Consider the following 57,671-nt stretch of genomic DNA (forward strand, 5'->3'; position numbering starts at 1 on the left):
TCCCCGTTCCCCGACAATGAGTTCGCCCTCATTGATACAAATCGTCTTGTTTTCCATGAGATGTTTAAAGGTTAATGCTCTCAGCACCGGAATAGACACCTGACCGGCAAATTTTTTGTATGCTTCTGTCATCAGCATGGCTCTTTCGATAGACAGCTGTGGCACTGTGTTGACACTCTGATCTCTTAATTGTTTCACTCTGTTATTTACGCTCATCCCTTTTGCCATTTTTCATCATCCTCCGATTTGTACGTTTAGTCCAAATTCTTTTAGTTTTTGTGAAAGCTCATTCATCTGTTTATGTGAAAGAGGCTGAAGATCAGCTAGCTGATACATTTTTCCCAGCCTAGTATATTTATCAATAGCAATATTGTGATACGGCAGTAGAAAAACATCCTTTAGATGCAAGGAAGATAAAAATTCACCTGTTTTTTCTATATTTTCGGCGTCATCGTTAATTCCCGGTATAACAGGTATGCGAATCCATATTTTACTGCCTTTTGACGCAAGCTTTTTTAAATTCTCTAATATAAGCCGGTTGGATACACCTGTATATTTTTTGTGCATTTCAGCATCCATAAGCTTAATATCATATAAAAACAAATCCACCTTATCTACTATTCTGGCAATTGATTCCCAGGGTGCAAACCCTGACGTATCTAAGGCCGTATGAATACCTTTAGTTTTACATGCATCAAGAATTCCCTCAAGAAAGTCGATCTGCATCAGTGCTTCTCCACCAGAAAACGTGGCTCCGCCGACGGATTCTTCATAAAAGATCCTGTCTTTTTCTATTTCCTGCATCACATCCTTAACTGACATTTTCCTGCCGACCTTCTCCATGGCTCCGGTAGGACATGTATCTACACAATCTTCGGATAGGCTGCATTTGGTATTATCTCTCTTCAGCCCAGTGGCAGAAAACGCTATGGCACCATTGGGGCAACTTTTCACACAATCGCCGCAGCCGATACACTTGTTTTTCAAAAAAACTATTTCTGTTTGTAACGCCAAACTTTCGGGATTATGGCACCACCAGCAAGCTAACGGACATCCTTTTAAAAAAATAGTGGTTCGTATTCCCGGTCCATCATGGATTGAATATTTTTGAACATTAAATACCGTTCCCGTAATCATGCATAGCACCGCCAATCAACTTGGTTTTTTACTACAATCAAGGGCCCTGAGTATAAAAAACGCCCCTCCTCTCTTTCCTCTGTCTAACAGCATCTTGCGAAAAACTATATAATGCAATAACCTTGCCAAATATTGCAGTCTATTGAAAAAATATCAATAAACCCGGTCTGTCTTGCTTTTCAATTATTGGTTCTTTTGAATATTTCCGAAAATTGAAAAACGTCCCTAAAATGAGACGATATAAAAATTGACATTGTCTCATTTTAGGGACGTTTTATTGTTTTTTTTACTGAGAAACGGTTTAGTCACCGGGCTGCATACTGTTAGTTATGATTTATTAAGATTTCCCAATCAATATTGTGTTTTTTTATTTTATTATGCAACGTCTGCCGGGGAATATTTAAAATTCTTGCAGCTTTAGCCCCATTTCCATTGGCTTGTTTTATAGCTTTTTGAATTAGTTTCTTCTCATAATCATTTAGATTGTCCACCAATGAAGAAACCACTATATCCCCTGCGGGTTCTTCCTGCTTCATCCCAGCTACTTGGTTAGCGTTAAGCAGATGATGAGGGATGTCATTTACGCCAATAATATTGCTATCAGTAAAGTTCATAATACTTTCGATGGTATATTTTAATTCCCGGACGTTTCCAGGCCAATAGTAGGACTGCAATACATTCAAGGCTTCAGCGGAAATCATTTCTACTTGCTTATTTACTTTAGCATTATACATATTAATGAAGAACCTTGTGAGTAACGAAATATCTTCTTTCCTGTCTCTCAAAGCAGGAGTACTTAAAGGAATAACATTTAACCGGTAAAACAAGTCTTTTCGCATAATTTTTTGGTCTACAAGTTTTAGTGGTGGCTCGTTAGTACTTGCTATAATTCTTACATCGACAAGCACCGTGCTGGCTCCTCCAACCCTTCGGACAATACCATCCTGCAAAACACGCAACAATTTTCCTTGAAGCTCCATATCCATGGAATTAACTTCATCTAAAAACAAAGTACCCCCATCCGCAAGCTCAAAAAGCCCCGGCTTATCTTTTGCACCGGTAAAACTTCCTGATGTTGTGCCAAACAATATACTATCCAAGAGTGTATTGGGCAGTGCTGCGCAGTTTTGAGCAATAAAAGGCTTATTTCTTCGTACCTTACTCGCATTATGAATAGACTGCACCAAAACTTCTTTTCCCGTTCCGGTTTCTCCATAGACCAATACAGGCGAGTTACTGTCGACTATTTTTTGCGCCCGTTTTTTTAACTCTTTTATGGCGTCACTTTTGCCAATGATATCATCAAAGGTATATATGACCCCATTTCCCTTGTATGACTTCTCATTACTCTTTTTCTTAAATAATTCCGATTGCAGATTTAATATTTTCTCTGATAATTCTTTCACCTGCGTTAAATCCCGGTAAATTTCAAGAGCTCCGACAATTTCCCCTTGTTTTAACAAAGGTATCGTCGTCGTCAGGGTAGATACTTTCAGTCCCTGATAATTCATATATGTCTGAACATAATCTATGATAGGTTGCTTATTTCTCAGTACCCGGTAGAAAGTACTGCTTTCAGGTGTTAGATCAGGAAAAATGTCCAATATATTTTTTCCGATCGCCTTTTCCTGTGTAATACCCGCTATATTAGTTGCCGGTTCATTATAAAAAGTAACATTTGCGTTTTTATCTACCACTAAAATTCCTTCATCCAGATGCTCTAATATAGATTCCAAAAGGAATTTATAGTCCACTCTGCGCCTCCTCACCTTGTATCATACAGCACTATATAACTATCTACCATTGAAACACAAACTCCTGTAGAGATCCACTAAATTTTGAGGATTCTACCTAGTTTACATATAATTTCTCTACAGAACTATTCTAAACGATGGGAATAAGCAGTAAAGACAGATCCAGCGTCATTGAGACTTTTTGGGGGAATTATCTAAAGTTCCGGTCATTTTAAAGCTATATGAGCTAATCATAGCACGATCAAAATACTCAGTAAAATTAGGATAATTCATACAAAGAATCAATTTTTTTGAATCAACTCATTGTATCAGGCTAGTGCCTATAATTCAAAAAAATTGATACAATGCATAGAATACTCTGAATGTACTTAGCTCCATTTTTAATGTAAGCTAACATTAAATAAACCACCATGACATTACTGTATATGTTGGTGGCAAAAAATAAATGCAAGGAGGAATTTTAGTAATGAACAATGCCTATTTCCAAGTCAAACCTCCGGTAAATGAACCTATAAAAGGTTATATGCCGGGATCACCTGAATGCGTTGCTTTAAAGGCAGAACTTGAAAGACAATTAGCTAACCCAGTTGAAGTACCGCTTATTATTGATGGAAAAGAAATTCGTACAGAAACCAAAGCAAAAATGATTTGTCCCCATGATCATCAGCAAGTACTTGGCGAATATTATATAGCTGGTGAAAAAGAGCTTCTTATGGCAATTAATGCAGCAGAAGCAGCAAGAGAACAATGGGAAAACATGCCCTGGGAGCATAGAGCTACTATTTTCTTAAAAGCAGCAGATTTACTAACAGGAAAATATAGAGCAAAATTATCGGCTGCTTGTATGCTTGGACAAAGCAAGAATCCTTACCAATCAGAAATTGATGTTATCTGTGAAATGGCAGATTTCCTTCGTTTTAATGGTCACTTCATCCAAGAGATATACAAGCAACAACCCCTCAGCACGGATGGGGTTTGGAACCGGGTAGAATATCGTGCACTTGATGGGTTTGTTGCAGCAATCACACCTTTCAATTTTACATCAATCGGGGGCAACCTTCCTACAGCTCCAGCTATGTGCGGTAACACTGTCTTATGGAAACCATCATCAACAGCTGTACTTTCAAACTACTACTTCATGCAAATCCTTATAGAAGCTGGTTTACCTGCAGGTGTTATCAACTTTGTACCTTGCAGGGGTGTTGACTTCGGTAAGGTTGTAGTTCCGCATCCGAAGATGGCAGGCTTCCATTTCACAGGCTCAACAGGCGTATTCAATGATATTTGGAATCAAGTTGGTCAAAACATTAATAATTATGTTACCTATCCTCGTCTTGTTGGTGAGACAGGTGGTAAAGACTTTATCTTTGCTCATGAATCAGCAGATGTTGAAGCACTTACATGTGCAATCGTTCTTGGTGCTTTCGAATATCAAGGACAGAAATGCTCTGCAGCATCCCGTGCTTACATCCCGGAAAGTCTATGGGGCAAGGTAAAAGGACGTCTTGAAGAAGAAATTGGGAAGATTAAGATGGGTGATGTCCGTGACTTTACAAACCTCATGAACGCTGTTATTGATCAGAAATCCTTCAAGAACATCAAAAACTATCTTGATTATGCACGGGAATCTAAAGATGCTGAAATCATCATCGGTGGTGGATGCGATGACAGTGTAGGATACTTTGTAGAGCCCACAGTAATCTTAGCAAAGACACCTACATTCAAGACAATGGTCGAAGAAATCTTTGGACCGGTTATGACCATTTATGTATATCCGAATGACAAATTAGAAGAAACATTAAAAGCATGCGATACAGCAACCAGCTATGCATTGACAGGTGCTGTATTTGCACAAGACAGAACAGCAATTATCAAACTAGCAAAAGCATTAGATCATGCAGCAGGCAACTTCTATATCAACGACAAACCTACAGGTGCAGTTGTCGGACAACAACCATTCGGTGGCAGCCGTGGATCAGGAACAAATGATAAAGCTGGCAGCGCAATCAACTTATATCGCTGGATGAATCAACGTGCTATTAAAGAGACATTGGTTCCTCGTACAGTAGTTAATTATCCTTACATGGTAGAGAAATAACCTCCACTTTCACGCAATCAACCTGACATCTCAAGCTGTCAAGTTGAAGAACTACCCACAATCATAGCAAAAAGGGCGTGTTGCAAAACGTTTATTGAAAAAACGTAAAGCAACGCGCCCTTATTGAGTAAAAGAGAAGAAAAAAGCAGTTGAGAGAAAGAAAAAATGAAGTCGCAGGCGGTTTATGGACAATTTTCTGTAATCCATCCTTCCATTACCGCGTTGAGTAACCGTACCGAATCCTCTGCCGGGATCATTTTGCCGATGTCCATAGGTATAACCAGTTGATATACATTCCCGTTTATTGTATAATCTGGTTGCAATTTCTTGCTTTTCACATACTTGATTTTCAACAGAAAACGGCAACTGGCAGTAGCCGGAAGCCGTTTTTCGTTGTATTTGGGGGCTGTCTTGCGCGACAGCCTCTTTATTATTCTTTCTTCAAAATCGGAATCCAAACCTCACAGCGGTACTCGTCCGAGCCGGAATCTCCTGGTGGATATACTTCTAACTCTGCCGTTCCTGCATGTTCATAGCCAGTAGCAGGAAACCATTCCTGATAAATACGATTCCAGGTTTGCTGGATAGCCGCCGGTATAGCTCCTACGCAAGTAAAAACGGCCCAATTAGAAGCTGGTATTTCTTTAGTTACAAACTCAGCATCAAACTGATGGCTTCCCCCTTCCACAGCAATCATATAGGTAAACTCTTCCTGTTCATGATTCATATCGAGGCATATCCCAAACAAATTTTCTTTTCCCGACTGGCAAAGCTTTGGGCAGCTTCCATCCTGGTAACATTCGTTCCAAAATTTAGGGATTCGTTTAAAATTCTCCCCATCTTTAGTTGTTACTTTTAAGGTTTTTCCGACAACCTGAAACCCTTCTTTTGATACGATTCTGTAATCCATATCCTGATCCCCCTTTATTGATAAATGAAAAGAGAGCTTCGGGTAGGCTTTCAGCGGCACCCCTGGCTTACGAACAGCTGAGGGACTCACTCCGTGAACCCTGCGGAAGGCTTTTGAAAAAGATTCCGGAGTATCATAGGAATATTTGAGAGCAACATCAATCACCTTAGCTTTAGTACAAACCAACTCCTGAGCTGCTAATGTCAACTTTCGTTTACGGACATATTCAGCCAGCGTCACCCCTGTCAGCATATGAAACATTCGTTGAAAATGAAAAATCGAAGAGCAGGCAACTTGGGCAGTCCTCCCAACATCTAGAGGCTCCTCCATGTGACTTTCCATATATTCAATTGCATTCAGCATACGCTTTAACCACTCCACAGCGCGCCTCCCTCTCTTTAGAGCAATCATACTACACGCCAGATGATAAAAGCCTGTCAAATTCTGCTTTTATAAGATAGGCTTGCGCTGGTACACTTCTTAATAATGGACAATTTATCCTGCTTTTATATTCAACAGCCTGCTCCTAATTTCCTATCAAGCAAATCTGTAAGCTGCTGCACCGAATAATCGGCTTAATCAACATAACAGTTTTACAAGCAAACAGCATTTAAAATCTTTTGCAAACGAATTTTTGTCCTGACCAAATGGATTTGGACAAGACCAATCCTTTGACCATTTCAACCTCTGCTGGATTATAATTAACTAAAATACAGAGAGGAGATATTTTATGAAACCTGTTCAGAGTAATGACAACAATACCATTCTAAGTCAATTCGGCTATCAGCAAGAATTGAAAAGAACACTGAGCTTAAAAGATCTTACTATTTATGGGATTATTTTTATGGCCCCCTTAGCGCCCATGCAAGTATATGGCATGGTGGCACAAGAAAGTATCGGAATGTCTTGTTTGGTATACCTCATTGGTGTTATTGCCATGTTATTTACTGCGTATAGCTATAGCCATATGTCTAAGGAGTTCCCAATCTCAGGATCTGTTTATTCCTATATACAGAGGGCTCTGAATCCCCATCTAGGCTTTATCGCTGGATGGATTATATTAGCTGATTATATCCTGGCGCCGGCCTTGCTGTATTTGATGACCAGTGTATGGATGACTGGAATATTTCCCAATATCCCCTCAGTCGTTTGGGCATTTGTATTTATCGCAATTAATACGCTGATTAATATCCGTGGAATAACCTTAACGGCAAAAACTAATTTAGTCATGCTTTATATGCAATTAGCCACATTACTTGTACTGTTAATTATCGGGATTAAATATGTCTTTATCGACGGCAATGGCGCAGGCGGATTTACATTAGACCCGTTCTTCCGAGCCGATAACTTTAGTCCAGATCTCCTAGCAAAAGCGGCTTCCATTGCGGTTTTAGGCTTTTTGGGTTTTGATGGAATCAGCACCTTGTCGGAAGAAGCCAAAGATCCAACCAAAACAATTGGCAAAGCAACCATCTTATCAATTATTATTATCGGCATCCTGTTTATGTTTCAGGCTTACATAGCCCATTTAATTCATCCCGACTATCAAACGTTAAATCCGGAGATGGGATTTTTCGATCTGGCAAAAGAAGCAGGGGGAAGCGCTTTTTATGTACTGCTTATTATCATTAATGTGGTTGCAATCGGGATAGCCGTTAATTTAAACCTGCAAGCTGCCACATCCCGTATTTTATATTCCATGAGCCGTGACAACCTGTTACCTTTCTCCAGCCTGTTCAAGGAGATTCATCCCCAATACCAAACGCCGGTACGAGCTACCTTTTTATCTGCCGGCATTAGCGCAATCACAGTCTTAACACTGTCCATTGAAACGGTTTTAAGGTTTGTTAATTTTGGTGCAGTCACTTCCTTTATGCTCTTAAACCTTAGTGTATTCTTATACTTCTATGTAATAAAGAAAAAGCGCAGCGGCAAAGCACTGCTCTCTTATCTAATCATGCCGCTAATCGGTTTTCTGATTGTAGGTTATGTCTGGACCGGCTTTGATGAGACTACGTTCACGGCAGGGGCAGCATGGGTGGTCATCGGCATCATCATCGGTGCAGTAAAATCAAAGAGGTATAAAGAAGTCCCACCGTCATTAAAAGCTCTTGGTTAAATAATTTATTAAAGGGGTTAAGGATTACTATGCGATTGGAAGGAAAAACAGCGATTGTCACCGGAGCAGCTCAAGGTATTGGCGCAAGTACTGCCAAAAGATTTGCCCGTGAAGGGGCCAAAGTTGTAGTTGCTGATATCATGGATTCCGGAATAGATACCGTTTCAGAGATTTGTAGCCTTGGCGGTGATGCCCATTTTTTCCGGCTAGATGTTTCCCATTCTGAACAAGTCCAAGATTTAATTAATTACACGATCGAAAAGTATGGTTCCCTCCATGTATTATGCAATAATGCCGCAGTAAATCTGCCAGGCACCGTAGAAGGTCTTACGGAAGAGATGTGGGACCGGACAATGAATGTCAATTTGAAATCAATGTACTTAACCTGTAAATATGGTATCCCTGAGATGAGAAAGGCAGGCGGCGGTTCTATTGTTAACGTAGGTTCTGCCAATAGTTTTGTTGCTGAAAAATTCTTGTCAGCCTATGTGGCTTCTAAAGGCGGCATTCTCATGCTCACTAAGGCAATTGCTTTAGATTATGCCAAAGAAAACATTCGAGCCAACTGCATCTGTCCTGGTTGGCTCAGCACCGGGTTTAACGATGCGCATGCCGCACTGTTGGGTGGTCTTGACCATGTGCTCAGTGGTTTGGCTGATTTCCAACCAATTGGCCGCGCTATTGAACCCGAAGAGATTGCCAGTATAGCTTTGTTCTTGGCCTCTGATGAGTCATCGGCGATGACCGGCAGTGCTGTGGTTGCTGACGGTGGATTTTCGGCCCAATAGTAAGATGAATAGACAAAGCTGATGTTGCCCCGCTGGGGTACATCAGCTTTGCCTATCTCTTTATTACATCATGCCAGTAGTTCACAATTTCCTGAACTATGTCTTCGGCAATTAGTGCAGTTCGCTTCTCATTAGCAAAATGAATTACATTGCCCTCAATGGAGTGAACTTGCTTCATATTGACCAAAAAAGACCGGTGAGTCAAATAAAAATAATGGCTTTCTAAGTATTTACAGTATACCCTTAAAGGAATTTTAGTTTCCAGTACAGCCGTTCTGGTATGAACGTAAATTGTGCGGTTGAGAGATTCGATGAACAGCACTTCTGAAGGGACTAATTGTTCAATATCCTGGCTAAATACAGGTATATACAAACCGCCATGCTGGACAAAGTTCTGATAATCGATGTGTTTACTTAATCTCTCCACTGCTTGTTTAAAGCGAAAGGGAGTAAATGGTTTTTCAACAATGTCGATGACTCCTAGATCGTAGGTATAGCTGGCTTCAGGAATCACGCCTGTGACTAAAACAGCAGGAAGTTCCTTGCCGCGCAGACGTAGAGCAGCATAGCTTTCCAGCCCCCCTCGCCCTTTTCCTAGGTTAAGATCAAGCAGTAAGGCGTTAATATTAGGAATTGTTGTGGCTTTATGAATTAATTCATCCCCATTTTTGACCATATCAACCACATGAACAAAATCAAAGGGCTTTAAATTCATTAACAGCAATTCTTGTTGAAAAGGTTCGTCTTCAGCAATCAATAAATTAATTTGAGGCTGCATCCTATTACCCTCCTGTTATTATCGGTATGATGATGGAGATTTTGTTGATCTGATTCTGGGAAGTAAAAGAAATTTCACCATGAACCTGTTTGATAATTCCTTTGACAATATATAAACCCAATCCTCTTGTTTTATCACCACTTGGCTGCTTGGTAGTATAACCCTGATTAAATAGCAGCGACCTTGCAGTTTCAGAAATAGTGGGACCAGAATTTTCTACTTCAAAATAATAACTCGTTCGAAAATTCTTGCCGGTAATTTTGATGTATCTTTCTTCTACAGGTAATTGGATCGTTGCCTCTATGGCATTATCCAGCAAATTTGAAAAGATCTTAATTAAATCTGTAGATTTTACCTGATCGAACAGGTCCTGAGCAAGCTCAAACTGCATCTCTATCTGTTTATTTTGAGCAACTACAAACTTTGACTGAAATAGCACCAGCAGGGCCGGGTTGTTTACTTTTAAAGACAAATCGACTAACTTTACTTCAGTAAACAAGGACTTCATATATTCCAGGGCTTTATCATAGTACCGGAACTCAATTAATCCGTATAATACCTGAATATGATTGACAAAATCGTGCCGTAGTGATTTGACAGAAGTCAGGAAAGAAAGAAATTCTTCCTGGTAGGTTTGTTCTGTATCTCCTATCGCTTTTTTCATTTCAAGCTGATACCACTTCTGAATTATGAAAAAGGTAACCAACAGAATAAATGTAAAAATAACGTTGAAAAGAAAAGTAGAGTAGCTGTTGGTAACAACTTCTCTACTTATTTGTTTTACCAGTTCAGCACTCATGTCGATCCCTAAGTAACCCATAATTTGTCCATTATGGTCCTTAATCGGAGCCCCCACCGACAAATAATCTCCCATCTCAGGGTCATGTAGAATATCGGTATAATAGGTTCCACCTTGCAAGGCAAGTTTAATTTGGTCCTCAGGCAAGGTACAAAAACCTTCTATCGGGAATTGAATTGGGGAATTGGGGGTCGTACCATAAACCATTACCTTGCTAACCTGGGGATTGTCTACCAATAGGGTATAAACATACATGGCGCTTGTCTTCTTTTTTGCCTCATATAGATATGAACTGATTTTCCAATAGTCTTCGTTTACCTTTTTTCCTGTTAGAACGCGTTTATAGGTTTCTGTATCCAGGTCTTCTGCTATTGATTTGGCCATTTCGATACCTTGATTCGCGATGGCCACTTTTACTGAATTAATTGTCGAGTTATATGTAACAAGCAGATTCATTGAGGTTAATAGCAGTAAAATCAGAGTAGCTACAAGAATAATCGTCTTTACTTTTTTATTCTTCAGATAAGGAAGAGTTAATAGGTTCTTCATAACTTTACCCCTCCAAGGTGTTTCCTACCCCTTATTATCTATAAAGCAGATTCATTGTCTGTAAGACGCTAGTTCTAATAAAGAAAACACGGCTTGCGCCGAGCCTTTGGCGACAGCAGAAGCCGATGTTGCCCTTATCCAGGAAAAAGTTATACTTTCTATCAGGACAAAAAAGCCCTCGAAAAAGAATGAAATCTTCTTCAGAGAGCCTCATTACTCAGAGAGTTAATTTATGTAAATATAACAAATATAATGTTTTTTGTCAAACAATCATCCATACAAACAGCCAATGCCGTCCACTTGTATTTCAACCATGCCACTCACAGTAGTCAGCCTGCTGACATACTAGGCGGGAGCTGCCCTGGCAGGTCGAGGTGCTAACCTATGATGAATTATATATGGCGGTAAAAAAGGAATTTGGCGACAGACTGGATAATCTGATATCTGATAGGACCGTATGGAAAAGATGCTCATAAGCTATCAGAGCGTCTTAGCTGTAAATATTCGTTTGGCGCCATGCCATTTATTTTAGAAAAAACAATTGAAGAGTTACTCAAATAATTAATGAAATGAGGAGAGGCACAATGGTTTTATCTGATGAGATTATAAAAAAGACTGAGCTGCTGGGAGCGCATAATTATCATCCGCTTCCTATCGTAATTACCAAAGCTGAGGGGGTGTGGGTAGAAGACCCTGAAGGAACCCGCTATATGGATATGCTAAGCTCTTACTCCGCCTTAAACCAGGGACACAGACACCCCAAGATTATTCAGGCGTTAAAAGATCAAGCCGATAAGGTAACATTAACGTCAAGAGCTTTTTATAATGATCAGTTATGTCGATTTTTCGAGAAACTGGCAAAACTCACAGGAAAAAATATGTTCTTACCAATGAACACAGGCGCCGAAGCGGTGGAAACAGCCATAAAAGCTGTGCGGCGCTGGGCGTATCGCTGCAAAGGAGTTCCCGAAAATCAAGCAGAAATCATTGTCTGTACAGGAAATTTCCATGGGCGGACAGTAACTATTACTTCATTTTCCTCAGACCCGGAGTATCAATCAGGTTTTGGCCCGTTTACTCCTGGTTTTACGCTAATACCCTACGGTGATCTAGACGCGCTAAAAAATTCCATTACAGCCAATACAGCCGCTTTTTTGGTAGAGCCTATTCAAGGTGAGGCCGGCATCATTATTCCCCAAGATGGCTTTCTCCGCAACGCTTATGAATTATGCAAAAGAAACAATGTGCTATTTGTCGCTGATGAAATTCAGACAGGGTTTGGCCGGACAGGAAAATTATTTGCGTGCGACTGGGAAGATGTTACTCCAGATATGTACATCTTAGGAAAAGCTCTGGGCGGTGGTATTCTCCCCATTTCAGCCGTGGCGGCGGACAGCAATATTCTGGGCTTATTTAATCCTGGTTCACACGGATCTACCTTCGGCGGTAATCCATTAGCGTGTGCTGTGGCAGTAGCCGCACTGGAGGTAATGGAAGATGAGAATCTTATCGAGAATTCCTGGAAAATGGGCAAGTATTTTGTTGATAAACTCCGTCAGCTCAATAGCCCGGTTATTAGGGAAGCGCGAGGCAAAGGATTGTTTATCGGTCTTGAACTAACTGTTCCGGCGCGATCGTATTGTGAAAAACTTAAAGAAAATGGGCTGCTTTGCAAAGAAACGCATAAAAATATTATCCGGTTTGCTCCGGCGCTCACCATTACCCAAGAAGAAATAGATTGGGCATATGAGCGGATACGGCACTGCTTTTCGGGAAACTAGCAATCTATAGATTCACCAGGGGCTGTGTTGAAATTTCAACACAGCCCCTTAAAAATAGCCTCACTACCAAAATTTAACTATTTGTTTTCACAATCTAGCGCCGATAAACATTTCTGTCCCATAAAGAAAGAATCTCTCGCAGAATGCAGATCATTTTCTTCTCAGGGCATTATAAAGCTTAGCTGAAGTGTCTGCAATAAAGTTACTGGCATATTCAGCCGGCCTGTCAGTAATCGTATAAAAACTAATAAGAATTTGGTCTTTGCCATCATCTACAATTCCTGTATCGCACAGAATATTATCAAGCTGACCTACCTTGTGCATAACCTTTACTTGCATGTGGCGAGGTATCTCATCCCGAAAAATGGTATTAGCAAGCTGATCTTTCATGATTTGTGACTTTTCTTTGCCTAAATACTTTCCTGTGTTAATGGCCCCAAAAACTTTGGCCATTTCATAGGGAGTGGTCACACTTTGGTAATTGTACTTCTTCTTGGCTTCCTGGCTATGTATCTGGGTTTTTCTAAGCCCTAGATCCCTTGTTACTTTGCTTAGAGCTGCCGGATCATTGGCAGCAATTTCATCCAGCAATTCATAGAAAGATGGATTGTCACTCACTGTCATCATGTACTGTATATCGGTATCATAAAGATAACGTTTTTCGGTTGGAGCCTGTGGGTACAAGTATTTGTAGGTAGCCAGCGCCACGACAAGTTTACTAGTCGATGCTGTTGGAAAAACAGCATTCTCATTGTAATCAATAGCCCGGCCAGTTACTAAATTCTTGGCATAAATTCCAACTTTACCGTCGAAACCTTTAACATCACTTTTTATTTCCCGCTCCCAGTTTCGGTTAGGCGCCGGAGCAGCCAGCGTGCTTGAGACTGTTACCACCAGTATAATTAGGCAAAACATTATTTTCCTTAGCACTATTTTATAACCTCCGTGTCTTAGATCATACTGGTTTACAATAACATACAAGCTATAAAAATTCTATGGGTAATAAGTACTATATACCCCGTATCATTTAAAACATCTTCTGACGAATTTGGTCAACTCAGCAGTGATGAAGGGGATAGGAGCCAGTGCACCAATTACAAGCCAATCATTAAGTACAGGCTGAACTGTTCTGAAAATTTCTTGTAAGGGGCTATAAACTGAAAGTACTAATAGAAAGAAGGAAAGGCCGACTCCCATATTCAGGTACCTATTACTGAAAAAGCCTAATTGGAATGCAGAATAATGTTCCGACCTGGCGGCGTAGGCGCAAATGATCTGGGTTGCCATCAACATGATAAATGCAAAAGTACGGGCACTATCCAGATTACCGTTGTTAGCAGTCAGGCCGTATTGGAACGCGCAGAGTACGGTAATACTCATTACCAGACTCTGGATACCAGTCAGCACCTGCATATTCCCAGCGAGCAGGGGTTCGGACGGATCACGGGGCTTAAGACGCATAACATTGGGCTCTTTCTTCTCCATACCAAGGGCCAGAGCCGGAAAGCCATCTGTCACCAGGTTTACCCACAGCAGTTGGGTAGGCAATAAGGGTATCGGCCATCCCAGCAGCATAGCGATGAAAATGGTCAGTACCTCTGAGGCATTACAGGAGAGGAGAAAATAGACAAATTTCCGGATGTTGGCGTAGATTACCCGTCCTTCTTCCACAGCCGACACAATTGTGGCGAAATTGTCATCCGTAATGACCATATCAGCGGTGGCTTTCGCCACATCTGTCCCGGTAATGCCCATGGCCACACCAATGTCTGCCTTTTTCAGCGCGGGCGCGTCATTGACACCGTCGCCAGTCATGGCAGTGATATAACCATTGTTTTGTAACGCGCTTATGATAGCCAGCTTATGCTCTGGAGACACGCGGGCAAAGACACTGGACGTGCGTACTTGTTGCTGTAATTGCTCCAGAGGCATGGTATCTAGCGCCTGTCCGGTAATAACCGGCTGATCTTTAGTGGCAATGCCAAGATCTTTGGCGATAGCAAGGGCGGTGGTCGGATGATCGCCAGTAATCATTATCGTCCGTATTCCCGCTTGCAGACAAACCTGTACAGCTGCTTTGGCTTCACTGCGGGGCGGGTCAATCATACCGACAAGACCGATCATCACCAAGTCTTTCTCCACCTCGCCGGGACTAGAAATGTCAGGCACCTGCTCAAAATCCCGGTAAGCGACAGCCAAAACCCGCAACGCTTGTGACGCCATTTCCTGATTGGCTGCACGTACTGCCTGTTTATCTATCTCGGTCAAAGAGCGGACTGTTCCCTTCTCAATAATGTGGGTACACCGGCTCAACAAGATGTCCGGGGCCCCCTTAGAAAAAGCCCGAATTTTTTCAGCTGTATAGTGGAAGGTAGTCATCATCTTGCGACCTGAATCAAAAGGAATCTCCTGCAAACGCGGAGCCAGAGACGTCACAGCTTCCTTGATATACCCCCCTTTGGCGGCAGCGACCACAAGCGCCCCCTCGGTCGGATCACCTACAATAGACCAAATCTGATCATCCAGAGACTTCAATTCTGCATCATTACATAAAAGAGACGCTCGCAGCAGCAGGTCCAGTTCCTGCTTAGTATCTATTTTGACCGGCTTTTCACCGGCAATAAATTCGCCTTCCGGATTATATCCATGGCCACTGACAGTAAACAGGTCAGAAGCAGTGAAGACTTTGACAACCGTCATCTGATTTTGAGTCAAGGTTCCAGTCTTATCAGTGCAGATGACAGATACGCTGCCTAAGGTTTCGACCGCGTGCAGTTTCTTCATAATAGAGTTCTTCCGGGCCATACGCTGCATGCCAAAAGCCAATACGATGGCTACAACCGCAGGAAGGCCTTCCGGAATAGCGGCAACTGCCAGACTAATAGAGATCATGAGCATATGTTGAATCTCTGACAATGATAATATGCCGTCACTATACCCGCCGTAAATTCCCATGGCGAACACTACAGCGCAGACACCTATACAAAGCAGACCCAATGTTTTGCCAAATTCTTCAAGCTTTATTTGCAGGGGAGTGGGCTCTTGCTCAACAGACTGAAGCATACCGGCAATTTTTCCAATTTCAGTTTGCATGGCTGTAGCCACGACAATTCCCTTACCCCGGCCATAAGTGACGATGGTGCCCATGAATGCCATGTTATTCTGTTCGGCCAAGGGAGTAATCTGGCTAAGTTCCTGGGAGTTTTTATCCACTGGTACTGATTCACCTGTTAGTGAGGCTTCCTCAATTTTTAGATTGAATGATTCTAGAATACGTACATCGGCAGGAACATAATCTCCCGCCTCCAATACCACCATATCACCTTGAACCAACTCTCTGGAGGGAACAACAACAAGATTCCCATCGCGAATCAGTTTAGAAGTAGCCGCACTCATTCTTTTGAGCGCAGCCAATGCTTTTTCTGCCTTCGATTCTTGAAAAACACCAAGCGCGGCGTTAAGGATTACAATAGCGATGATAACCAGAGCATCGGCCGATTCCCCGACAAGAAGAGAGATTACACTGGCAGCCAGGAGAATTAGTACTAGGAAGTTCTTAAATTGGTTGAGCAGCTTTTGCCAGAAACCTTCCGGTTTTTTTTCCTGTAACTCATTATAACCATATTGGACTAGCCGCCTGGAGGCCTCTGCTGAAGATAAGCCTTTTGATGATTCGGATTCAAATTCAGAAACTGTTTCCTCTACACTCATCTGGTACCACGATTTCATGTCTACACCTCCGTTAGAACTGCATAATTCAGCACATTTCGCCTATAAGTAATGACAGATAAGCAAAAGAAGCATATCCTGGTCAACCACCAAAGAGATGCTTCTTCTATTGATTTGCTATTTCTAATAGGAGTATTTTCGCTTATTCAGCACAAGAAAAAGGAACGATGGTAACAGGGCAAGCAGCAGCGTTAACCACGCCATAACTGACACTGCCAAGTACTCCGCCAAGCACCGGATTCATGCCGCGAGATCCCATTACGATCATACGCACACCGGTTGTTGCACATCCCGGTTGAACATTATCCCCGGCCATTGCTTCCTGGCAAATCTGTTCCTTAGCATCACCAATTCTTAATTTTAGTTCATATTCTATCCCGGCATCTTCAAGTATCTTTTTGGCTGGGACCACAGTCTCCTCGAAAAGCTGTTCCTGATATTCGCGAATCGTGTTTTCTTTGAAAAACAGTTTCGTGTGAACGGTATGAAAACTTGGCTGAATGTTAAGTATAATAAGTTTTTCTTGCAGCAATTTTGCCAAATTGATAGCTAACTGTAACGCCTCAATGGCATTCTTTGATCCATCAAACGGAACAAGGATATCTTTCTTCATAATGATACCTCCCAGCTTTATAAGTTTTCGCTTAATAGTAATTCGCCGCGGATGATCAATTCTCCTTTATTAATAAGATATAGAAATTCGTATTCCTCAAGCGATTTATTTTTAAAGCGCTGCTTTCCTATTTCGCGCCAAAGTCGAATATTTATCGTAAATCACACGCAGAGCAGACATAATTGGTTTTTTGGCACTCCCATGGTAAACTGCATCAATACTCTTTACTAATTCCTCAATACCGTTTTGCATGCTATTCCCCGCTAAGATACGCGTCACGAACCGTTCTGAGGTTGACGTAGACAAGGTGCAGTCTGCTTCCACAATTTTTCCTGTTTCCATATCAATTAACACAACCAAAGCCATTACTTTATACACCTCACTTGATGCAGTACCTGCAGGCAGCCTGGCATAGCCGGAAAATAAAAAAATATTTTCATTTACTTTCATTTGTTAATTCCTCCTGTAAAATTGATTGTACTATTGAATAAGCTAAGGGACAGCTTGGAATAACATTCCACTCTGTCCCTGTTTCACTCTAATCAAATTCTTATTCCACACCAAACCAAACTCTTAACACTCTTAGTTCAAAAGCTAATGTAAGCTTTCGTTTGCTTTCACTCTGTCTCTATTATCACCATTCTATCTGATTCTACAAAATCCGTCAAGAACCCTGCGGCTAACCGGGCTTATAATAATGTTCCAATCTTCTCTTCAGCCAACCCAACTACCCTTTGTGAATGAATTAGGTTTTTTATAGTATTAATATGAGGATACAGATAGATATCCTCATTCATGATTGGCACAGTAAGGGCAATTTCCTCCAGAATAGCTTGGACGGCAGTCGCCGGCAATTTATCACCTTCCATGAATTGGTGAGCTTGATATACAGATAACAATTCAATCGCCAGAATAAACTCCAGTTTTTCGACAATTTGCCTGGCTTTTTTGGCAGCATTATAGCCCATCGCCACATAATCTTCCTGATTCCCACAGGTTGGTATCCCATCAATTGTTGCAGGATGTGACAAGATCTTCATGTCATTCAACAAGCCTGCCTGTGTATACTGTGGTATCATTAACCCGGAATTGAGACCAGGCTTTTTGATAAGAAACCAGGGGTATCCGGAGAGATTTCCGTCTACCAGGCGGTTATTCCTGCGCTCCGACATTTTAGCAAGTACGGTAGCGGCAATACACGCTGAGTCCATCTCAATCCCTACATAGGATGAATCCGCGTTACAGCCGGAGATAGCTTCGCCATCATCCCCTTCTGGCCAAAGAATTGGGTTATCACAGCAGGAATTCATTTCTATTTCAATGGTTTTTAACGCATCTTTCAAAGTTTTCTTGGCAGCACCATGCAGCTGCGGTATACAGCGAATCGACAATGCATCCTGCAAGCGGTAATCGCGATAATGCACCGCAATCTCCGAATCTTTCAATACATTTCTTACATTAGCTGCTGTGCTGCGCTGATCTTCGTGAGGACGGACGCTCATCAGCCGTTCATCAAACGCACGCGTAGTTCCTTTTAGTATTTCCAGGGTCATCGCGCCGATGATATCCGCGCACTTTGCAGCGTTTAACATGTCATATAGAGCAAGAGAACCGAGCGCGGTAACGCTAGTAGTTCCGGAAACCAGGACTAAACCTTCCTTGGCTGACAGTTCTGTCGGCGTAAGGCCAACCCGTCGCAGTGCTTCTCCGGCCGGCAGCAGTTCGCCTGCTACATAAGCTTGCCCTTCACCAATCAGGACTAACGCCATATGAGCTTCCGGACTAAGATAGCCTACTGAACCCTCTTTGGGGGCAAACGGTGTAAGACCAAGATTAAGAAATTGCCGGTACAACTCTACCGTTTCCATACGTGCACCGCAAAAACCCTGGCCTACATTTTGCAATATCATAAAAATCGTTGCCCGCACTTCTTCAATGGACAAAGGCTCTCCCACCGAAGTGGCATGTGACAACACGATATTTCTTTGTAATTGTGCCGTTTCCTTGGGTGATATTACCTCCGTACAGAGTGCCCCAAAACCGGTAGTAATACCGTACATCACCCGGCCCTCACCAATCCATTTTTCCACCAAGCTCCTGGATTTTTTCACCCGCTCACAATACGCATCAGAGAATTCTACCTTGGCACCATAACGGGCAACCGCCACCAATTCTTCAATGGTCACCTGGCCGCCAAGAACTACTGTTGCCCTATTATCGATATTTGTTTTTTCTACCATGACTACTGCCTCCTAGTGAAGGGGAAAAGCGCTCTGGCCTTTCCCCTCCCATAATGCTAATCCTATTCGTCAACTTTATCAATGAAAAACACTTTAATTGCAGAGAACACCTGCAGCACAAAGATAAACAATACCATAAACCCACCTGCAGCCGCCAGAAATTTAACACCGTCAACCCCCTGGGCACCGCCGGCATACGCCACCATGAAGAAAGAAATAGCTCCAATTGAGATGCCCCAGAGGCATTTTTGCCACAATGGCGGTTCTTCATCGTGTTTGGAGTCTTTCATGCAGATAGAGGCAATAGTGGTAGTCATTGCGTCAGCGGCAGTGGCAAAGGAGATAATAAGGGTGACCATGACCGCTGGTATAAGCAGAAAGCTTAGTGGTAAATTAGCCAGGAAGGTCCATAATCCGGCTACTGCACCGCTTGCTTTTATCGTAGCGATCAAGTCTACTGTCCCCTTCATCTGCCAGTCAAGTGCTGTCGAGCCCCAGATCCCAAACCAGACAAGGCCAAAAATGGAAGGTAGTATCCAGTTGATGATCATAAATTCACGGATGGTTCGGCCATAAGAAATCATTGCAAGAAAGATCCCCATAAGTGGTGCATAAGCAATCCAGATGGCCCAGTCATATAATGTCCACCACATGACCAGCGCTTCGCCACCGATATCAGCCGGGTCAAGGCCCCACTGCCAAAAATTTTGCAGCCAATACGCCATGCTGGCTACTGAGTTCCGACAAATGTACAGCGTAGGTCCAACGATCAACAGAACTGCCAAAATTACATAGAATATTTTAGAATTAAAATCAGCAAGCCACTTAATCCCTTTATCTACCCCTAATACTGACGCTATTGTGAAGGTTGCTGTCGTCACCGCTGCCAGCGCCAGCCATACCATCGGCCCCTGCTTGATCCCGTAAGATAGTTCAAAACCAGAGGCTACCAACGCAATCCCCGCACCAAGGGAAGATGCCAGGCCCAGTGCAATAGCCAGCAGGGAAAGTGTATCAATAACGTTTGGCCAGATTCCTTTTGTTACCTTTTCACCAAACAAGGGTATCAACGTAGCCGTTACTGACAACGTTTTCTTCTTATTGAAGTACATGTAAGCAACAAGTAATCCACATAAAGAATACATAGCATATGGTATAAAAGTCCAGTTGTAGAAACAACGGGCAATCGCATAAATCGCTGCCATTGGGGTTCCGGGGGCTACACCAGTCTGAGCCATTTCTCCGTATATGTTACCAAAATATATAACCGGCTCATTTGCCCCATAGGTGATTACCCCGGTAGCAATACCACCAGTCAGCGCCATGGCAAACCAGGTCATGAAAGGATACTTGGGCTTGGCGTCTGCTCCCCCTAAACGGATGCTGCCAAACTTGGAGAACGTAACAAGGCTCACAACAATCAATGCTACAATTGCAATTACCTGATATAACCAACCGAAGGTCCTCAGTGACCACAAGAAAGAATTCATCGCCACATCAGTCAGCAGCTTATTATTTACAATGCCTAATAATGCAGCTCCACCCACTACCAGAAAAGCTGGCCAAAAAACGCCATTACGTATTTTCTTTGTTTCTACCGACATTTAATATCCTCCCTTGCTGTTTTTTACGCATATTAGTCTGTCCTCAAAAAGGTTACTGAATTTCACCTCCATTTTGATTTTCTCAAGGACCTATTCTACAAAAATACTAATGCAAAACTTATGCCAACCTCAACCAACATCCTCTAAAAAATAGACAAACCAAGGAAATGTACGAAATTTAAATACTTTTGTTGCTATTCAAATAATTTAATCGAGAAATCCTTGTAAATTCAACGTGATTAGTGAGCGCTCCTCCACAGCAACCGCCGACTTATGGTTAATAAAAGCAGTGCTGTGCCAAGTTTTTTTGCACCTCTTATCTGGCTTTCTAAAAATTCCTAAGAAATCCAAACAAAAAAGACGCCAAATTATTTGGCGTCATATCCAGAATTTTTTTGCACTACTCTTCACAAAATCCACATTTCTTCATTCGATACTGCAGACTTTGCCTGCTCATCCCCAATACCTTGGCCGTCTGGGTAATATTCCCGGAGTTCTCATCCAGGGTCTGACGTATTAATGAGTATTCAAACCGTTCCACACGTTCATCAAACGACCCGGTGTCTCCTACTGCCATTAGTTTTGTGCGTTCTCCTTGATGCTTGCTACAAGTTACACGCTCTAAGGGCCTTAAATAATCTGGCAGGCAATCAAGCGTGATCGTACTCACGTCATCTGCAGCACGGTTAAAGGCATATTCGATTACATGGTGAAGTTCTCTTACGTTGCCTGGCCACTCGTATTGTTGAAAGGCATTAAGTACCTCTGCTGCAATAGTAAGTTGTTCCCGATTATATTGCGCACACAATTCCTGGAGAAAATTTCGCGCCAGGAGAATTATATCTTGATCTCGATCCTTTAACGCGGGAAGATCAATCTTGATGGTAGAGATCCGGTAATAAAAATCCATACGGATTTTTTGCTGTTGCATAAGAGCAGCAAGGTTCTCATTCGCTGCAGAAATGATCCGCACATCACATTGTATATATCTACTGCCGCCGATACGTTGAAAACGTTTTTCCTGCAATACCCTTAAAAGCTTAGCCTGTATCTCCGGACTAATGGAATTGACTTCGTCCAGAAAAATCGTCCCACCATTCGCCATCTCAAAAAGTCCAGCCTTGCTAACACTGCCGGTAAAAGCACCCTTTTCAGTGCCAAAAAACATGCTCTCAAACAGATTGCCAGGCACAGCACTGCAATTCACATCAATAAACGGCTTATATCTTCTGGCGCTAAACGAGTGTATACTCTGTGCCACAAGCTCTTTTCCGGTTCCGGTAGCTCCCACAATCAGTATTGCTGAATCTGTAAGAGAAACCTTTTTGGCAAAATGAATAATATCTTGCATACTCTCGGCTTCATGTACGATATCATCAAAGGTGTACATGGCCGATTGACCCACTGGTTCTGTATTGCCAATATATGCTTCCAGGTTGAAAGTACGGTTTTTGAGCCGCTTTAATACAGATAGATCACTTTCAAAAACAACAGCTCCATACAAATTGTTGTCAATTATCAAAGGATAGCCAGAGTTAATTGTAGTTAACGTCGTGCCGTTTTTCATCTTGAAGCGGTCACAGCGGTTTGCAACCGGCTTTTTTGTTCTTAAAATTGTCAAAACTGTGCTGTACTCTTCGTTTACATCGTAAATATCAAGCAGATGCTTTCCCATGTAATCAAGGCTGTTATACCCCTCCAGGGCCTCGCTTGCGGAATTGGCAAACAAAAAATTCCCATTACGGTCATATATTTGAACGCCTTCTGCCATATGTCCAAAGATCTGCTTATAAAAATCAAGCAATACTCCGTCACTGCTTAAATATAACACTCTTCCATCAGGCTCGGTTACACACTGATATCGAAAGAACTTATTGCTAAGCTCAACAATGCCATGATCTTTTAGGGAAGCCCCCAATACATGGTCGATTTGCTGATCTATCAAGCTGGTACAAATATTATCTTCAAACAACGCAGGATTTTCCCCAACCCGCTGCACTGCCTTTATACGAAGTTCAGCGTCGAGTTTAATGATCAAATCAAGCACAGCCATTAAACCTCCATTTTTTACAGTGAGTAATAAATAACCATACTTAATCGTGTCAGTTCAACACCGGGGTTATGATATGTATGGCACTTGTCTGCCCGGAACGTTATTGAGTCACCTTTATGGACTGTATACTCCTTTTCGTTTGTCAGCACAGTTAATTCGCCATCAACAACGGTAATAAACTCCTGTGTTTTCTCACCATGAGTATCTGTGCGCAAATGTCCGTCTGGCTCTATCTCTACTATGTACATTTCAAAACGGCGACCATCTTCATAAGGAAATACTGGATACACTCTATATTTACCATTATCCTCAATGAGAGGTTCAACTTCGGACTTGTGCACAATCATTGCGTCGTCTTGAGGTGAATTAATCAGCGATGTAAAAGAGACTTTTAACCCAATGGCAATTTTCCAGATGGTGTTGATTGTTGGACTGGATTCCCCTCGCTCAATCTGCCCCAGCATAGATTTACTAACACCTGTAATATCGGCAACTTTTTCAAGGCTTAATTTCTTTTCCTCGCGAATTCGTTTCAAATTACTGGCGATTATCAAGTTTAAATCTTTCAAAAAATTACCCCCTCTACTTGTAATCTATAATGTGTGTGTTATAATAACCAAAAGACGTTATATTATACTTTTCATGCGTCATAACATACGAATTTTGTAATGCACTTATTGTCTATTATAGCATACTAATTTTTTTACTATTTTGGTGGTGGAGGGGTTAATAAATGAAGCAAGAATCCTATAGCCTTAAAGAGGGGCTCGTCGCAGGAATACCTATCGTGATTGGTTATTTCCCGGTAGCCATGGCCTTTGGCCTGCTTGCGAAAACAGTCAATATTTCACTATTAGACAGTTGTTTGTTTTCCTTAATTGTCTTTGCCGGTGCAAGTCAGTTTATGGCTTTAGACTTGATTAAGGCCGGAATCGCCACAGGGGATATAGTGCTTGCGACATTTCTGCTTAATCTGCGGCATCTAATGATGAGTGCTTCTCTCGCGGTACGTATTAAAGATGCTAAAAGAGGTTGGCTGCCGTTTATTGCTTTTGGTATTACTGACGAAAGTTTTTCTGTTGCCTCTTTAAAAAACGGAAAACTTAGTGTCCCCTTTTTACTTGCGTTGCAAGGCATCGCTTATACTTCCTGGGCAAGCGGCACGTTCGCCGGCTATCTTCTTGGAACAGCGCTACCTATATCGGTTCAGAGCAGCCTGGGAATAGGTCTTTACGCCATGTTTACTGCAATACTGGTGCCTGAGATAAGGAAGTCTGCTAACGTTCTATGCTTAGCGGCTATTTCGGGAATTATCTATGCATTCAATGACTACTTTAATGTGCTTCCGTCTGGCTGGAGCCTTATTGTTTCGATTATATTTGCCTCATTGATCGGTCTCTTCGTGTTAAAGGACGAAACTAAGGAGTGTCCGCTATGACAAGTTATTTACCGTTGATTATTGCCATGATGATTGTTACCTATTTGCCAAGGTTACTGCCTTGGGTCGTGTTATCAGAACGTCCGCTGCATCCGTTATTACGGCGGTTTCTCCTCTATATACCCTACACTGCTCTTGGCGCATTAATCGTCCGGGGAGTACTGGAAGCACCCTCAGAAATGACGCTCGCAACACTTGCCGGAATAGCAGTATCGGCAGCTTGTTCCTGGTATAAAGGCGGAATGGTGTCGTCCGTCTCCGCCTCCATCATTGCCGTATTCTTGATTCTGTCTTACCAGTAATTATCAATCTTATGCATAAGATAGTCAAATTAAAAACACCATTTGCCAATGGTGTTTTTAATTTGTGCACTGGACGCCTACAGATAGAACTGACCTTTCATCATAACCTTCCCGGTACCTCCAATTGATACAGCCACGCCTTGCTCACCTTTCACCACATAAATATCGATAATACACGGCATATCAACAATAGTCCCCTGTTCCGCCCGCACGCTTATATCACCTTTACTATAATGTTCAGCAAGGTAGGCTCCTAAAGCTCCATTGCCCACACCGCATCCAGGATCTTCAAGCCCCTCGCGGGGGCAAATATTTCGTGTATGAAGGTTATAGCCTGGCTCATACGTCTCGAAAGTAAATGCTTGGACCTCTCTTACTCCCAATCGCCTGCACGCAGTTTTTAGTAAGCTTACTCTTCTCTCAATTTTCATTAGTGCTGCTAACGATTTTACTGGAACAATTAAGTGCCCTAGCCCCGTGTTTATTGGCTGAATTGGCAGATCCGGGTACAAGTCATCATTATTTATTCCTAATATAGCTGTAATATCCTGACGGTCATGGACAATTGGCAAGTATTCAGGCTTCGGTTGCTGCATCAACACCGTTGGCTGACTTTCATTTTTAATGAGAATTTCTTGTTTCCCGGCACCTGTTCTGATGGTAATACTACTTTTAGTATGCAAATCAATTGTGCGACACTCAACAAGAGCAAGAATAGCCGCAATTGTAGGATGCCCGGCTACGGGAAGTTCCTCGGCGGGTGTAAAGTAAAGGAGATGAAAATCGGCTTCGCCGCTTTTCTCCTGCACAACAAAGACTGTTTCTACCAAGTTAAATTGCCTGGCAATTTTTTGCATTGTAGACTTATCCAAACCATTTGCATCAGTAACGACTGCAGCCGGATTTCCTCCAAATGGTTTGCTCGCAAAGCTGTTAACAACAAAAAACTCTCTTACATCACCCACTAAAAATCCCCCTCTATCGCCAGTGACCGTATAAGCGTCCACAATATAATTTTGTTATTTTGCCTGAATCCGAGCCCATAATTCCTCAGAGAAGAACCCCTTGCCGACCTGGGTTACAGAACCTGTCATAAAAACATGTCCGCCGTTCTGGATATCTACTTTTATAAGACCGCCTGGCATATGGACATTAATCTCATTGTCAACCATTCCGAGTCTATAGGCAGCACTGGCAGCAGCACAGCTACTGCTGCCAGAAGCGAGTGTGTATCCCGCCCCGCGCTCCCAGATTTCAATCTGAATGTTATTTCGATCTAACACCTTTAAGAACTGAACATTAATGCGGTTAGGAAAACGGCTATGATTTTCAATTGTGGGTCCCAGATCCAATGCTGTTTCACGCGAGGGCTTATCATACAGCACTATGCAATGGGGGTTGCCAATTGACACGCAGGTTGTGACTAAGCGTTGACCGTGAACTACCAGTTCTTCGTTCAGTACCTCCCTTTCTGGTCCGGTCACAGGAATATTCGTACTCTGGAACGTTACTGTCCCCATATCTATCCGGATCTGACTGCCTTTGTCATCCAGCAACTCTACATAAACTTCACCGCCAACAGTTCCCAAACTAAACTCTTTTGTTGTAACATAACCTTCGTCTACAAGATACCGGGAAAATATTCTAACCCCATTACCGCTTTTCTCGGCCTCGCTTCCATCAGGATTAAGTATCCTCAAGCTAATGGATTTTCCCTGAAACAAAGGACCCACAAGAATACCATCTGAGCCAATACCAAAATTCCGGTGGCAAATCAGCCGTATGTTCTCCTCAGATAAGTCAACGCCGGCCTTATTGGGATCAATAACTATATAATCGTTACCTAACGCATGGTACTTATAAAAATGAAAATTCATTAGAGTGCCTCCTATGTATCTAATTGATCTGCCTTTAACCCATAAATCGGCAGCCTTCTTTGTAAGTTTTTTCTCCATAATACATAAGGTATCCTGCTAAAAATTCATTACATTATTGTTACAGTATTGAAACTGTTCTCTATCCCTTTACCCCGCATTTTTCCGAACTAGATAATATACATTTACACCGACAACAAACAGGTTAACTAAGACCACTGGGACTGCTTGAATTGCAACTCCATAAATGACAAAGAAAATAGCACCTACCATATTGATAAAACGTAATTTGGTAATCGATTTCATTAAAAAAGAAATCGCTACCAAACCAGAAGCCAAATAGCCCAGCCATTCTACTAAATTAATGGTTCCCATAGTTTATCCTATCCGATCTTATTATTTGATAAAGAAAACACGGCTTGCGCCGAGCCTTTGGCGAAAGCGGAAGCCGATGTTGCCTTATCCAGGCGGAAAGTTATACTTTCTTACAGGACAAAAGGACTAGGGGCACATAAACGTCCCTTGATTAGTATAGCACGAACCTGCTTCTTAATGACAATCGTCCTGCCCCATTGTCCCTTGTAGCAGAGAAAAAATTAAAACCTCCTGCGAATAACCAAGCGGTATTCACAGGAGGTTTTTAGCTTTTATCAAATTGACCCTAATGATTCAATACTATTAGACTAAACGCGAAATTTACTAACAGCTTCCTGGAGATCCTGAGCCAACATGGCAAGGCTCTGGCTGGATGAGGCGATTTCTTCCATAGATGCCGATTGTTCCTCGGTGGCCGCTGATACCGTTTGGGCTTCCGCTGCCGCATTCTTACTTAGCCCACCGATTACTTGCACTGATGATACGATTTGTTGACTACCACTTGCCATCTGTTGAATTGCAGCGGAAATCTCCTTCACTTGGTTGGATACTTCCGTTACTAGAACTGCTATTTCTCTGAATGCATTCCCGGCTGCGGTCACAACGCCTGTTCCGACTTTTACCTCACGAGTACCTTCACTCATCGCAACAACAGCTTGGTCTGTGTCTCCTTGAATTTCGGAGATTAACTTAGCTATCTGTTTTGCAGCATCTTGTGATTGTTCCGCAAGCTTACGGACTTCTTCGGCTACTACGGCAAAACCGCGTCCTTGTTCTCCGGCTCTGGCGGCCTCAATGGCGGCATTGAGCGCCAGCAGGTTTGTCTGTCCAGCAATTCCTGAGATAGTGTCTACAATCTGTCCAATTTCTTTGGATCGCTCACCTAGCTTGACAACGACCTGCGCAGAGTTGTTAACTGTCTGCTCAATCTGAGTCATTTGACTGACAGCCTTCTCTACAGACTTGCCGCCTTCTTTTGCCGTTTCAGCAGCTTGGGCCGATTTGCCTGCTACAAGATTGGTATTGACAGCTACTTGCTGGATACTTGTCGACATTTGCTCTACTATTACCGCTGTTTCATTGATAGCATTAACTTGATTTTCCGCACCGTTTGCCACTTCACTGATAGATCCCGCTACTTGATTTGCTGCCTGGGCTGATTGATCAGCGCTAGCCGTCAGCTCTTCCGAAGACGCCGCGAGCTGCTCTGATTGAAGGTGCACCTGGGCAACAAGTTTGTGTAAATTTGCCCTCATCTCCCGAAAGCCTTCTGCTAGTTGGCCAATTTCGTCTTCTGAAGAAACCTGTACCGCGCGCTCCCGCAGGTCGCCCTGAGCCAAGAGCAGGCATTCGTCCCTGAGTAGCGAAATAGGTTTGGCAAACCGTTTAGCAATTATTACAATAGATATTGCGGCGAGCACTATACATATAATAGCTATAATCAGCATCGTTCGCGCCAACGCATCAGTTGCGCGGGTGGCTTCCGCTTCAGGCGCTGCCACCGACATTACCCAGCGTTGGCCGCCTGGTAGGTCGACAGGCGTGAATACCGCAAGTTTCGCAATGCCGTCAACAAAAGTGTATACTCCCCGTGTCTGTTTACCCGATTCGGCTGCCGTCTTAAACAGGTTGACCAGATGGTCGTCGAGTTCGGTCTGCTGCAGCTTTAGTTCAGGATTAATCTTCTTTTCGAGAAAGTTCAGTTTGCCAATGAGCTCAGGGCTCTTAGAGTGGGCAATTAGCATGCCAGTATCGTCAGCGAGTTGACCATAGCCTGTCTCTAAGAATTTAAGGTCTTTTATGAGAGCAGTCAATCTTTCCAGGGAAAACGTTCCAACCAGCACCCCAGTCAACTGACCGTTATTTGTGACCGGTACCGCTAAAGCGATTGCCGTTTTCCCAGTTGACTTCGAAACCAACGGATCTGAGACAACGGCTTTCTTTGTGGCGAGGACTTTCTTGAAATATTCACGGTCACTGTATTGACCCGCTATCCCAATGCTGTTGACGGATGAACCATCAGGTGAAATGAAAACAACAGCATCAAAAGTACCAAGCCTTTTTTGGGCCTCCGCCATGGCTTGGACAATCTGAGCCTTATCAGCCCCAGTACGGATACGCTGGATACTACCCAAGTCTTCCAAATGAGATATCATCAGTTCCATGTCGCCCTGCACTCGGTTACCAAAGTCGGTTCCCACTGCCATAGCCGTTTGGTCGACGCTTGTTGCCAAGGCTTGCTGGGAGAGATAATAGCTTGCCCCAGACAGCACGCCTAAAATCAACAAAATAAGGGGTAACAAGATGATTAGCAACCGAGTTTGAATGTTTTTGACTTTCATTTTAGTAGACTCCTTTTTAATCAATATAGAAATACTTTTGACAATCGAGATTGTCGGCACAGCCATTATAACTTTACATAAATAGAGAGGCTAGCAAAGATAGGAGCCTGATTGGCTGTACTCAAAACTTTAGTTACATAATACTTCTACTGAAGCAGGTAAATTCCTTTATACATTTAGATACATTTCTTCAAATTTCGACTTTTTTTATTGATGGCCGTCAGCACGAACATTGACATTCTTTCGCCAAAAATCGCTGCCCTGTTTCGACGAAAAAAACTATTTGCTGCAGGATAATTAAGCTTTTAGCAGAAGTTAGAAATAACTACCCAAAAATCCTAAGAAGTTTTTTATCCCGTAAGAAAGAATAACTTTCCGTCTGGATAAGGCAACATCGGCCTCCGCTTTCGCTAAGGCTCGGCGTAAGCCGTGTTTTCTTTATGTCACTAGGGTGATGTTGTTACTTCTCCCCTACGATGCGAGTTGCGTCGATAGGGGATTTGTCTTTTTAACCGGGTTAGTGTCAATATATTCTTAATATTCATTGCAGTATGGAGGTCTAACATGAAAAAATTTATGAGTCTCGTTCTGGTTATAATGCTGTCAATCATCAGTGTTTCAGCTGCCGCCGCTGTGGCGACACCGAGGTTAGATTTAGAGTTCCTTCCCGAATGGGAGGTGAATGCAAGCTCTTTGGGTGGTACGCTATTACTGTCCGATAGTCCGGAGATGGTAGTGAATGACGGTATCCTATACCAGGACAAGGTCGCCGGAACCGTGCGCCTTTTCTTTTACCATGTGAACGCATCCAAGGATGTAAAAAAGATGGCGGTCCTTTTAGAGAACAACGGCAAGCAAACCGCCCATGTCACAGTCAGTCAGGCCACTTTGGGCGGACCGGGAAACTCCTGGATAAAGGTCGGCAAAGAAACTCAAACATCCTACTTTAGCGGAAAACAATCCTATCAGTTAAGTATTCCCCCAGCGGGAGTGGTGCCGCTGTCAGCCACCTTAATTGAAACAGCAATTGTACCGAATATGCTGGTCAATGGTATTTATGACTTTGAGGTTGATCACCCGCTCACAGTTACCGTCATGATGCTGCCCGTAACAGAGGATAGTATTCAGTTTTCCCGGACAGCGGCAGTACTGCCGCCTGATGAGTGGCATTTGCGTGGTACGTTTGCAGGAGCAAACAGGCAAATTACCCCCGTCAGGGACTACGATCCGTCAGTTGACGGAGCAGCAGGCATTTCTTTAGCCGACAACCAAATCGATCCTTACCTGAAGGGAATAGATGCTACCGATGGCTCGGAAGTTCTTAATTATGGCAATTATGGCGTCGTTTACCGGGTATCACTGCCGTCGAAACAAGGTGGCAAAATTGCCTATTACCTTGCGCCAATGGGGGGCAGTTATGCCGGAGCTATCGGAATAAACCATCCTGAAGTAAACTGGAGCCCGGTTGCAACACCACGTGACCGCCTTTATTTCGGCGATTTTAGAAAGAAAGACCTAGCCTTCTTGGGTACCTATGAAAGCGGTGATCCGCTGTCGTTTATGTTCAGTCCGCCGGGAGCATCAAATTTGCCAGTAAAGATCGTTATTCTTCCCCAGTAATATGGGATCAAACATTTCTTGTAGAAAAATTACAGTGGCAGGAATTTCCCGGGGAAATCAGAACTTTATTAGATAATTCTAAATAAAGGAGTTGCGAAACCATGCGGAAACCATACCTGTCCATCCTACTAACCCTTCTCATCACTGTATCACTCATTTCCCCCATCCTAGCTTCCCCGGTAGTGCCTTCCGTCTCAGCTGATTTGGCTCAACAGATGCTGATTGATGGCAACAAGCGCTTCATCTCAGAAAAGTATGCTGACCTTCAACTTGGCCAAGTCAGGCGGACCGAATTAGCCAAAGGGCAGCATCCCTTTGCCGTGATTGTAAGTTGCTCCGACTCCCGTGTTCCACCAGAGCTCCTCTTTGATCAAGGTTTGGGCGACCTCTTTGTCGTACGCGTAGCTGGTAATGTCCTTGACGCTATTGAATTGGGAAGTGTCGAATATGCGGTGGAACATCTTGGTGCCAAGCTAATTGTTGTACTAGGCCATGAAAAATGCGGCGCTGTAAAGGCGACAGTTGATGGCGGGGAAGTTCCTCCCAACATAAAAGCAATTGCAGCTAAGATTCAACCGGCTGTTACAGCCGCCAAAGCTGCAAATTCAATAAATGTATATGAAGCCGCTACTGACGCCAATGTACTCAATATGGTAGCCGCTTTACATGCTGATCCGGTAATCGCTCATGTTAGCGACGTGAAAATCTTGGGAGCCAAGTATCATCTTGAATCGGGAGCAGTTGAATTCATAAAGTACAACATACCAAATCCGGCAATAAATCATCATTAGCAATTAGAGCCTCAACCCTGCATTTTTGCAAGGTTGAGGCTCTAATCTTATAACGGCCTACCGGGCTAACTCTTTGATACTTTCTACCAAAGCCCCTAGCAGACGGTGAAAACCTTGGGGGTTTTGTGCCGGCACCCGATATTGCTTGTTAATCTCTATCTGGACAGTTGGAATTTTCAGTTCACGCGCCACATAATTAGCGATAGTATTGGATCCTGTTGCGGCAAAATGGTCATGGGAGATTCTGTTTAACCCGAAGTCCTGAAAATTATGCTCTAGCGTTTCCAACACCCTAGCCTTAACTAAGAGAGTTTTTCCGTTATTCGTGCCAAAGTCCACATCAAACTCCCGCTCACGCGCTGCACCGTGGATGTCTAGTACAAACTTCACCTTTTCCCTGCCACAGATCTCGGCAATTCTTTCTTTGTATATACAAGGGTTGTCAGTGTTAGGATCACCACCATAAAGCTTAGTTGTTGCGATCGCATGACAACCTGTCAGTTTGTTCAAAAGGTATGCGATAGACCCGGTGAATTGATCAGACATCTTAATCTTTTTTTGCCGATAGTGCCTAACAGCATGAGGAGCCGAAACCAAAATAGGTAGTTCCCCAAGAGACATCCAGAAAGGTTCCTCCTGCTTGGGGTTAACTCTTTTGTCAGTCTTGTAAAAATGTACTCTTTCCACACTCACTGCTTCTTCATTAATACGTGCTCGTTGAAACTCTTGGAGAATATCTTCTTGTTTGCCCAAATAATTAACCCCCGGTTCCTTGTAGGGCTGATATCTAATGTTGCGATATCAGCCCACTATATGTATACATGCTTTGTAGTAATTATGGGTAGTTTCTTCATTTGGACAATATCTCCTTCTTTGTATTACCAGCCGAATGCTATACCAGCGCCAGTGCTTGTTCAAGATCGCTAATAATATCTTCCGGGTCTTCCAGGCCAACTGACAACCGAATAAGACCATCACTAATACCAGCTTTTAGACGTTCTTCCCGAGGTATCGGCGAGTGGGTCATCGATGCGGGATGCTGAATCAGTGTTTCAGTGTCACCAAGACTCACTGCTAATGCACAAAGTCTAACATTATTCATGATTAAGCGCCCTGCATCTACGCCGCCGGTTACCTCAAAGCTAATAATAGCCCCAAAACTAGACATTTGCGTTAAGGCAAGTTGGTGTTGGGGATGATTTTTTAAACCCGGGTAATACACCTTTTGCACTTTCTGATGATTTTCTAGATATTGAGCAACTTGCATGGCATTTTTACAATGACGTTCCATACGAACGCCGAGAGTTTTTAGTCCGCGCAAAGTCAACCACGCATTAAATGGGCTGATACAGCCACCGGTAATATCTTTTACTCCCACAAAGCGAACTTGATTAATAAAATCTTTTTTTCCTAAAACAACGCCCGCGACAACATCACCATGTCCATTAATATATTTAGTAGCACTATGCACAACGACATCAGCCCCTAGTTCTAACGGACGTTGGCAATATGGAGACATAAAGGTATTATCTACGATAAGTTGCGCATTGTAATCATGCACCAGCTTAGCAGTTTCAGCAATATCAATAATTGTGAGTGTTGGGTTGGCGGGAGTCTCAATATATACAACTTTTGTATTTGGTTGCATCGCCTTGCGGATATTCTCCGGATCAGCTGCATTCACAAAGGTAACCTCAATTCCAAATTTAGGCATGCTATGGGACAAAAGAGCATGCGTACACCCATACAAAGTATCAGCTGCGATAATATGATCCCCACTGCCACAAAGCGTCCAAAGGGAGGCTGCAATCGCCGTCATGCCAGAAGCAACCGCTATAGCAGCTTCTGCTTTTTCAAGTGCTGCCATTTTTAGTTCGAGTGCCTGTTGAGTTGGATTTCCTAACCGAGTATAGATAAAGCCGTTTTCTTCTAAAGCAAATCTAGCAGCGCCTTGTTCAGCAGTGTCAAAGACAAACGTTGATGTTTGATAGATTGGGGTCGATAGTGCACCTGTTAGTGGATCTGGTGATTGGCCAGCATGAATAATTGTAGTATTATAGCCTCTATTTTGACGATTGTTCATAAAACTATACCCCCTCGTTCGATATATATAACATGTCATAGCAACTTTCATGCCATATTCCACATACAGAAGCGTGAATATACTAAAAAAGAAAAACCATGCCGTTAAAAAGCATGGTACCGTAATGAGACTAGCTCCCCTATTGTGTTATTTAGGATTACTGCCTTTTTTCAACGAACCTTCTTTGCGAGAAGCAGGAGACAGTAAGTATTCTAATTTGTAGCGGCGAATCTTATTTAAAACAGCAGTATGAGACAGGCCAACCTCACGGGCTGCTCCCCGGGCGCTTCCATACTTTTGCAAAGCCTTTTCTAGGATTGCTTTTTCCGTATGATCTATCGTCTTTTTCAGGTTGTTTTCATTCCGCACCAACTTATTGCCCTGCTCCAGATTCTTTTCACCTGTTATTAATAGATTAGAGATATCGATATCCCCATCAAATGTAAGATGAATTGCCCGCAGGACCACATTTTGTAGCTCTCTCACATTTCCCGGCCACTCATAACATGTCAAAAGACTATATGCAGCCTGAGAAAACTCTAGGTTTTTATTTAATTCAATACAATATTTTGTATGAAAGTACTTTAACAGTAACGGAACATCCTCTGGCCGTTCTCGAAGCGGTGGAATAGTAATAGGAATGACATTAATTCGATAATATAAATCTTGCCGAAACTGCTTTGCCTCTACCATTTCCTCCAAATTACGGTTTGTTGCTGCGATAATCCGGACATCAATCGGAATTTGGCTGTTACTTCCCACACGTCTGATAACCCCCTCCTGGATGGCTCTCAACAGTTTTCCTTGTAAAACAAGTGATAACTCACCAATTTCGTCAAGAAATAAGGTGCCCCGATGAGCTGCTTCAAATAACCCAATTTTCCCTCCTTTCTTCGCGCCGCTAAAAGCGCCTTCTTCATACCCAAACAGTTCACTTTCTAATAAATTTTCTGGCAGAGCAGCGCAGTTAATGGGTATAAAAGGCTGGCTATTGCGCGTACTGGCCTCATGGATAGCTCTGGCAAATAACTCTTTACCTGTTCCGCTTTCTCCTCTGACTAGAACTGTGCAGTCACTTATTGCCACTCTTTGGGCAATGCCGATAACGTGTTCCATTGCTGTGCTGGCACGAATAATATCGCTAAATCCAAAAGTCTGACTTTTAATCATAGAATGAACTAATCTTTGAGCTGCCTTCATGCTTTTCAGGGTCGCTACAGCTCCTATAATTTGATTGTTCTCATTTCTTATTGGGCGTCCGGAACATAAGTAATGAAGGATACCGCGGGGCGTATCTGTCAACATTTGCTGATTGTCAAAACTGTGGCCTGTTAAAAGCTCCAGCAGTTGAGTATCAGCCCCTGTTAGTTGTTTGATTTGTTGCCCTACTGCTTTCCCTTGCTCAACATAAAGCAAGCTTGCTGCTGCTGAATTGATATAGCGGATGGTTCCTTCATTATCCAAACCGATAATCCCCTCATTAGCTGACTCCAAAACAGCTTGCAATTCTTTTTCCCTTTGTTCATAAGGCTGTAAAGCAATATCCATAATATCAATAATGTCAGTATGAGCTAGTAATTCTCTTTTTAGAATTTCTTCCAATCGACTTGCAGCATTTACATAAAATTTGATAAAGATCTGTCCAGGAGAGACCTCCATCGAACTTATACTTACTCCTTCGCAGGAAAATACCTGAACCACATCTTGAATCATCCCAATACGGTCTGTTGTCTTAACCAGCCAGCGAATTACAGACATATTTATGCGCTCCTAACACAAAGGATATATCCAATTTTACTTCGTACTCTCTTTCAATATCAAGCGTTAATTTTCCGACTATTGCTTCAATAGCATCTGCCGCAAGGTAGATTTGTTCATCCTGTTAGAAAGTATAACTTTCCGTCTGGATAAGGGCAACATCGGCTTCCGCTTTCGCCAAAGGCTCGGCATAAGCCGTGTTTTCTTTACGCGATTGCCATTAATGGAAACATTGTTGCCACTTCCGGCAATAATGTTTCCATTAATGGCAATATTATTGCCGGACAAAACAACAGCCCCAGCACCGGGATAAGCGGAGCTAGGGCTAGCTAGGAATAGGAATAGGCTTCACCAGCCAGACTTTGCCAGATCTTTTAAAAATAAGCTGTCTGCTAGAGGCAGCAGCACTCTATTCCCTGTAAATGCAGATTTATAAATAGCCAGTATCACTTCTAGGGCTTTTCGCCCTTCAATACCGTTAACCGAAGGTTCCAGATCACTCTTAATGGCGGTGATTATTTCCTGAAATTGACGCTGATGGCATTCAAATGAAATGTCGGGGCTGCTTACGCCAGCATTGTCAGTACTACTTCCACCTTTATACTCATACCCTGATTTTAATTGCACAGAGGTAAGTACATCATTTTCAATAACCGCGCTTCCTTCGGTCCCATAGATGTCGATACGTGAGACCAGCCCCGGATATGCACAGGTAGTCCCTTCAATGACCCCCAACGCGCCGGATTGAAATTTGATGGCAGCTGAGGCAGTATCCTCCACCTCAAGCCCGGTATGCCCAAAAGTTCCGCAATGGCCTGTAACCTCCGCGACCGGGCCTGCCAGGAATTGTAACATGTCAATATAATGGATGCCCTGGTTCATTAACACACCACCACCATCAATAGCCCACGTCCCACGCCATGCACCGCTATCGTAGTATTCCGGGCTCCGGTATAACTTAATATAACACCCTCCGAAAATCAGTTTCCCCAATTTCCCCTGATCAAGTAAACTCTTCAGAACGCTAACACCATCACTGTAGCGCCTTTGGAAGATGACTCCCAGCTTAACGCCTTGCTTTTGGCACGTATTAATCAAAGCATCTGCCTTTTCTAAGGTGATATCGATTGGCTTTTCGATAACAACATGCTTACCCGCTAGCGCAGCTTCAATCCCTAACTCAGCGTGCAGTCCACTAGGAGTGCATATCGATACTGCATCAATATCAGTTCTTTTCAGCATTTCTTGATAGTCATTATACCCATCACAATTAAATTTGACTGCAAGTTCCTGCGCCTTTGCAATATCCTTACCAAATATAGCGACCAAAGAAGCATCATGTATGCTGGAAATTGCCTGGGCATGGATAGGAACTATTGAGCCGGTTCCAGCTATCGCGAATTTTATTCTACTCATATTACCCTCCCTAAACACAGATAAGATACATATACAAGTTACTACAAACAATATATTAAATCAAATAACAACCATTGCAAGGTTGTTATAAACGGTAATCCTCAAAAGAGTTGAGCTCAAAATTCGCTGCTACCAGTGATCAGTTTTCCGTTTCAGAGCGGTGCATGATTTGAGCAGGACAACGTTGCTCCCGTCCCACAGATAACCTAGATCAAATCCCTTACAATGCCTGAAAAAGCTAAATTAGCGCTTTCAGGCAATTTTCTTTTGTAGGATAAGTAGAAAAATATCATTAGGAAACTATTTACAAAGCAATATAACAGTGTTACATTCTTGTTAGAGTTATAATATAACATTGTTATATTATAGGTAACGGGGAGTGAACATCATGAAGATTGTCGTACTTAATGGAAGTCCTAAGGGTGAAATCAGCGTTACTATGCAGTATGTTGGCTTTATCCAAAAGAAATTTCCGCAGCATGAACTCAAAATAATCAACATAGCTCAGCGTGCGAAACAAATTGAAAATAAAGAAGAAACATTCCAAGAAATTATCGAAGAAATAAAAGAGGCTGACGGAATACTATGGGCTTTCCCATTATATGTATTTTTGGTTCATTCTCAGTATAAGCGATTCATTGAGCTGATAACCGAACGGTCTGCAGCGGCAGCTTTTAAAGGTAAACCTGCCGCTATCCTCACAACGTCGATTCACTTTTATGATCATACAGCTCATAATTATATGCAGGGTATTTGCGATGACCTTGATATGAAGTTTTATGCGTCTTACTCGGCTGAAATGAGGGATTTATTTAAAGAAAACGAAAGAGAAAGACTATTACACTTCTTCCAAGGCTATTTCGAAGCAATTGTTAGAAAGGCTCCTGCTATTAATGTCTATTCGCCATTGTATCTACAGCCTTCTGAATATACCCCCAAAACTTCCCCCAACCCGATAGATACATGTGGCCGAAAAATAGTGATTATAACAGACGCAGAACAAGATCATAGTAATCTTAAACAGATGGTAGACAGGGTTGCTGAACATTTTACGGGCCAGGCAGAAGTAATCAATCTGCACGACATTGACATTAAAGGGGGGTGCCTCGGCTGCATTCGCTGTGGATATGATAATACTTGTGCATATAGTGGGAAGGACGGATTTATTGAATTTTATACCAACAAATTGAAAACTGCCGACATCCTAGTTTTTGCAGGAAAGATTCGTGACAGATATCTTTCTTCGTTGTGGAAGACCTTTTTTGATAGAGGATTTTTTAATACCCATATACCATCATTAGCGGGAAAGCAAGTCGCCTTTTTAATCAGCGGACCTCTGGGGCAATTATCGAGTCTTAGACAAATCCTGGAAGCTTATACTGAATGGCAGCAAGCTAATCTTGTGGGGATTGTGACAGATGAAGAGCCTGACTCCCAAAAAATTGATAATTGCCTGCGGGAACTTGCGATCCGAAGCGTAGAATACGCTAACTCCCACTATATCAGGCCAACTACTTTCCTGGGAGTGGGAGGACGTAAGATTTTCCGTGACGAAATCTGGGGACATCTGCGATTCCCATTTGCAGCAGACCATCATTTTTATAAAACTAAAGGCTTATATGACTTTCCCCATAAGGACTACTCTACTAGAGTGCTTAATTTAATTCTCGGATGGTTGATCAAAATTCCGGCTGTACGCAAAAAAATTTATGGTACGATGATGATAAGCAAAATGGTTGAGCCGTTTCAGAAATTACTCAGCAAGCTATGATGAATTCAGCTCTAATGGAGGTATTGTGACGGATAACACGAATCAAATTAACACACGTACTATGATTTTAGAAAAGGCACGTCATCTTTTCTTGTCTCTAGGTTATCATAAAACTACAATGCGAAATATTGCCGATGTAGCAGGAATTTCTACCGGTCCTTTATATTTTTACTTTCAAAACAAAGCTGAAGTGTTTTTCCACATTTGCAACGAGGCGTTTGATTATCTTATTGTGGATTTTCGTCGAGTCGCATCAGATGATAGCCATGCGGGTCTACGCTTACGAAATATTTACTATTCATATAAAACGTTTTATTATCAAGAACCTCAGCTCTTTGAAATTATGCATTTGCCAACCAATCCTATGCTAGGAATTGATCTTCCGCAAACCTTGGAAGAAACGTTGAAACAAAAATCGCAGGAATTGGTTAAGATAATGGAGGGTGTTATTCAAGAAGGAATTATTCGTCAAGAGTTACGCCCAGTTGACCCATGCAAACTAGCTCTATACCTATATTCTGTGGCGGAAGGTATCTTTCTTTCCAGCCGGTTGAGTATTTTGCAGCAGTGTAACGTAAGCCTTGACGAAATGATTGATACTGCTATTGAATTAATCGGGGTAGGTATGATTGAGTTTCGCGCGGAGAGTCCCCACGTTTCTAAAGCAGGCTGTCTCAATAGTAGTAAACCTACTTGAGGAGACAGTCGCTTTTTTAACGAAAAGAGGACCCGCAGGTCCCCTTTCCCATTATTCTTTTGTTGCCGCCGCTTCTAGGTTATCCGCTTCGCATTGTCCAGCCAGTCTCCGGTAGTTTGCCAATCTTTCTTTTGCATCTTGTTCTGTTTTCTCAAACAGGGCCTCTGCCATATCGGGGAATTGCTTCTTCAAGGACGAGTAGCGTACTTCACCCATAAGGAATTCCTGGAAGTTCATGGTTGGCTCTTTTGAATCCAGCATGAATGGGTTTTTACCAGTGCCTTTCAATTGTGGATTATACCGGTACATGGCCCAATAACCACTGTCAACAGCTCGCTTGGCCTCCAACTGACTGCAGCCCATACCAACTTTTAGGCCGTGGTTGATACAAGGAGCATAGGCGATAATTAAGGAGGGCCCCGGATAAGCTTCAGCCTCGGCAATCGCTTTGAGGGTTTGATTTTTGTCGGCACCCATAGCGATTTGCGCTACATAGACATACCCATAGCTCATGGCGATCATACCCAGATCTTTTTTCTTAGTGCGCTTGCCGCTAGCCGCAAACTTTGCAATGGCTGCTGTCGGCGTTGCTTTGGAGGACTGACCTCCCGTATTTGAGTATACTTCGGTATCAAATACCAGAACATTGACATCTTCACCAGAGGCCAGCACATGATCCAGACCCCCAAAGCCGATATCATAGGCCCAGCCGTCGCCGCCAAAGAGCCATTGCGATCTCTTCACCAAAAAGTCTCTATTCCTGTAGATTTCATTCAAGAGCGGCTCATCACCCTTTACCGTTTCCAGGGCCGCAATCAACCTATCAGCCCTGGCCCGCGTACCTTCGCCTTGTTCTTGATTCACTAACCAATCTTCACAGGCTACACTGAATTCTTCTCCTAAATTCAGCTTGGCCGCCACCGTGATATCCATAGCCAATTTTTCTCTGATTTGCTTTACGCCAAGCAGCATACCCAGCCCAAATTCGGCATTGTCTTCAAACAGCGAGTTACCCCAGGCAGGTCCATGACCCCGGTAATTCTTCGTGTAAGGCACAGACGGTGCACTGCCTGCCCAGACCGAAGAACAACCGGTAGCGTTGGCCACCATCATCCTGTCGCCGAACAATTGCGTGACCAGTTTAGCGTATGGGGTTTCGGTGCAGCCTGCGCAAGCACCCGAGAATTCGAGCAGCGGCTGTTCAAATTGGCTGCCCTTTACCGTAAATGGATTCATCGGATTGGCTTTCGGGGATACGGTCATGGCATAATCCCACAAGAATTGTTGATCAAGTTGAGTCTCAAGCGGTTTCATTTCCAAGGCTTTTTGTTTAGACGGACAAACCTGCGCACAGTTACCACAGCCTGTGCAATCATAAGGAGAAACCACAATGGAAAAATTCAGGTCGGTTACACCGGTCACTGATTTTCCAATAAAACCCATCGGGGCTTTTTTCAGCTCTTCCCCATTGAGCAATACCGGTCTAATGGCAGCATGCGGACATACATAGGAACACTGATTACATTGTATGCAGTGTTCAGCCAGCCAATAGGGAACATCAATGGCAATACCGCGTTTTTCATAGGCTGAAGTACCCAAGGGAAAAGTGCCGTCTTCCATACCAAGAAAAGCGCTTACCGGTAGTTTATCCCCTTCCTGCCGGTTCATGGGGATCAGAATGTTATTAATAAAGGCTGGCGTTTGTTTGGTCTCACTGCTTACAGCTTGGGTATTGCCCCAGGATGCAGGGACATTGATTTTCAGACAGGCGTCTACCCCCTTGTCAATGGCGAGGTTATTCATGCTGACAATTTTTTCGCCTTTATTGCCGTAAGATTTTACAACTGCCTCTTTTAGATATTTAAGGGCTTCTTCCACAGGGATAATATCAGCAATTTTGAAGAACGCCGATTGCATGATCATGTTGATCCTGCCGCCGAGACCAAGCTCCTGGGCAATGCCAACAGCATCTAACGTGTAAAAGTTAATATTATGTTCGAAAATATAACGCTTCATCGCGGCAGGCAGTCTATCCTCCAGTTCCTGACCGGTCCAAGTACAGTTTAATAGAAAACTGCCGCCTTGCTTTAACCCTTCCAACACATTGTATTTTTCTACATATGACTGGTTGTGACAGGCAATAAAATCAGCCTTATTGATTAGGTACGGAGACTTTATTGGTTGTTTCCCAAATCGTAAATGCGAGATAGTAACGCCACCGGATTTCTTGGCGTCATAGGTAAAGTAAGCCTGGGCATACATACTGGTGTGATCGCCAATGATTTGGATGGCGTTCTTGTTAGCTCCAACCGTGCCATCTGAGCCAAGCCCCCAAAACTTGCAAGCTTTAGCCCCGAGCGGGGTAGTATCAATATCTTGGCCAAACGGCAATGAGGTATGATTTACATCGTCAACAATACCGACGGTAAAGTTATCTTTTGGCTGCTTTTCTTTGAGATTTTCAAAAATGGCTTGAACATGGCCGGGAATTACATCTTTACCACCAATACCGCATCTACCGCCCACAATGGCCGGCTGCCACTCTTTGCCATAAAATGCTGATTTTACATCAAGATATAGCGGCTCGGCAACAGCTCCCATCTCTTTCGTCCTATCCAAAACAGCAATCTTCTTCACTGTCCTGGGAATATATTTAAAGAAATGTTCGATTGAAAACGGTCGAAACAAATGAACTGTCAGCAACCCAACTTTCTCGCCATTGGCATTCAGATAGTCTACTGCCTCTTCAATTGCTTCACACATCGAACCCATAGCAATAATCATTCGATCAGCATCTTCGGCACCGTAATAGTTGAACAGATGGTATTCCCGGCCGGTAAGCTTGCTAATTTCACTCATATAGCCCTCTACAATATCTGGAAGGGCTTGATGATACCGATTGGATACTTCTCGTTGCTGGAAGTAAATATCGGAATTCTGAACCGTTCCCTTTAAGACCGGATGGTCAGGATTTAACGCCCTTCTGCGAAACTCATCAAGTGCATCGCGATCTAACAGATTGGCCAATTCGTCATACTCGAGGACTTCAATTTTTTGTACTTCGTGAGAAGTCCGGAAGCCGTCAAAAAAGTTAAGGAATGGAACTCTGCCTTTGATTGCGGCCAAATGGGCCACAGCTGATAAGTCCATGACTTGCTGGACGCTGCTTTCCGCCAGCAGCGCAAAACCCGTCTGCCTCGTCGCCATAACGTCTGAATGATCGCCGAAGATACTGATGGTATTGGCACCAACGACTCTGGCACTGACATGGAATACGCCAGGTAAAAGCTCTCCGGCAATTTTATACATATTCGGGATCATCAGCAGCAAGCCTTGCGATGCCGTATAAGTAGTAGTCAAAGCGCCGGCCTGCAACGAACCATGTACTGCACCGGCGGCACCACCTTCTGACTGCATTTCCACAATCTTCACGGTCTGGCCGAAGATATTTTTTCTCCCTTGAGCGACCCACTCATCAGCATGTTCGGCCATATTTGATGACGGAGTGATCGGATAGATAGCTGCTACATCGGTAAAAGCATAGGATACATGAGCAGCGGCTGTATTACCATCCATTGTCTTCATTGTTCTCTTGCGATTTTTCATTCATCTCTCTCCCTTTTTTAATTAAAAAGCGCCCCTACTCAACGTATAGTTGAATAGGGGCGCAAAATGCGCGATACCACCCTTATTTGTAACTTTATATCGGTCAATCAACCGACTCCTGGTTAACGCCCAGGTGGCGCCTCTGCCTAATCCAAACAGAACTAATCCTGTAATTTTCGGAGAAGAGTTCATGGGTGATTTAATCAGCAACAACTCCGCACCGGTTCTCAGCAACTCCGGTTCTCTGTAGCATTCGTTATATTGCCTTTATTCCCAATCATCACTTTTGTATGTGGTTTATGAAGTTGTTAGCTGCTTAGGCAAGATTATGGCATTTTTATCTAATTCTGTCAATGAGTCTTTCAGTGTTTTTCAAAAAACATTACAATTTATTCTTCGCGCATGCCCACTTAGCGATTTCTCGTACCTGAGCATTTTCATCACTCAATGCTCCAATAATATATTTCTCATACCTCGATTCATAAGAGTTGGCCATTGCCCGCAGGGCGTTTACTTTCCACTGATAAACAGTCTCCTGCCTAATAAACCAAAATTTAGACAACATCTGATTCTTTAATTCTTCATTGTCCATCGCCACAATGCTCTCCAGCGATAACTTTTCAGCCAATTCTCCCAGCCCTGGATAGTTGTCAGTTGCCTCCCATTTACCGTAGTTCATGGGACAAGCATTCTGGCATTCATCGCAGCCATAAACCCATTTTCCCATCTTATCCCAGAGGTCTTCAGGCGGCAAATCTTTTATTCCCCAAGTAAGGCGGGTGATACAGGTTAACATACTCGTACAATATGATTGGGTTAAGGCTTGTGTTGGACAGGATTGTACGCATTCACTACAGCCTTCTGGACAATCCGGAATCTTCGGCTCCTCAATTAGTTCCAGTTCCTCATCTATGAGCCATGTATCAATAATCACCCAAGAACCATGCTCCGTATATAGGAAATTATTTTTTCGGATGATCCCCAGACCGGCCTTTGCAGCTACCCACCTTGCCGCGGTAACACCGTGAAGCTCTCTTGCAGTTTTGAGGTTTAAAGATTTAAGATATTCTTCAAATCTTGCGTGATTTTGGAATTCTCTGGTATGGCCCTGCAGCTTGTAATCATACAAATAATACTTCCCGATCAATCCCTCTAGGTTTTCCGGCACCTTGTATTTCCCATACCTCGTGATGCACACCACCACCGACTTAGCCCATCCATAAGACTGCTCAGGAGTAGCATATTTCAAGAATACTTCATACATCGATCGTGTTTCAGGCAGACAATCCATCCGTTCTTCAAGTTTCTCAGCGTAGCCTTTGATCGCATCCAGCTTAATAATTCCACATGCCGCGAATCCCAGTTCTACAGCTTTTTCCCTTATCCTTAACGCCAAGCTACTTTTACACATAAAACTCCCTCCCAGCTTATATATCCGTTAGACTTTAACCAGTAAAAATGGGAATATGCAGAATCTCTTCTTGGATTTTAACATCTATTTCTTGATTGAATCCCAGAATAGCCTCTATAAAAAAAATAACAAGAAATAACTTTGCAGTTATTTTTTGTTATTTTCTCTGCCTATAAAATTATTTCCTGCTTTAGCTTACATATCTTAACAAAATTTCGCTGTTAGCGACACCCACGGACCGCCAGCCATCCGGGCGCTTCCTGTTGACTTCACCTTGCTACTTCCCTGTCATCAACTTCTCAGTAAATTGGTGCTCAAAATTATCCAAAGTTACACCAAAGTTACGCTCAAAAACCAGCCCTTTGTCAGCAGCCTGATTGACGAGCTGGTAATATAAAACAAACGCATCCCAGCCGGTTGAAGATTGTAGTTCAAGTACGGCAACTTCCGCTATCCGGTAGGTTACGGAGGCGCCGTATTTATCCAGAGATGCCCTCCATTGCTTACTTGTCCTAAGCTCTGCGAGACCGGGCAGTGCTGCCGCCGCGCCTATTTCTTGCAAACAATATTTTTTATAGGACGCCAGGGACTTGCCTCCCCAATCTTCCGTCAACTGCACTGCAATGATCCCTGCCATTCCTTCCGTAAGCCATTCCAAGCCACTCATCTTTCCGTTAGTCAGTTGATCTTGAAATTGGTGAACCACCTCGTGTGCGATAGTAGCAATCAAGCTCGGACTTGATGCAAGTCGGGGATGACCGGCATTTAGTATAATTACGGAGCCCTGCGACGATGCACTGCTGGTTCTGCCTCTACGAATGGCTTCTTCTCCAGATATCCTGTGTTCTTTCATCTGCGCCTGAATATAGCCATCTGTATCTGAAGTCAGTATAATACGTATGTTTCGTCTCAACTGAACATTGTATTTATCCATAAAGAACGCCTTCACATTCTCTACAGCAATCGCTGCACTATGCTCAACCTCCTTAGAAACGCCACTATTTCTGATAATCTCGACTCCGCTGCTTGGTGCAAATACAAGAGATATCTGGCTAAGAACAAGAAAAGTGAAGACCGCCAAAAGCTGCAGAAAACCGCCGATTGTAACGCCTTTTACCGTCTCTTTAGCATCCGGACTTTGCATATCAGTTTCTGTTCCCTTTTCTCACTGTCTCTTTATTTAATATAAACGTGGTTCGGACCGTTTAGTGTTGCTGCGGTCCAGCCGTCATAATCGTTATCAGGAATTGGCTGTAGACTGGAATTATTGAATTTATTCCGGTGAATATCATACTCCTTATACCATCCGTTCTGAAATTCATATACCTCACCGGTTTGAGGATCACGGAGCCGTTCCTTGCCCAGCATGGCATCACTGCGTTTTGCAGACAGAATGTCATAGGTTTTCTGCCGTGCTGTCCACCCTTTGGTAATAATATCAGAAGTCTCTCGTAAGGTTTGGCCAGCACGCATGACACCTGCAAAGGCCTCTCTGCTGGAAGCAATGTATGATTGAACATACTGCTCGCTCAGGCTAAAGCTAGAAAGCGACCGTATCAGCGGGTCCTGTGCATGAATAAACTCGCGCTGAGGCGCTGTTACTCCCATAAACATGAGGGCATAAGCCTGGTGCCCACCTGGCCCGTTTACAAAAGGAACTGTCTCAAACACGGTTGTAGTAAACAAACCTTCAACAACCTTACCATTGAGCGTGAACAGCGCTCGAACCAATTCGGTGGTTCCCCCGCCGTACTGACTGGGTACCGGCTGAGTAGAGATAATCGTCAACCCATTAAACTGTGGAAGCTCGGCCATATAATTTCTGGCAATACGACTGTTTGTTACTGCATTCCACTTAGATAAAAAATTGCTGGCTGTAGGCGGTGAAACAACTGGCATGTCCGACCATGGAACAGAGTACCCCCCCATGGCCATATACTGCTGATCAATCGACTTCTGCTGTTGGCTAAGGTAAACAGGTCCTACTGCACCAAAAAAGAACACTTGGCGAGCCGGTTCCTGTGGATCACGCATCCAGACCCCCAAGGTAGGGCCTTGTCCAGCAGTAACAAGCTGCCAACCTGCCGGTTTTTCAATTGTAAAGAAACCGCCGTTATAAGTCTCCAACTTTATAGATGAACCTGCCGCAGCTGCTTTTTTCGGGGTTAATTGTGACGGTACTGATTTCCCGGAAACATCGTCTGAGCCAAAAGCTAAAAAACCGCCAGTCAAAAGAGCTGCAACAGTGCCTATGAGTACCATTTTTTTATTTTTGAGAAAAGAGCTTACTGCTCCGTCTGCAGCCTTGTTCCTGGCCGGAGCTGCTACAGCCACATTCACTGCACGACCGCAGCCTTCACAAAAATGGTTTTCTTTTTTTATTTCAGATCCACATTCTCCACAGAAGGGCATAGCCTTTATCCTCTCCTCAGCTTAATATCCTTATTGTTTATTATAATCGATTTCTGTCGAATATGGTAATCATTTTAATCTCCATAGTCAAGGCTGATGAAATTGAAAAAGATTTAGTATTCATTGGGCTTCTAGGGATGATCGCCCCGCCGCGCAACGAAGCCAGGGAAGCAGTTAAAGTGTGTACAACAGCTGGGATTCGTCCTATCATGATAACAGGTGACCATCCAGATACGGCATTTGCTATCGCGAAAGACCTTGGTATTGCAAAAAGTATTACGCAAGTTGTTACGGGATGCGAGCTGGACAACATATCCACAGATGCATTACAACAAGTCATCCAGCGAACCAATGTTTTTGCCCGCGTATCCCCGGAGCATAAGATGACTGTTATTGAAACATTGCGCAATAACAAACATATCGTCGCAATGACCGGTGACGGAGTAAATGATGCTCCTGCACTTAAGAAGGCCGATATTGGAATAGCAATGGGGATTACAGGGACAGATGTAGCAAAAGAAACGGCAGACATGATAATAACTGATGATAATTTTGCCAGTATCGTCAAATCTGTCGAAGAAGGCCGAGTCATTTATACCAATATCAGGAAATTTATTTATTTCCTTCTTTCTTGCAACGCCTCAGAGGTATTAGTAATCCTCTTCGCTATGCTATTGGGCTGGCCTATCCCCTTGCTTCCAATTCAAATATTATGGGTAAATCTGGTTACTGATACTTTCCCTGCTCTTGCCCTTGGCGTAGAAAAGGAAGAACCTAATGTAATGAAACTTAAGCCCCGTGATCCTGCTGAACACTTACTTAGTCGAAATATGAAGATCATGATCGTAATACAGAGCTTGGCTATGGCCATTACTGTACTCGCTGCTTTCCAGTACGGTTTGAGAGCTAACTACAACGACCTCGAAGCAGCACGCACCTTTGCCTTCATTACACTTATCGCCACACAAATTATTTGCGCCTAAATCTGCAAGATCTGAACATTACTCAGTATTCCAACTCGGGTTTTTTAGTAATAAATACATGAACTTCGGCGTTGCTTTCTCTTTTGTTCTGCTCGTTCTCTCCTTATACGGCCAAGGAGTGGATCGTCCTTGCCGCTTTGGCACCCATCCCATTCTGCGCTGCCGAGTTGAGTAAACTTGCTTTGGGATTTTTTAATACCAAAACAAGTTTGACTGCTAAAAATTGTGAATCAGTCAACAAATAAATAGGTAAGCTCCACCACCCGAGGGCATTAAGGCCAAACTCGTTCCCTCAATGCCCTCAAAAAAAACTCAACGGTCAAGATTCTGCTTTTGAATCCTCAGTCGACACCCAATGAATAATTATTATCCAAACGAATCACGACTTCTTCCTTTATTTTTAAATCCACTTCTGTTCCAGCCCTGATTATCGCTTCTTTTCCTTTAATTAATACCCCGAGTAACGAATATCTTATTAAAAATTGTGGTTTATCACCACGTATTTGCAGCATACCGGTTACAGGAATGGAATGACCATCCTTTGTTTTCACTTCGGAAAAAGCAACTTCAAGCTGGCCATCTTTATCCCAAGAACCAGCCTTTTTTATCTTCGTGATGCTGGCCTCAACATCAGTATTAGCAGGCACTATTACGACGTCTCCGATCATTATGTCCTCTATTACTTTAAAATGCATCTTCTCATTTTGCCTGATTTTCTGCGAACTTATTGTTTCCACTGCTCGAACTTTAATGATCATACCTTTTGCCATGGTTAAATTACGTGGCATAACTGTCGCTATTTCATTTGTAGACGCAAATGCCACACTCACCGACATAATCACAACAAGTAGACTAGCTAATATAGCTTTAAAATTCATATTAAAAACCTCCTACCAGTATTAAAATTAGTTTTGTCTAACTAACTATTGTCAAAATTTTATCCTTCAATTTCGTTTACGATTTTTCTTAAGAGCTCTGTAAACTGTTTTTTCTCATCGTCTTCAAGACACTTAGTCATCTTTAGGGCGAAATGATAATACCCCATGCTCTCAATCGCTAAAAGTTCTTTCCCTTTTTCTGTTAAGTATATGTGGAATACCCGCAAGTCTTCTTCCGACTGCTTTTTATAAACGATATTACGCTTGATCAGCCGGTTAACAATATCTGTGATAGTGGATTTCTGGACATTAAACCGTTCTACCAACTGTCTAAATGTAGGGCCATCCATGTCCTTAATCGCATGAAGATAATGCAGCTGAGTTATTGTTAGATTAAATAAATCTCCACTGTCTGTTTCCTCTTTATATTTCCTCATGGACTGTCGCATCGTTTCCGATAGAATATCTATATATTTTACAATAAGAGCTTCGGTTTCCATCAAATCCTCCGTACCTCGAATATTATATGTATCTGGATTCAATAACAATTATTTTAGACATAGGCATACGTAAACTAACAGGTTGCAGATACTCTTTAACATATCCTATCCGCACTACGAACTGGATACTTCCAGTATGACCAAGTTCCTTAGCCAATTCCGTCAGCCAGGGAGCTTCTTCTAATACCTGGGTCATCGGATGAAAAGCAATCAACTTTTCGCGAGCACGCAACCAAACCGACTGAAATACTCTTCCTGCGTTTATCAATTCAGTTACAATGGCATTATCGCTTTTCACAACTAGCCATCCAGCACAGTTTTGCACTTGTTCCTCAACTAACTTTATTGTCTCATTTCTAAACGGCTTACTTAGTACATCTCCTTTACTTAAGAAGTGTTCTGCATACCAACGAACAATACCTTTGAGTTCCATGCTTTCAGGAGTAAGACCATTATGATGTTCTCTTGCCTCCTGCTCAGTCCATCTGATCCATTCGGCTAACTCTTTCTGAGCATCTTCCCTATATACTTGAGTTTTATTTGCCAGCAAGGTAGCTTCGCTCAGATATGAGCCCGCTTTAGAATTCAGCGGATAATAAAAAACTGTGTTTTTATTGTTTCCTACCAGATATTTTATATCTTCCTCCCTCATCGGACTTTTAAGCAAGTGTTTTCTTACCGTCCTCCGTTCTTTTATCGCTCGGTCAGAGATACTTGTCTCTTTCCCTTTAATTAATCTTAGCTCTGCTATTTCAGAGCTAAAGTTATCTTTCCCAATAACATCAGTTTCTGCTTCATATCCTTGTATTCCCGCTGCTACCGACAGATTTTCAATAAAAGCCCCTATTGACAACATCATTTCTCGATTATCAGGATCAACAGCCGGTAACCATCGTGTCATATCTGATCCTATGACCCATCGCTTCGGTCCTTTTATTGTTATCGTCCAAGGCTGCGTATTGTGGCCACTTGGAGCAAGGGATGCCAAATATAATATTTCGATTTCATCTTTGCTTAAACCCTGTATATATGACAAAGTATAACCTCGTCTCAGGGTACCTTCCCCTTTCCTCTTCAGCCATGAGTAAAAAATTGATCCAGCACCCAGTGCAGTTCCCCCGCCCCAACAATACTTTATAAATTCCCTCCTGTTCAGAAAGTAATTCCCCTCTCGTTAATTTTATTAGTTAGCACTAACTAACTATATTAAAGCATAATTGGTCTTTTTTGTAAATGATATTTTATCCGTATCACCCGCAACCGCCGGCGATGTTTTAATATATTAACAAATACTTTACTAAAATATAACCTTAGTTTTTTTCATATTCCGTATAATGAAAGAGAAAGCCTTGCCTTTCGTTAGCAAAACCCTGACAACCATTAAATTTAGGAGGATACCAATGACTTCTACCGTCAAAAATATCCTTTTCGCCATCTCCGATACTGGAGGCGGACACCGCAGTGCCGCGGCAGCGATAGTAGCCGCCTTGAACGGCTACGACCAGATCAACTGCACCCTTTCCGATCTGCTCAAAGCCACCGGATTTCCCGGCCTGAGAAAAGCTCCGGAAATTTATGACTATTGCTCTCGTAAGCAGCTCTGGCTGAATAACTTGTTTTTTGAGAAAACCAACAGCGTAAAAAGAATAAACCTGCTGACCAAATTCGTATACCATCAGGCCGCACCGCAGTTCGAAGGCGAGATTAGCCAAATCAACCCCAACCTGTTGTTGGCCGTTCATCCCCTCGTCATTGGGCTGCTAGTCGCCAGCCGCAAGGCTACCCGTGCCTCCTGGCCGATTTTTGCAGTTGTAACCGATCTGGCCACCATTCACGCTTCTTGGGCAACTCCAGGGGCCGACTTGTACCTGGTACCGACTGAAGAAGCCTATAACGCTCTTGTCCGGCACGGAATCGCCGCCAGTCAAATCATCCTTACCGGTTTTCCCGTGCATCCTAAATTCAGCCCCGCACCCGCCACCCGCATAGAAGCCCGTCATGATCTGGGTATTGATCCAGAGCGGTTTTCAGTTCTTTTGACAGGCGGTGGAGTAGGCGCCGGAAACATGACCAAATGGATTAAGGCGCTTGTGAAGAACTGCCACAACAAGCAGATCCTCGTGGTAACCGGGCGAAATCAAGCCCTCTACAACCAACTGCAGATCTTAAAGAGCCAGTTTGAACACCTTCACGTTTATGGTTTTGTTGACAATATGGAAACCCTAATGACCGCCAGCGACATCATCATCAGCAAAGCCGGCCCTGGCACTATTATGGAAGCGGTAGCCATGCAGCGACCACTCATCATCACTGAGGCCGTCGGCATCCAGGAAACCGGAAACATTGATTTTGTCGTTAACAATCGGCTTGGTCACTTCTGCCCTGACTCGACCCAAGGCTGCCAAATCATCAATAATCACGCAGCCGGCGGCGATTTCGCTTTCTCATATGGCAAGAGACCCCCGAGTAACGGTTCAATCCGCATTGCTGACATGATCAGCCGACAACTCGCTACTAGTGCTGCCAAATGGGCAAATATTGAATCTCACAGTACCAGCCTTTTCCGAGGTGCCTAGTCAAATTTCCCGCCCGGGTCGAATGCCAGTGCCAAGGTAATATAAAACCTTGCATTTTTAAACCTCTCCAACAGAATTTTATGATTTAGTAGTCACACATTTGATTACCACGCTCACAGAAACAAGTTATAATGGCTGCAAGCGGGGTCCTGTTATTAGTTCTCATTGTTTATCAGATTCTGGCATGTCTGGAGGGCAACGATCCCCAATTTTTCAAGACAAATAATGATTCCTACCGAAAGATCCCTATGAGCCTTCATATCCCGTATATATGAAAGTTCATAGGGATCTTCATGGACTTGAATAACTTAAACAATTTCTAGGCAACTAACGCAACGTGTCTGTTGATAGAAAGACGCTACTGATACACTAAATAGCCAGACTAAATCTCCTATTAACCTAAAGCAGCTTTTCCATTTCAATGACCACAGTTATTACAATTATTTTTGTCATGACTATGGTGCTGTCCACCGCAGGGATGTTTTTTTCCAACTGCGTCAATCTTCATTTTGCTCATACTCCCGCACTTTGAACAAGCAATTTCGTAGCCGTGTCTTCCTCCTTTGGTACAAGGCTCTACCTCCCAGACATGCCCACAGTCACTACACTCAAAGATTCGGTTTTTCACTGAATAACTACCTCCTTGATTAAATTTGTGTAACCCTGTATCAAAGCCATGGCAATTTTAGCTTTGGCCGCATGTAAAATACACTGGAAGAGATCTTGCCAAATAAGCTACTCCATTCAGTTCCAAAAAAATTCTTAGTATATGTTCACTATTACTATATTCCTAACTTATAAAAGAAAACACCAAACAGCTCTGTCATTGGAATTGCTATGCATTCGGGATAAGAGGCTAAATAATCGCAGTCCCGTGAAAGCTCTTTCGTGGTATTTTATTCCACAAATATTTTCCATATCCTTTCAAAAAAATATGTACTTTCAGAAATATTAGTCTATTAGAGATTGTGAAGAATTTAGGCATTCTTTATTTTTTCCCACAACTTACTAAACTTTACTTTAGTAAGGACTTCGTGAGTCAAAAACTCACCATTATAAAAAGCACTAAAGGATGTAAAAGCAGCAGGAGATCTCTGGGCTTGTTCCTTGTTTTCCAGCTTGATGCGGTGTACGGGAATACTAAACTCTGCACCGATTATATCTAGCTCTTTTTGTACATAGTAATCGACAAAAGGGCATTGATCGGTATATAGCACGGTTAATCCCCGGACATAATTAAAAGTCGCTGATTTTACAGTATCTCTAAATTTAGGCATTGCTGCGTCACCTTGCAACCGCTTAACCAGCAACTCAAAGTAAGGTGGAGCCGTATCTGCGACTTCAAAACCATTTTTCAGTAAATAGACTTTATCGGAAAGGTATGGCCTCTTTTTGGCGCTAGAAACGATGACAATCCCCTTCTTTTCAGTCGAATCACGCAAGCACGAATTCAACAATTCAGTGCCATACCCCTGTTTCTGGTAACGTCCAGCCACCCAGAAACAATTAATGAACATATACCCCTCCGCATCAATGGGGCACCAAGCGTTTTCTGCAGGTAAATATTCAATGAACACCTTCCCCCGAACGTCCGCTTTCCTGAAAACCAAGCCTTCCTGAAACCGATTTTTCAGCCACTCTTTTTTCAGTGTTACACCTGCAGTGGTTTTCGTATCAGCAATGGCACAACAAATATGTTCTTGTTCTAAATTTTCCTCAGTTAAAATTAAGAGCTTCATTAAGTAACCTCCTCTACATGGCGTGTTATGTGTTGTTAATATTTGTTACTACAATAAAAAACTCCTGCCAAACCAAAGTTGACAGGAGTTTTTCATTTTGGTGCAAGACTTGATGTGCTGCGTAGCGTCCGTGGTTATGCTTGCTATCGCAATAATCCCAAATTCCCCGTTAGTTTGTTTACTATTTTTTTTGGGCCGTACAAGCAAATACCTAAATAGTAGATGTCCGAACTTGGCAAACTGGAAAGAGTTCTGCTATAGTCTTCATACTCCAAGCATTTTTGAGCAACCTCGCTGAAATCTATAACAGTTATCTCAGAATAAGCGCTGCCAAACATCAAATCCCGAATATCTTTAATCTGCTGTCTACTACCATTTAAAACAGGAATTGTTTGCGCAGTAATTCCTCTATGTACGTTGCCATTAACATCTTGTATATCGCATCCTACAATATCCTGCTGAAACATTTTACTCAGACTGATTCCCAGCACTGCAGCGGTATTGGCTACTAGTCCGAGCGGAAGTTCTTTGTTGATAACCATGACGATCTTCACTATATCCCCCCTTTCTTTACATTTATTTTAGCAACCCAAAGCGACTGTGTATTGTAAAAAATTGACGACACTACGATAATGTCGTCAATAATATTACACCTTAAGAAACCATTCGCCACCTAGGTGGATGCTTATTACATAAACTTTTGATCCTTATCATGATTAGTGAGCTTGCGCCGACGGTCAATTTTGCTCACCGTAATTAGGATATGCAATTCTGGATTCAGGACTTGCTGAATATGCGCTAGTCGTCTACGGCTAAGTCTATGTCTACTAAATGCCATTGGAAAAAATTCACATTTTTCTATTTTATGGAAGGATTTATTTATGCTAACCAAGAACGTTGATTAAATGAAAGCACATATTAAGGGGGGCTTTAAAATTGTTCAGGAAAAATAGCAACAAATGGCTAGTTGGCTTTCTCGTGGCTTGTTCGACCTTCGTGTTTGCACCAACGGTCATAGGTGCTTCACCAGGACCAGCTAAAAATGTCATTGTGCTAATGACGGATGGAACTGGGACTACTCATACAACGATAACTCGCTGGTATAAGGGGGGGCTTTTGCCTCAAGATCCATTTATCGTAGGTGGCGTTCGTACCTATGGTGCCGACTCGATCATAACTGATTCTGCTCCGGCAGCCAGCGCCTTTGCTACCGGTCACAAAACAGATGATAAATTTATAAGCGTACTGCCGCCTAAAACAACGATTCCCGGCTTGGCACAGGTAGCTGAAGACTTAAAGTACAAACCGGTGGCCAGCGTGCTGGAAGGGGCTAAATTTGTAGGTAAGTCTACCGGCTTAATAGCCACCTCTAATATTCAGCATGCCAGTCCGGCTGCTTATTCTGCCCATTGGCCGGATCGCAGCAACTATGATGAAATCGCTGAGCAACAGGTCTATCAGAATATGGATGTGGTACTTTCTGGCGGGAAGCAATATCTACTGACTAAAGACCTGGGTGGGACTCGAACCGACGGGGAAAATCTCATTAACGTACTAAAAGCAAAGGGCTATGGATTCGTAGAAAATAAACAGGACATGTTGGATTACAAAGGAAAAAAACTCTGGGGCCTATTTGCTAATGATGCTTTAGATTATGATATGGATCGCCAATTGCTTCGTCCGGATCAGCCCTCCTTGGCCGACATGACGAAAAAGGCCATTGACATATTATCCAAAAATCCTAAAGGATTCTTCCTATTTGTAGAAGCCAGCAAGGTTGACTGGGCTTCCCATGCCAACGAGCCCATCGGTGTAATCAGTGACTCTCTGGCCTATGCCGATGCCATCCAAGTAGCCTTGGATTTTGCTAAAAAAGATGGCAATACCCTAGTGCTTTGCTTTACCGATCATAGTAATGGCGGTATGTCTATTGGTAGCAATAAAACTGATAAAACCTATTCCAGCACCCCCTTTGCCCAGTTGATTGACCCGCTGAAAAAAGCAACCTTAACAGCCGAGGGTATAGAAGTTGTACTCGGTAGTAATCGAGAGTCCAGCAACATTCGTCAGATCGTAAGTCAATACTACGGAGTTGAAGATTTAACTGAAGAAGAAGTCCGGGCAATCGAAAAAGCGAAAAAAGGTGCTTTACCCAATGTGCTGGGGCCGATTATCAGCAAACGCTCCATCGTGAGCTGGACAACAACGGGGCATACCGGCGAAGATGTCTTCTTATATGCCTATGGACCAGGGAAACCTGCCGGCCTTATCGAAAACACGCAGTTAGCTTATATTTGCAGCACCGGTATGGGGTTTGATCTGGATCAAATAGACTATAAGCTATTTATAGAAGCCTCTGCCGCTTTTAAGCCACTAGGAGCCATTGTCACTATCGACAAAACGGACCCAGTCAATCCCGTACTGGTTATTGAAAACGGGACAAAACAAGCCAAACTCCCCTTCAGCAAAAACCTAGTCATTGTAAATGGTAAAACCCACGAAATGACCGGTATTACTGTTTATGCTCCCAAAACGGATAAAGTATATGTTCCTCGACAAGCAGTAGAATTGGTGCGTAACGCCTGGAAATAATTTGAAAAATCAACAAATAAAACGCCCGGCATTAGCCTGGGCGTTTTATTATAAATATGGAAATTCCCTCCTTCAATCTTAAGATTTGGTATAGCAAGCCTGTATTTTTGGGCACGCTATTAACAACTTATCAAAAAAGGGAGGGCACTATGAACCTAATTACAGTCGGCGATGATGCGCCGAACTTTACTTTGACTGATAACAACGAACAGTATGTCACGCTGACAAACTATCGCGGTAAAAAAGTGCTCCTTTCCTGGCATCCTCTAGCTTGGACACCTGTCTGCACCGACCAAATGCGTGCCTTGGAAACTAACTACCAGACCTTTCAAAACCTTAATACAGTACCTCTAGGATTCAGTGTCGATCCTACGCCCTGCAAAAAGATATGGGCTGAAGCGCTACAGTTAAAGATGGTGCGAATTTTAGCCGATTTTTGGCCACATGGCAAGGTAGCCAGGGACTACGGAATATTCCGTGAGCAAGACGGCTACTCCGAACGGGCTAACATCATTGTCGATGAAAATGGAAAAGTAATGTGGGTGAAAGTTTACCCTTCCGCACAGCTGCCTGACATTAATGAAGTTCTCAACATATTGTCATGCAATATTGGCACATAAATTAAACAGTCGATGACTAGAAACCCCAACTAGCTCATGGATTACCAAGTAATTATTCCGCTGATCCCACGTAATGCATTAGGAACTAATTCACACGCCATTACGTATTCTTCAGGAATATTGTGTAGTTGCTTGACACCAAAATCTACAGATGATTTGAATCCAAATTCTCCTTTTAGCATAAAATTACACCCCTGTTGTTAATTCAGTATATCATACTGTCTAACAATAGGGGTGTAATTCATCTATCTGCATAAATAGCGATTTCTTATTTTAATAAAAGAGCTAGATTGAATTGGTAAAAGCCTAGCCTAATGAAAGCAGCTAATTCTGACGAGTCTCTAATATCTTTAGAAAAATTGATTGTAAGGATTAAAACTTAAAGGTTGCTCCAACTGCAATTTCATCTTTATCCTTGCCTTGATCAGGCATAAAATTAGTATATGTAACATTAAGATCAACATTTGCAGCTAATTGATAACCAGCCCCCACTTGTAATTCATTAAATTCATCGCCGGCAACGAAAGAAGCAAAACCATCAAGTTTCGGCGCTAATGATCCCTGCAGGCCTAGCCCCAGATACATGGATGAATCACTATAGTCAAAATCCCGATTGCCAATTATACCTCTGAGATTGTTAGAAAACTGATACTGTCCGTAAATGTCTTTCATATCACCGTAGTTATCACGATCAATAGATTGATACCCAAGCGTAAAGCGGTCACCAAATTTATGTTCAATATAAACCGTGTCACCACTTAAGCCTATCGCCGTTTGTTCGTTGTTTAGGCTGTTGAGCGGAGCAGCAAAACTTGTGCTCGTGCTCAAAGTAATGAAAGCCCCTAAAATAAGTAAACTCTTTTTCATTGTAAAATCCTCCCCCACATTGTAACGGTTCCACCAAAGCTTTTTTCATCTTTGATGAAACTTTTAGG

50 protein-coding genes and 1 other annotated feature (1 of these 51 only partly in view) are annotated in these 57,671 nt (G+C 42.8%); of the genes, 15 read left to right on the forward strand and 35 right to left on the reverse strand.

Going from position 1 to position 57,671, the window contains the following annotated elements; genetic code table 11:
• The 3 genes from hypD to B9A22_RS14340 all read right to left on the reverse strand — a co-directional run.
• Positions 1-228: the 5' portion of a trans-4-hydroxy-L-proline dehydratase gene (hypD, locus tag B9A22_RS14330; protein ID WP_084576491.1), read on the reverse strand. The gene continues 2,151 nt to the left of window position 1, outside the view; the window shows 228 of its 2,379 coding nt (coding positions 1-228); its start codon is at positions 226-228; its stop codon lies beyond the left edge, outside the window.
• A 6-nt stretch (positions 229-234) separates the two neighbouring features.
• Entirely contained in the window at positions 235-1,137 is a 903-nt protein-coding gene (locus tag B9A22_RS14335; RefSeq protein WP_084576493.1) for a trans-4-hydroxy-L-proline dehydratase activase, read from the reverse strand.
• 323 nt (positions 1,138-1,460) lie between these two features.
• The gene (locus B9A22_RS14340) at positions 1,461-2,891 is read right to left on the reverse strand and encodes a sigma-54 interaction domain-containing protein (RefSeq protein WP_084576495.1); all 1,431 of its coding nucleotides are present in this window, start codon (positions 2,889-2,891) and stop codon (positions 1,461-1,463) included.
• Between the two features lie 466 nt (positions 2,892-3,357).
• Here B9A22_RS14340 and pruA point away from each other — a divergent pair, with 466 nt between their 5' ends.
• Positions 3,358-4,989, forward strand: coding sequence for an L-glutamate gamma-semialdehyde dehydrogenase (gene pruA, locus B9A22_RS14345; RefSeq protein ID WP_084576497.1), 1,632 nt, complete (start codon positions 3,358-3,360; stop codon positions 4,987-4,989).
• A gap of 182 nt (positions 4,990-5,171) precedes the next feature.
• Here pruA and B9A22_RS25475 read toward each other — a convergent pair whose 3' ends face one another.
• Positions 5,172-5,447: a hypothetical protein gene (locus tag B9A22_RS25475; protein WP_084576499.1), complete on the reverse strand. Its 276-nt coding sequence runs from the start codon at positions 5,445-5,447 to the stop codon at positions 5,172-5,174.
• The gene (locus B9A22_RS14355) at positions 5,420-6,280 is read right to left on the reverse strand and encodes an AraC family transcriptional regulator (protein ID WP_176215528.1); all 861 of its coding nucleotides are present in this window, start codon (positions 6,278-6,280) and stop codon (positions 5,420-5,422) included. Before B9A22_RS14355 ends, B9A22_RS25475 begins: the two co-directional genes overlap by 28 nt.
• Positions 6,281-6,629: 349 nt before the next feature.
• Here B9A22_RS14355 and B9A22_RS14360 point away from each other — a divergent pair, with 349 nt between their 5' ends.
• Positions 6,630-8,018, forward strand: coding sequence for an APC family permease (locus B9A22_RS14360; RefSeq protein WP_084576503.1), 1,389 nt, complete (start codon positions 6,630-6,632; stop codon positions 8,016-8,018).
• 29 nt (positions 8,019-8,047) lie between these two features.
• Positions 8,048-8,806 (forward strand): SDR family NAD(P)-dependent oxidoreductase, encoded by a 759-nt coding sequence (locus tag B9A22_RS14365; RefSeq protein WP_084576505.1) that lies wholly within the window; start codon positions 8,048-8,050, stop codon positions 8,804-8,806.
• Between the two features lie 52 nt (positions 8,807-8,858).
• Here B9A22_RS14365 and B9A22_RS14370 read toward each other — a convergent pair whose 3' ends face one another.
• Positions 8,859-9,584, reverse strand: a complete 726-nt coding sequence (locus tag B9A22_RS14370) for a LytR/AlgR family response regulator transcription factor (RefSeq protein ID WP_084576507.1) — start codon at positions 9,582-9,584, stop codon at positions 8,859-8,861.
• A gap of 4 nt (positions 9,585-9,588) precedes the next feature.
• Complete coding sequence (locus B9A22_RS14375; protein WP_084576509.1) at positions 9,589-10,932, reverse strand: GHKL domain-containing protein; 1,344 nt, start codon at positions 10,930-10,932, stop codon at positions 9,589-9,591.
• Positions 10,933-11,516: 584 nt separating this feature from the next.
• Between B9A22_RS14375 and B9A22_RS14380 the strand changes: the two genes are divergently transcribed.
• Positions 11,517-12,713, forward strand: a complete 1,197-nt coding sequence (locus B9A22_RS14380; RefSeq protein WP_084576511.1) for an ornithine--oxo-acid transaminase — start codon at positions 11,517-11,519, stop codon at positions 12,711-12,713.
• A gap of 150 nt (positions 12,714-12,863) precedes the next feature.
• On the opposite strand, the gene B9A22_RS14385 is transcribed toward B9A22_RS14380, so the two are convergent.
• The 8 genes from B9A22_RS14385 to B9A22_RS14420 form a co-directional block, all read right to left on the reverse strand.
• Positions 12,864-13,643 (reverse strand): serine hydrolase, encoded by a 780-nt coding sequence (locus B9A22_RS14385; protein ID WP_084576512.1) that lies wholly within the window; start codon positions 13,641-13,643, stop codon positions 12,864-12,866.
• Positions 13,644-13,736: 93 nt separating this feature from the next.
• Positions 13,737-16,442 carry a cation-translocating P-type ATPase gene (locus tag B9A22_RS14390; RefSeq protein WP_084576514.1) on the reverse strand — a complete coding sequence of 902 codons (2,706 nt, stop codon included), beginning with the start codon at positions 16,440-16,442 and terminating at the stop codon, positions 13,737-13,739.
• 142 nt (positions 16,443-16,584) lie between these two features.
• The gene (locus B9A22_RS14395; RefSeq protein ID WP_084576516.1) at positions 16,585-17,055 is read right to left on the reverse strand and encodes a universal stress protein; all 471 of its coding nucleotides are present in this window, start codon (positions 17,053-17,055) and stop codon (positions 16,585-16,587) included.
• Positions 17,056-17,166: 111 nt separating this feature from the next.
• Complete coding sequence (locus B9A22_RS14400) at positions 17,167-17,505, reverse strand: DUF3870 domain-containing protein (RefSeq protein WP_084576518.1); 339 nt, start codon at positions 17,503-17,505, stop codon at positions 17,167-17,169.
• Between the two features lie 239 nt (positions 17,506-17,744).
• Positions 17,745-19,295, reverse strand: coding sequence for an HAL/PAL/TAL family ammonia-lyase (locus B9A22_RS14405; protein ID WP_084576519.1), 1,551 nt, complete (start codon positions 19,293-19,295; stop codon positions 17,745-17,747).
• Positions 19,296-19,357: 62 nt separating this feature from the next.
• Positions 19,358-20,899: a BCCT family transporter gene (locus B9A22_RS14410; RefSeq protein ID WP_084576521.1), complete on the reverse strand. Its 1,542-nt coding sequence runs from the start codon at positions 20,897-20,899 to the stop codon at positions 19,358-19,360.
• 400 nt (positions 20,900-21,299) lie between these two features.
• A complete protein-coding gene (locus tag B9A22_RS14415) occupies positions 21,300-22,952 on the reverse strand; it encodes a sigma-54 interaction domain-containing protein (RefSeq protein WP_084576523.1) in 1,653 nt (550 codons plus the stop codon).
• 14 nt (positions 22,953-22,966) lie between these two features.
• The gene (locus tag B9A22_RS14420) at positions 22,967-23,521 is read right to left on the reverse strand and encodes a helix-turn-helix domain-containing protein (RefSeq protein WP_084576524.1); all 555 of its coding nucleotides are present in this window, start codon (positions 23,519-23,521) and stop codon (positions 22,967-22,969) included.
• Positions 23,522-23,685: 164 nt separating this feature from the next.
• Here B9A22_RS14420 and B9A22_RS14425 point away from each other — a divergent pair, with 164 nt between their 5' ends.
• Positions 23,686-24,390, forward strand: a complete 705-nt coding sequence (locus B9A22_RS14425) for an AzlC family ABC transporter permease (protein ID WP_084576526.1) — start codon at positions 23,686-23,688, stop codon at positions 24,388-24,390.
• Positions 24,387-24,692 (forward strand): AzlD domain-containing protein, encoded by a 306-nt coding sequence (locus B9A22_RS14430; RefSeq protein WP_084576528.1) that lies wholly within the window; start codon positions 24,387-24,389, stop codon positions 24,690-24,692. The genes B9A22_RS14425 and B9A22_RS14430 overlap by 4 nt, the downstream gene beginning before the upstream one ends.
• Before the next feature lie 77 nt (positions 24,693-24,769).
• Here B9A22_RS14430 and B9A22_RS14435 read toward each other — a convergent pair whose 3' ends face one another.
• The 4 genes from B9A22_RS14435 to B9A22_RS14450 all read right to left on the reverse strand — a co-directional run bounded on the left by B9A22_RS14435 (position 24,770) and on the right by B9A22_RS14450 (position 29,283).
• A complete protein-coding gene (locus tag B9A22_RS14435) occupies positions 24,770-25,657 on the reverse strand; it encodes a PhzF family phenazine biosynthesis protein (RefSeq protein ID WP_176215529.1) in 888 nt (295 codons plus the stop codon).
• Positions 25,658-25,711: 54 nt separating this feature from the next.
• Positions 25,712-26,569, reverse strand: a complete 858-nt coding sequence (gene dapF / locus B9A22_RS14440) for a diaminopimelate epimerase (protein ID WP_084576532.1) — start codon at positions 26,567-26,569, stop codon at positions 25,712-25,714.
• 147 nt (positions 26,570-26,716) lie between these two features.
• Complete coding sequence (locus B9A22_RS14445) at positions 26,717-26,941, reverse strand: YgjV family protein (RefSeq protein ID WP_084576533.1); 225 nt, start codon at positions 26,939-26,941, stop codon at positions 26,717-26,719.
• 308 nt (positions 26,942-27,249) lie between these two features.
• Positions 27,250-29,283: a methyl-accepting chemotaxis protein gene (locus B9A22_RS14450; protein ID WP_084576535.1), complete on the reverse strand. Its 2,034-nt coding sequence runs from the start codon at positions 29,281-29,283 to the stop codon at positions 27,250-27,252.
• A 564-nt stretch (positions 29,284-29,847) separates the two neighbouring features.
• Between B9A22_RS14450 and B9A22_RS14455 the strand changes: the two genes are divergently transcribed.
• Both B9A22_RS14455 and B9A22_RS14460 read left to right on the forward strand, forming a co-directional pair.
• The gene (locus tag B9A22_RS14455; RefSeq protein WP_084576537.1) at positions 29,848-30,903 is read left to right on the forward strand and encodes a hypothetical protein; all 1,056 of its coding nucleotides are present in this window, start codon (positions 29,848-29,850) and stop codon (positions 30,901-30,903) included.
• Positions 30,904-31,004: 101 nt separating this feature from the next.
• Entirely contained in the window at positions 31,005-31,694 is a 690-nt protein-coding gene (locus B9A22_RS14460) for a carbonic anhydrase (RefSeq protein WP_084576538.1), read from the forward strand.
• Positions 31,695-31,751: 57 nt separating this feature from the next.
• Here the strand turns inward: B9A22_RS14460 and B9A22_RS14465 are convergent, their stop codons facing one another.
• The 4 genes from B9A22_RS14465 to B9A22_RS14485 form a co-directional block, all read right to left on the reverse strand.
• Positions 31,752-32,447, reverse strand: a complete 696-nt coding sequence (locus tag B9A22_RS14465) for a hypothetical protein (protein WP_084576540.1) — start codon at positions 32,445-32,447, stop codon at positions 31,752-31,754.
• A 139-nt stretch (positions 32,448-32,586) separates the two neighbouring features.
• The gene (gene megL / locus B9A22_RS14470) at positions 32,587-33,777 is read right to left on the reverse strand and encodes a methionine gamma-lyase (protein WP_084576541.1); all 1,191 of its coding nucleotides are present in this window, start codon (positions 33,775-33,777) and stop codon (positions 32,587-32,589) included.
• A 147-nt stretch (positions 33,778-33,924) separates the two neighbouring features.
• The gene (locus B9A22_RS14475) at positions 33,925-35,535 is read right to left on the reverse strand and encodes a sigma 54-interacting transcriptional regulator (RefSeq protein ID WP_084576543.1); all 1,611 of its coding nucleotides are present in this window, start codon (positions 35,533-35,535) and stop codon (positions 33,925-33,927) included.
• A gap of 348 nt (positions 35,536-35,883) precedes the next feature.
• Complete coding sequence (locus B9A22_RS14485; RefSeq protein WP_084576547.1) at positions 35,884-36,951, reverse strand: Gfo/Idh/MocA family protein; 1,068 nt, start codon at positions 36,949-36,951, stop codon at positions 35,884-35,886.
• Between the two features lie 388 nt (positions 36,952-37,339).
• On the opposite strand from B9A22_RS14485, the gene B9A22_RS14490 reads away from it, so the two are divergent.
• Complete coding sequence (locus B9A22_RS14490; protein WP_084576549.1) at positions 37,340-38,722, forward strand: flavodoxin family protein; 1,383 nt, start codon at positions 37,340-37,342, stop codon at positions 38,720-38,722.
• A 25-nt stretch (positions 38,723-38,747) separates the two neighbouring features.
• Positions 38,748-39,419, forward strand: a complete 672-nt coding sequence (locus tag B9A22_RS14495) for a TetR/AcrR family transcriptional regulator (RefSeq protein WP_084576551.1) — start codon at positions 38,748-38,750, stop codon at positions 39,417-39,419.
• A 51-nt stretch (positions 39,420-39,470) separates the two neighbouring features.
• Here B9A22_RS14495 and nifJ read toward each other — a convergent pair whose 3' ends face one another.
• The 4 genes from nifJ to B9A22_RS14515 form a co-directional block, all read right to left on the reverse strand.
• On the reverse strand, positions 39,471-43,025 hold the full coding sequence (gene nifJ, locus B9A22_RS14500; RefSeq protein WP_084576553.1) for a pyruvate:ferredoxin (flavodoxin) oxidoreductase: 3,555 nt from the start codon (positions 43,023-43,025) through the stop codon (positions 39,471-39,473).
• 52 nt (positions 43,026-43,077) lie between these two features.
• Positions 43,078-43,315 (reverse strand) — a binding site (T-box leader).
• Between the two features lie 92 nt (positions 43,316-43,407).
• Positions 43,408-44,436 carry an epoxyqueuosine reductase gene (locus tag B9A22_RS14505; protein WP_084576555.1) on the reverse strand — a complete coding sequence of 343 codons (1,029 nt, stop codon included), beginning with the start codon at positions 44,434-44,436 and terminating at the stop codon, positions 43,408-43,410.
• 277 nt (positions 44,437-44,713) lie between these two features.
• Positions 44,714-45,580 (reverse strand): hypothetical protein, encoded by an 867-nt coding sequence (locus B9A22_RS14510; RefSeq protein WP_084576557.1) that lies wholly within the window; start codon positions 45,578-45,580, stop codon positions 44,714-44,716.
• Positions 45,581-45,612: 32 nt separating this feature from the next.
• Positions 45,613-46,848: a zinc ribbon domain-containing protein gene (locus B9A22_RS14515; RefSeq protein ID WP_084576559.1), complete on the reverse strand. Its 1,236-nt coding sequence runs from the start codon at positions 46,846-46,848 to the stop codon at positions 45,613-45,615.
• A gap of 62 nt (positions 46,849-46,910) precedes the next feature.
• On the opposite strand from B9A22_RS14515, the gene B9A22_RS14520 reads away from it, so the two are divergent.
• Together B9A22_RS14520 and B9A22_RS26480 are read left to right on the forward strand one after the other, a co-directional pair.
• Entirely contained in the window at positions 46,911-47,831 is a 921-nt protein-coding gene (locus B9A22_RS14520) for a cation-translocating P-type ATPase (RefSeq protein ID WP_139796257.1), read from the forward strand.
• Between the two features lie 58 nt (positions 47,832-47,889).
• A complete protein-coding gene (locus B9A22_RS26480) occupies positions 47,890-48,006 on the forward strand; it encodes a hypothetical protein (RefSeq protein WP_342747839.1) in 117 nt (38 codons plus the stop codon).
• A 166-nt stretch (positions 48,007-48,172) separates the two neighbouring features.
• Here the strand turns inward: B9A22_RS26480 and B9A22_RS14525 are convergent, their stop codons facing one another.
• From B9A22_RS14525 to B9A22_RS14535, 3 genes are read right to left on the reverse strand one after another with little or no spacing between them, the layout of a single operon-like run.
• Positions 48,173-48,709 carry a hypothetical protein gene (locus B9A22_RS14525; protein WP_084576561.1) on the reverse strand — a complete coding sequence of 179 codons (537 nt, stop codon included), beginning with the start codon at positions 48,707-48,709 and terminating at the stop codon, positions 48,173-48,175.
• Between the two features lie 59 nt (positions 48,710-48,768).
• Positions 48,769-49,209, reverse strand: a complete 441-nt coding sequence (locus tag B9A22_RS14530; RefSeq protein ID WP_084576563.1) for a MarR family winged helix-turn-helix transcriptional regulator — start codon at positions 49,207-49,209, stop codon at positions 48,769-48,771.
• A gap of 22 nt (positions 49,210-49,231) precedes the next feature.
• A complete protein-coding gene (locus B9A22_RS14535) occupies positions 49,232-50,245 on the reverse strand; it encodes an Acg family FMN-binding oxidoreductase (protein WP_084576564.1) in 1,014 nt (337 codons plus the stop codon).
• A gap of 364 nt (positions 50,246-50,609) precedes the next feature.
• Between B9A22_RS14535 and B9A22_RS14540 the strand changes: the two genes are divergently transcribed.
• Positions 50,610-51,785 (forward strand): MGDG synthase family glycosyltransferase, encoded by a 1,176-nt coding sequence (locus tag B9A22_RS14540; RefSeq protein ID WP_084576566.1) that lies wholly within the window; start codon positions 50,610-50,612, stop codon positions 51,783-51,785.
• 418 nt (positions 51,786-52,203) lie between these two features.
• Here the strand turns inward: B9A22_RS14540 and B9A22_RS14545 are convergent, their stop codons facing one another.
• From B9A22_RS14545 to B9A22_RS14555, 3 genes are all read right to left on the reverse strand, one after another.
• The gene (locus tag B9A22_RS14545) at positions 52,204-52,413 is read right to left on the reverse strand and encodes a hypothetical protein (protein ID WP_084576568.1); all 210 of its coding nucleotides are present in this window, start codon (positions 52,411-52,413) and stop codon (positions 52,204-52,206) included.
• Positions 52,414-52,762: 349 nt separating this feature from the next.
• Positions 52,763-53,524 carry a GNAT family N-acetyltransferase gene (locus B9A22_RS14550; RefSeq protein ID WP_084576570.1) on the reverse strand — a complete coding sequence of 254 codons (762 nt, stop codon included), beginning with the start codon at positions 53,522-53,524 and terminating at the stop codon, positions 52,763-52,765.
• Positions 53,525-53,667: 143 nt separating this feature from the next.
• A complete protein-coding gene (locus tag B9A22_RS14555) occupies positions 53,668-54,078 on the reverse strand; it encodes a DUF2000 domain-containing protein (RefSeq protein WP_084576571.1) in 411 nt (136 codons plus the stop codon).
• Between the two features lie 382 nt (positions 54,079-54,460).
• On the opposite strand from B9A22_RS14555, the gene B9A22_RS14560 reads away from it, so the two are divergent.
• Positions 54,461-56,116: an alkaline phosphatase gene (locus B9A22_RS14560; RefSeq protein ID WP_245823998.1), complete on the forward strand. Its 1,656-nt coding sequence runs from the start codon at positions 54,461-54,463 to the stop codon at positions 56,114-56,116.
• A 149-nt stretch (positions 56,117-56,265) separates the two neighbouring features.
• Positions 56,266-56,736 (forward strand): redoxin domain-containing protein, encoded by a 471-nt coding sequence (locus B9A22_RS14565; RefSeq protein ID WP_084576575.1) that lies wholly within the window; start codon positions 56,266-56,268, stop codon positions 56,734-56,736.
• A 41-nt stretch (positions 56,737-56,777) separates the two neighbouring features.
• Here B9A22_RS14565 and B9A22_RS25480 read toward each other — a convergent pair whose 3' ends face one another.
• Together B9A22_RS25480 and B9A22_RS14570 are read right to left on the reverse strand one after the other, a co-directional pair.
• Positions 56,778-56,918: a hypothetical protein gene (locus B9A22_RS25480; protein ID WP_176215530.1), complete on the reverse strand. Its 141-nt coding sequence runs from the start codon at positions 56,916-56,918 to the stop codon at positions 56,778-56,780.
• 190 nt (positions 56,919-57,108) lie between these two features.
• A complete protein-coding gene (locus tag B9A22_RS14570) occupies positions 57,109-57,603 on the reverse strand; it encodes a hypothetical protein (RefSeq protein ID WP_084576576.1) in 495 nt (164 codons plus the stop codon).
• Positions 57,604-57,671 lie beyond the last annotated feature (68 nt).

Origin of the sequence: Sporomusa malonica (assembly GCF_900176355.1) — a bacterium.
GTDB classification, from domain to species: Bacteria; Bacillota; Negativicutes; order Sporomusales; family Sporomusaceae; genus Sporomusa; species Sporomusa malonica.

Bases quoted from the DNA above. Each gene is read 5' to 3' on its own strand.
- B9A22_RS14335 (WP_084576493.1), bottom strand. From the start codon at position 1,137: ATGATTACGGGAACGGTATTTAATGTTCAAAAATATTCAATCCATGAT.
- pruA (WP_084576497.1), top strand. From the start codon at position 3,358: ATGAACAATGCCTATTTCCAAGTCAAACCTCCGGTAAATGAACCTATA.
- B9A22_RS14360 (WP_084576503.1), top strand. From the start codon at position 6,630: ATGAAACCTGTTCAGAGTAATGACAACAATACCATTCTAAGTCAATTC.
- B9A22_RS14365 (WP_084576505.1), top strand. From the start codon at position 8,048: ATGCGATTGGAAGGAAAAACAGCGATTGTCACCGGAGCAGCTCAAGGT.
- B9A22_RS14370 (WP_084576507.1), bottom strand. From the start codon at position 9,584: ATGCAGCCTCAAATTAATTTATTGATTGCTGAAGACGAACCTTTTCAA.
- B9A22_RS14375 (WP_084576509.1), bottom strand. From the start codon at position 10,932: ATGAAGAACCTATTAACTCTTCCTTATCTGAAGAATAAAAAAGTAAAG.
- B9A22_RS14380 (WP_084576511.1), top strand. From the start codon at position 11,517: ATGGTTTTATCTGATGAGATTATAAAAAAGACTGAGCTGCTGGGAGCG.
- B9A22_RS14390 (WP_084576514.1), bottom strand. From the start codon at position 16,442: ATGAAATCGTGGTACCAGATGAGTGTAGAGGAAACAGTTTCTGAATTT.
- B9A22_RS14395 (WP_084576516.1), bottom strand. From the start codon at position 17,055: ATGAAGAAAGATATCCTTGTTCCGTTTGATGGATCAAAGAATGCCATT.
- B9A22_RS14400 (WP_084576518.1), bottom strand. From the start codon at position 17,505: ATGAAAGTAAATGAAAATATTTTTTTATTTTCCGGCTATGCCAGGCTG.
- B9A22_RS14405 (WP_084576519.1), bottom strand. From the start codon at position 19,295: ATGGTAGAAAAAACAAATATCGATAATAGGGCAACAGTAGTTCTTGGC.
- B9A22_RS14410 (WP_084576521.1), bottom strand. From the start codon at position 20,899: ATGTCGGTAGAAACAAAGAAAATACGTAATGGCGTTTTTTGGCCAGCT.
- B9A22_RS14415 (WP_084576523.1), bottom strand. From the start codon at position 22,952: ATGGCTGTGCTTGATTTGATCATTAAACTCGACGCTGAACTTCGTATA.
- B9A22_RS14425 (WP_084576526.1), top strand. From the start codon at position 23,686: ATGAAGCAAGAATCCTATAGCCTTAAAGAGGGGCTCGTCGCAGGAATA.
- B9A22_RS14430 (WP_084576528.1), top strand. From the start codon at position 24,387: ATGACAAGTTATTTACCGTTGATTATTGCCATGATGATTGTTACCTAT.
- dapF (WP_084576532.1), bottom strand. From the start codon at position 26,569: ATGAATTTTCATTTTTATAAGTACCATGCGTTAGGTAACGATTATATA.
- B9A22_RS14445 (WP_084576533.1), bottom strand. From the start codon at position 26,941: ATGGGAACCATTAATTTAGTAGAATGGCTGGGCTATTTGGCTTCTGGT.
- B9A22_RS14450 (WP_084576535.1), bottom strand. From the start codon at position 29,283: ATGAAAGTCAAAAACATTCAAACTCGGTTGCTAATCATCTTGTTACCC.
- B9A22_RS14455 (WP_084576537.1), top strand. From the start codon at position 29,848: ATGAAAAAATTTATGAGTCTCGTTCTGGTTATAATGCTGTCAATCATC.
- B9A22_RS14460 (WP_084576538.1), top strand. From the start codon at position 31,005: ATGCGGAAACCATACCTGTCCATCCTACTAACCCTTCTCATCACTGTA.
- megL (WP_084576541.1), bottom strand. From the start codon at position 33,777: ATGAACAATCGTCAAAATAGAGGCTATAATACTACAATTATTCATGCT.
- B9A22_RS14475 (WP_084576543.1), bottom strand. From the start codon at position 35,535: ATGTCTGTAATTCGCTGGCTGGTTAAGACAACAGACCGTATTGGGATG.
- B9A22_RS14485 (WP_084576547.1), bottom strand. From the start codon at position 36,951: ATGAGTAGAATAAAATTCGCGATAGCTGGAACCGGCTCAATAGTTCCT.
- B9A22_RS14490 (WP_084576549.1), top strand. From the start codon at position 37,340: ATGAAGATTGTCGTACTTAATGGAAGTCCTAAGGGTGAAATCAGCGTT.
- nifJ (WP_084576553.1), bottom strand. From the start codon at position 43,025: ATGAAAAATCGCAAGAGAACAATGAAGACAATGGATGGTAATACAGCC.
- B9A22_RS14505 (WP_084576555.1), bottom strand. From the start codon at position 44,436: ATGTGTAAAAGTAGCTTGGCGTTAAGGATAAGGGAAAAAGCTGTAGAA.
- B9A22_RS14510 (WP_084576557.1), bottom strand. From the start codon at position 45,580: ATGCAAAGTCCGGATGCTAAAGAGACGGTAAAAGGCGTTACAATCGGC.
- B9A22_RS14515 (WP_084576559.1), bottom strand. From the start codon at position 46,848: ATGCCCTTCTGTGGAGAATGTGGATCTGAAATAAAAAAAGAAAACCAT.
- B9A22_RS14520 (WP_139796257.1), top strand. From the start codon at position 46,911: ATGGTAATCATTTTAATCTCCATAGTCAAGGCTGATGAAATTGAAAAA.
- B9A22_RS26480 (WP_342747839.1), top strand. From the start codon at position 47,890: ATGAACTTCGGCGTTGCTTTCTCTTTTGTTCTGCTCGTTCTCTCCTTA.
- B9A22_RS14525 (WP_084576561.1), bottom strand. From the start codon at position 48,709: ATGAATTTTAAAGCTATATTAGCTAGTCTACTTGTTGTGATTATGTCG.
- B9A22_RS14530 (WP_084576563.1), bottom strand. From the start codon at position 49,209: ATGGAAACCGAAGCTCTTATTGTAAAATATATAGATATTCTATCGGAA.
- B9A22_RS14540 (WP_084576566.1), top strand. From the start codon at position 50,610: ATGACTTCTACCGTCAAAAATATCCTTTTCGCCATCTCCGATACTGGA.
- B9A22_RS14550 (WP_084576570.1), bottom strand. From the start codon at position 53,524: ATGAAGCTCTTAATTTTAACTGAGGAAAATTTAGAACAAGAACATATT.
- B9A22_RS14565 (WP_084576575.1), top strand. From the start codon at position 56,266: ATGAACCTAATTACAGTCGGCGATGATGCGCCGAACTTTACTTTGACT.
- B9A22_RS25480 (WP_176215530.1), bottom strand. From the start codon at position 56,918: ATGCTAAAAGGAGAATTTGGATTCAAATCATCTGTAGATTTTGGTGTC.
- B9A22_RS14570 (WP_084576576.1), bottom strand. From the start codon at position 57,603: ATGAAAAAGAGTTTACTTATTTTAGGGGCTTTCATTACTTTGAGCACG.